The 57,671-nt window shown below is 58.9% G+C and carries 48 protein-coding genes and 1 pseudogene (2 of these 49 running past the window's edge); 26 read left to right on the top strand and 23 right to left on the bottom strand.

Annotated elements, in window-relative coordinates; translation table 11 throughout:
- Positions 1 to 813, top strand: the 3' portion of a protein-coding gene (gene aptA, locus AC6I7J_RS19990) for an omega-aminotransferase AptA (RefSeq protein WP_498007417.1). Its footprint begins 519 nt before the window's first position; 813 of the gene's 1,332 nt are visible here — the last part of the coding sequence; the start codon falls outside the window, past its left edge; its stop codon occupies positions 811 to 813.
- On the opposite strand, the gene AC6I7J_RS19985 is transcribed toward aptA, so the two are convergent.
- From AC6I7J_RS19985 to AC6I7J_RS19970, 4 genes are read right to left on the bottom strand one after another with little or no spacing between them, the layout of a single operon-like run.
- Positions 806 to 3,118 carry a molybdopterin-dependent oxidoreductase gene (locus AC6I7J_RS19985; RefSeq protein WP_498007469.1) on the bottom strand — a complete coding sequence of 771 codons (2,313 nt, stop codon included), beginning with the start codon at positions 3,116 to 3,118 and terminating at the stop codon, positions 806 to 808. The two genes, aptA and AC6I7J_RS19985, sit on opposite strands and share 8 nt — an antisense overlap.
- A 34-nt stretch (positions 3,119 to 3,152) precedes the next feature.
- Entirely contained in the window at positions 3,153 to 3,914 is a 762-nt protein-coding gene (locus tag AC6I7J_RS19980; protein ID WP_058758829.1) for an amino acid ABC transporter ATP-binding protein, read from the bottom strand.
- Positions 3,907 to 4,830, bottom strand: coding sequence for an amino acid ABC transporter permease (locus AC6I7J_RS19975; protein WP_498007416.1), 924 nt, complete (start codon positions 4,828 to 4,830; stop codon positions 3,907 to 3,909). The genes AC6I7J_RS19980 and AC6I7J_RS19975 overlap by 8 nt, the downstream gene beginning before the upstream one ends.
- Positions 4,827 to 5,723, bottom strand: coding sequence for an ABC transporter substrate-binding protein (locus tag AC6I7J_RS19970; protein WP_021509534.1), 897 nt, complete (start codon positions 5,721 to 5,723; stop codon positions 4,827 to 4,829). The genes AC6I7J_RS19975 and AC6I7J_RS19970 overlap by 4 nt, the downstream gene beginning before the upstream one ends.
- Before the next feature lie 492 nt (positions 5,724 to 6,215).
- On the opposite strand from AC6I7J_RS19970, the gene AC6I7J_RS19965 reads away from it, so the two are divergent.
- Complete coding sequence (locus AC6I7J_RS19965; RefSeq protein ID WP_498007415.1) at positions 6,216 to 8,396, top strand: TonB-dependent siderophore receptor; 2,181 nt, start codon at positions 6,216 to 6,218, stop codon at positions 8,394 to 8,396.
- Between the two features lie 55 nt (positions 8,397 to 8,451).
- On the opposite strand, the gene AC6I7J_RS19960 is transcribed toward AC6I7J_RS19965, so the two are convergent.
- From AC6I7J_RS19960 to AC6I7J_RS19945, 4 genes are all read right to left on the bottom strand, one after another.
- Positions 8,452 to 9,924 carry an MFS transporter gene (locus AC6I7J_RS19960; RefSeq protein WP_498007414.1) on the bottom strand — a complete coding sequence of 491 codons (1,473 nt, stop codon included), beginning with the start codon at positions 9,922 to 9,924 and terminating at the stop codon, positions 8,452 to 8,454.
- A 49-nt stretch (positions 9,925 to 9,973) separates the two neighbouring features.
- Positions 9,974 to 10,570 carry a TetR/AcrR family transcriptional regulator gene (locus tag AC6I7J_RS19955; protein WP_058770527.1) on the bottom strand — a complete coding sequence of 199 codons (597 nt, stop codon included), beginning with the start codon at positions 10,568 to 10,570 and terminating at the stop codon, positions 9,974 to 9,976.
- A 131-nt stretch (positions 10,571 to 10,701) separates the two neighbouring features.
- Entirely contained in the window at positions 10,702 to 11,616 is a 915-nt protein-coding gene (locus AC6I7J_RS19950) for an alpha/beta fold hydrolase (RefSeq protein ID WP_498007413.1), read from the bottom strand.
- 207 nt (positions 11,617 to 11,823) lie between these two features.
- Complete coding sequence (locus AC6I7J_RS19945) at positions 11,824 to 12,717, bottom strand: MurR/RpiR family transcriptional regulator (protein ID WP_498007412.1); 894 nt, start codon at positions 12,715 to 12,717, stop codon at positions 11,824 to 11,826.
- A 407-nt stretch (positions 12,718 to 13,124) separates the two neighbouring features.
- Here AC6I7J_RS19945 and AC6I7J_RS19940 point away from each other — a divergent pair, with 407 nt between their 5' ends.
- Both AC6I7J_RS19940 and AC6I7J_RS19935 read left to right on the top strand, forming a co-directional pair.
- On the top strand, positions 13,125 to 15,257 hold the full coding sequence (locus tag AC6I7J_RS19940) for a TonB-dependent siderophore receptor (RefSeq protein WP_498007411.1): 2,133 nt from the start codon (positions 13,125 to 13,127) through the stop codon (positions 15,255 to 15,257).
- A complete protein-coding gene (locus AC6I7J_RS19935; protein ID WP_498007410.1) occupies positions 15,247 to 16,386 on the top strand; it encodes an ABC transporter substrate-binding protein in 1,140 nt (379 codons plus the stop codon). Before AC6I7J_RS19940 ends, AC6I7J_RS19935 begins: the two co-directional genes overlap by 11 nt.
- Before the next feature lie 204 nt (positions 16,387 to 16,590).
- On the opposite strand, the gene AC6I7J_RS19930 is transcribed toward AC6I7J_RS19935, so the two are convergent.
- The 4 genes from AC6I7J_RS19930 to fdhF are packed head-to-tail and all read right to left on the bottom strand — an operon-like array spanning position 16,591 to position 22,382.
- Positions 16,591 to 17,550 carry a cytochrome d ubiquinol oxidase subunit II gene (locus AC6I7J_RS19930; protein WP_498007409.1) on the bottom strand — a complete coding sequence of 320 codons (960 nt, stop codon included), beginning with the start codon at positions 17,548 to 17,550 and terminating at the stop codon, positions 16,591 to 16,593.
- 11 nt (positions 17,551 to 17,561) lie between these two features.
- Positions 17,562 to 18,932 (bottom strand): cytochrome ubiquinol oxidase subunit I, encoded by a 1,371-nt coding sequence (locus tag AC6I7J_RS19925; protein WP_498007408.1) that lies wholly within the window; start codon positions 18,930 to 18,932, stop codon positions 17,562 to 17,564.
- Positions 18,925 to 19,410, bottom strand: a complete 486-nt coding sequence (locus tag AC6I7J_RS19920) for a DUF1641 domain-containing protein (protein WP_480309417.1) — start codon at positions 19,408 to 19,410, stop codon at positions 18,925 to 18,927. The genes AC6I7J_RS19925 and AC6I7J_RS19920 overlap by 8 nt, the downstream gene beginning before the upstream one ends.
- A complete protein-coding gene (gene fdhF, locus AC6I7J_RS19915) occupies positions 19,410 to 22,382 on the bottom strand; it encodes a formate dehydrogenase subunit alpha (protein WP_498007407.1) in 2,973 nt (990 codons plus the stop codon). The genes AC6I7J_RS19920 and fdhF overlap by 1 nt, the downstream gene beginning before the upstream one ends.
- A 303-nt stretch (positions 22,383 to 22,685) precedes the next feature.
- On the opposite strand from fdhF, the gene AC6I7J_RS19910 reads away from it, so the two are divergent.
- Both AC6I7J_RS19910 and AC6I7J_RS19905 read left to right on the top strand, forming a co-directional pair.
- A complete protein-coding gene (locus AC6I7J_RS19910) occupies positions 22,686 to 23,579 on the top strand; it encodes an SDR family oxidoreductase (protein ID WP_021509546.1) in 894 nt (297 codons plus the stop codon).
- A 74-nt stretch (positions 23,580 to 23,653) separates the two neighbouring features.
- The gene (locus AC6I7J_RS19905) at positions 23,654 to 25,468 is read left to right on the top strand and encodes a glycoside hydrolase family 15 protein (RefSeq protein WP_498007406.1); all 1,815 of its coding nucleotides are present in this window, start codon (positions 23,654 to 23,656) and stop codon (positions 25,466 to 25,468) included.
- Positions 25,469 to 25,497: 29 nt separating this feature from the next.
- Here AC6I7J_RS19905 and AC6I7J_RS19900 read toward each other — a convergent pair whose 3' ends face one another.
- On the bottom strand, positions 25,498 to 26,361 hold the full coding sequence (locus AC6I7J_RS19900; protein ID WP_021509548.1) for a DMT family transporter: 864 nt from the start codon (positions 26,359 to 26,361) through the stop codon (positions 25,498 to 25,500).
- 213 nt (positions 26,362 to 26,574) lie between these two features.
- Positions 26,575 to 27,480, bottom strand: coding sequence for a LysR family transcriptional regulator (locus AC6I7J_RS19895; RefSeq protein ID WP_104093558.1), 906 nt, complete (start codon positions 27,478 to 27,480; stop codon positions 26,575 to 26,577).
- A 144-nt stretch (positions 27,481 to 27,624) separates the two neighbouring features.
- Here AC6I7J_RS19895 and AC6I7J_RS19890 point away from each other — a divergent pair, with 144 nt between their 5' ends.
- Positions 27,625 to 28,374, top strand: a complete 750-nt coding sequence (locus tag AC6I7J_RS19890; RefSeq protein WP_058775092.1) for an SDR family oxidoreductase — start codon at positions 27,625 to 27,627, stop codon at positions 28,372 to 28,374.
- A 61-nt stretch (positions 28,375 to 28,435) separates the two neighbouring features.
- On the opposite strand, the gene AC6I7J_RS19885 is transcribed toward AC6I7J_RS19890, so the two are convergent.
- On the bottom strand, positions 28,436 to 29,872 hold the full coding sequence (locus AC6I7J_RS19885; protein ID WP_136547884.1) for a sugar porter family MFS transporter: 1,437 nt from the start codon (positions 29,870 to 29,872) through the stop codon (positions 28,436 to 28,438).
- 102 nt (positions 29,873 to 29,974) lie between these two features.
- Positions 29,975 to 31,146: pseudogene (locus AC6I7J_RS19880) on the bottom strand (ROK family protein).
- 207 nt (positions 31,147 to 31,353) lie between these two features.
- Between AC6I7J_RS19880 and AC6I7J_RS19875 the strand changes: the two are divergent.
- The 5 genes from AC6I7J_RS19875 (at position 31,354) to AC6I7J_RS19855 (ending at position 36,189) form a co-directional block, all read left to right on the top strand.
- Positions 31,354 to 32,673, top strand: coding sequence for an MFS transporter (locus AC6I7J_RS19875; protein ID WP_498007405.1), 1,320 nt, complete (start codon positions 31,354 to 31,356; stop codon positions 32,671 to 32,673).
- Between the two features lie 10 nt (positions 32,674 to 32,683).
- A complete protein-coding gene (locus tag AC6I7J_RS19870) occupies positions 32,684 to 34,327 on the top strand; it encodes a GMC family oxidoreductase (RefSeq protein ID WP_498007404.1) in 1,644 nt (547 codons plus the stop codon).
- Positions 34,320 to 34,514, top strand: a complete 195-nt coding sequence (locus tag AC6I7J_RS19865; protein WP_498007403.1) for an aminopeptidase P family N-terminal domain-containing protein — start codon at positions 34,320 to 34,322, stop codon at positions 34,512 to 34,514. The genes AC6I7J_RS19870 and AC6I7J_RS19865 overlap by 8 nt, the downstream gene beginning before the upstream one ends.
- Positions 34,515 to 34,631: 117 nt before the next feature.
- A complete protein-coding gene (locus tag AC6I7J_RS19860; protein WP_498007402.1) occupies positions 34,632 to 35,399 on the top strand; it encodes a M24 family metallopeptidase in 768 nt (255 codons plus the stop codon).
- Positions 35,400 to 35,409: 10 nt separating this feature from the next.
- Positions 35,410 to 36,189, top strand: coding sequence for an SDR family oxidoreductase (locus tag AC6I7J_RS19855; protein ID WP_215481387.1), 780 nt, complete (start codon positions 35,410 to 35,412; stop codon positions 36,187 to 36,189).
- Positions 36,190 to 36,203: 14 nt separating this feature from the next.
- Here the strand turns inward: AC6I7J_RS19855 and AC6I7J_RS19850 are convergent, their stop codons facing one another.
- Positions 36,204 to 36,905, bottom strand: coding sequence for an OBAP family protein (locus AC6I7J_RS19850; RefSeq protein WP_058758848.1), 702 nt, complete (start codon positions 36,903 to 36,905; stop codon positions 36,204 to 36,206).
- Between the two features lie 272 nt (positions 36,906 to 37,177).
- On the opposite strand from AC6I7J_RS19850, the gene gcvA reads away from it, so the two are divergent.
- The 4 genes from gcvA to AC6I7J_RS19830 all read left to right on the top strand — a co-directional run bounded on the left by gcvA (position 37,178) and on the right by AC6I7J_RS19830 (position 40,303).
- Complete coding sequence (gene gcvA, locus AC6I7J_RS19845) at positions 37,178 to 38,083, top strand: transcriptional regulator GcvA (RefSeq protein WP_215481389.1); 906 nt, start codon at positions 37,178 to 37,180, stop codon at positions 38,081 to 38,083.
- Positions 38,084 to 38,158: 75 nt separating this feature from the next.
- Positions 38,159 to 38,986 carry an EamA family transporter gene (locus AC6I7J_RS19840; RefSeq protein WP_498007401.1) on the top strand — a complete coding sequence of 276 codons (828 nt, stop codon included), beginning with the start codon at positions 38,159 to 38,161 and terminating at the stop codon, positions 38,984 to 38,986.
- Positions 38,987 to 39,005: 19 nt separating this feature from the next.
- Complete coding sequence (locus tag AC6I7J_RS19835; RefSeq protein ID WP_498007400.1) at positions 39,006 to 39,896, top strand: oxidoreductase; 891 nt, start codon at positions 39,006 to 39,008, stop codon at positions 39,894 to 39,896.
- A gap of 161 nt (positions 39,897 to 40,057) precedes the next feature.
- Complete coding sequence (locus AC6I7J_RS19830) at positions 40,058 to 40,303, top strand: hypothetical protein (RefSeq protein ID WP_088517540.1); 246 nt, start codon at positions 40,058 to 40,060, stop codon at positions 40,301 to 40,303.
- A gap of 2 nt (positions 40,304 to 40,305) precedes the next feature.
- Here AC6I7J_RS19830 and bdcA read toward each other — a convergent pair whose 3' ends face one another.
- Positions 40,306 to 41,019 (bottom strand): SDR family oxidoreductase, encoded by a 714-nt coding sequence (gene bdcA / locus AC6I7J_RS19825; RefSeq protein WP_498007399.1) that lies wholly within the window; start codon positions 41,017 to 41,019, stop codon positions 40,306 to 40,308.
- Positions 41,020 to 41,107: 88 nt separating this feature from the next.
- Here bdcA and AC6I7J_RS19820 point away from each other — a divergent pair, with 88 nt between their 5' ends.
- The 3 genes from AC6I7J_RS19820 (at position 41,108) to AC6I7J_RS19810 (ending at position 42,956) form a co-directional block, all read left to right on the top strand.
- The gene (locus tag AC6I7J_RS19820) at positions 41,108 to 41,683 is read left to right on the top strand and encodes a TetR/AcrR family transcriptional regulator (RefSeq protein ID WP_498007398.1); all 576 of its coding nucleotides are present in this window, start codon (positions 41,108 to 41,110) and stop codon (positions 41,681 to 41,683) included.
- Positions 41,684 to 41,876: 193 nt separating this feature from the next.
- Entirely contained in the window at positions 41,877 to 42,341 is a 465-nt protein-coding gene (locus tag AC6I7J_RS19815) for a pyridoxamine 5'-phosphate oxidase family protein (RefSeq protein ID WP_058770508.1), read from the top strand.
- A 6-nt stretch (positions 42,342 to 42,347) separates the two neighbouring features.
- Positions 42,348 to 42,956: a TetR/AcrR family transcriptional regulator gene (locus AC6I7J_RS19810; RefSeq protein ID WP_081316064.1), complete on the top strand. Its 609-nt coding sequence runs from the start codon at positions 42,348 to 42,350 to the stop codon at positions 42,954 to 42,956.
- Here the strand turns inward: AC6I7J_RS19810 and AC6I7J_RS19805 are convergent.
- The 4 genes from AC6I7J_RS19805 to AC6I7J_RS19790 all read right to left on the bottom strand — a co-directional run bounded on the left by AC6I7J_RS19805 (position 42,953) and on the right by AC6I7J_RS19790 (position 47,422).
- On the bottom strand, positions 42,953 to 43,657 hold the full coding sequence (locus AC6I7J_RS19805) for a GntR family transcriptional regulator (RefSeq protein ID WP_058770507.1): 705 nt from the start codon (positions 43,655 to 43,657) through the stop codon (positions 42,953 to 42,955). The genes AC6I7J_RS19810 and AC6I7J_RS19805 overlap by 4 nt on opposite strands.
- A gap of 126 nt (positions 43,658 to 43,783) precedes the next feature.
- Positions 43,784 to 44,977 carry an enolase C-terminal domain-like protein gene (locus tag AC6I7J_RS19800; protein ID WP_058781387.1) on the bottom strand — a complete coding sequence of 398 codons (1,194 nt, stop codon included), beginning with the start codon at positions 44,975 to 44,977 and terminating at the stop codon, positions 43,784 to 43,786.
- A gap of 1 nt (position 44,978) precedes the next feature.
- Positions 44,979 to 46,298: an MFS transporter gene (locus AC6I7J_RS19795; protein ID WP_315656932.1), complete on the bottom strand. Its 1,320-nt coding sequence runs from the start codon at positions 46,296 to 46,298 to the stop codon at positions 44,979 to 44,981.
- Positions 46,299 to 46,528: 230 nt separating this feature from the next.
- Positions 46,529 to 47,422, bottom strand: coding sequence for a LysR family transcriptional regulator (locus AC6I7J_RS19790; protein WP_021509567.1), 894 nt, complete (start codon positions 47,420 to 47,422; stop codon positions 46,529 to 46,531).
- Positions 47,423 to 47,646: 224 nt separating this feature from the next.
- Between AC6I7J_RS19790 and AC6I7J_RS19785 the strand changes: the two genes are divergently transcribed.
- The 4 genes from AC6I7J_RS19785 to AC6I7J_RS19770 all read left to right on the top strand — a co-directional run bounded on the left by AC6I7J_RS19785 (position 47,647) and on the right by AC6I7J_RS19770 (position 52,512).
- On the top strand, positions 47,647 to 48,081 hold the full coding sequence (locus AC6I7J_RS19785) for a nuclear transport factor 2 family protein (RefSeq protein ID WP_498007397.1): 435 nt from the start codon (positions 47,647 to 47,649) through the stop codon (positions 48,079 to 48,081).
- Between the two features lie 484 nt (positions 48,082 to 48,565).
- The gene (gene proP / locus AC6I7J_RS19780; RefSeq protein ID WP_031280122.1) at positions 48,566 to 49,999 is read left to right on the top strand and encodes a glycine betaine/L-proline transporter ProP; all 1,434 of its coding nucleotides are present in this window, start codon (positions 48,566 to 48,568) and stop codon (positions 49,997 to 49,999) included.
- Between the two features lie 139 nt (positions 50,000 to 50,138).
- Positions 50,139 to 51,419 (top strand): MFS transporter, encoded by a 1,281-nt coding sequence (locus AC6I7J_RS19775; RefSeq protein ID WP_498007468.1) that lies wholly within the window; start codon positions 50,139 to 50,141, stop codon positions 51,417 to 51,419.
- 154 nt (positions 51,420 to 51,573) lie between these two features.
- Entirely contained in the window at positions 51,574 to 52,512 is a 939-nt protein-coding gene (locus AC6I7J_RS19770; RefSeq protein WP_150360191.1) for a helix-turn-helix domain-containing GNAT family N-acetyltransferase, read from the top strand.
- Between the two features lie 228 nt (positions 52,513 to 52,740).
- Here AC6I7J_RS19770 and AC6I7J_RS19765 read toward each other — a convergent pair whose 3' ends face one another.
- Positions 52,741 to 52,950: a CsbD family protein gene (locus AC6I7J_RS19765; protein WP_021509571.1), complete on the bottom strand. Its 210-nt coding sequence runs from the start codon at positions 52,948 to 52,950 to the stop codon at positions 52,741 to 52,743.
- Between the two features lie 328 nt (positions 52,951 to 53,278).
- On the opposite strand from AC6I7J_RS19765, the gene treZ reads away from it, so the two are divergent.
- The 3 genes in view from treZ to glgX are tightly spaced (at most 59 nt apart) and all read left to right on the top strand, a layout consistent with a single transcriptional unit that may run on beyond the window.
- On the top strand, positions 53,279 to 55,063 hold the full coding sequence (gene treZ, locus AC6I7J_RS19760) for a malto-oligosyltrehalose trehalohydrolase (protein WP_498007396.1): 1,785 nt from the start codon (positions 53,279 to 53,281) through the stop codon (positions 55,061 to 55,063).
- Positions 55,060 to 57,555 carry a malto-oligosyltrehalose synthase gene (gene treY, locus AC6I7J_RS19755; protein WP_215481402.1) on the top strand — a complete coding sequence of 832 codons (2,496 nt, stop codon included), beginning with the start codon at positions 55,060 to 55,062 and terminating at the stop codon, positions 57,553 to 57,555. Before treZ ends, treY begins: the two co-directional genes overlap by 4 nt.
- 59 nt (positions 57,556 to 57,614) lie before the next feature.
- Positions 57,615 to 57,671, top strand: partial view of a glycogen debranching protein GlgX gene (glgX, locus tag AC6I7J_RS19750; protein ID WP_498007395.1) — the 5' end (the start) only. The gene runs 2,019 nt beyond the window's last position; only the first 57 of its 2,076 coding nucleotides appear in the window; it begins with the start codon at positions 57,615 to 57,617; its stop codon lies beyond the right edge, outside the window.

Genomic DNA, 57,671 nt, shown 5'->3' with positions numbered 1-57,671 from the left:
GTTGATCACCTGCCGCATACGCTGCAGCCAGAGTTGGCGTTCACACCCGGTCAGCCCGCCACGGGGGGCGAGGCGCTGGCGGATGAGATGCTGAAGCTGATTGAACTGCATGATGCTTCGACTATTGCCGCGCTGATTGTTGAACCGCTGTCCGGTTCCGCCGGCGCGATTATTCCGCCGCACGGCTACCTGCAGCGCCTGCGTGAGATCTGTACGCAGCACGATATTTTGCTGATTTTTGACGAGGTGATCACCGGCTTTGGCCGCATGGGACGCTGGAGCGGCGCGGAGTATTTTGGCGTCACACCGGATCTGCTCAACTTCGCCAAACAGATTACCAACGGTGCCATTCCGCTGGGCGGCGTGGTGGCCAGCAGCGAAATCTATCACACCTTTATGTCTCAGCCGCTGCCGCAGCACGCGGTTGAGTTTGCGCACGGCTACACCTATTCGGCGCATCCGGTGGCCTGCGCGGCCGCGCTGGCGACGCTGGACGTGCTGGAAAACGAGGCGCTGATTAGCCAGTCAGCTGAACTGGCACCGCATTTTGAACGCGCGCTGCACGGGCTGCGCGATTGTCCGCAGGTGGTGGATATCCGCAACTGCGGGCTGGTCGGTGCCATTCAACTGGCACCCCGTGAAGGTGACGCGACCGTGCGGCCGTTTGAAGCGGGCATGGCGCTGTGGAAAGCCGGCTTTTACGTCCGCTTTGGCGGCGATACGCTGCAGTTCGGCCCGATGTTTGATACCCAGCCGGCCGAACTGGACCGGCTATTTGATGCGGTAGGCGAAGCCCTGCACGGCCTCAGATAATCTCAGTGCTGTAGCTGACCGGCTGCGGCGGAATAAATGCCTGCACCGGCGTCAGTTCGCCGCGGTATTTGCGCAGCTGCACCACGGTGATTTGTCCGCTACAGCCCTGCGCCAGCGATGAAGTGCCGATATCCAGCGTCAGCACATTCGGATTGCCGTGGCGACACAGCGGTCGCAGCGCGGTGGGATCGACCGGATCGTACCAGGCGCCGGTCGGCAACTGCACCACCCCCGGCATAATGCTTTCGGTAACGCGAGCGCTGGCCAGCACGTGACCGCGCTGATTGTACAACTCGATAATGTCGCCGTCGGTAATGCCGCGCGCGGCGGCATCGTGCGGATGCAGGCTGCACACCTCACGTCCTTCGCGTTTGCCGCTCAGGCTGTAGTCACCAAAATCCAGCTGGCTGTGCAGACGCGTGGCCGGCTGATTCGCGATCAACCACAGCGGATGTTCCGCATCCGGCTGCTGCTGCGGCGCGTGCCACACCGGATGGCCGGGGCAATTTTCATAGCCAAAGCTGGCGATGGTGGCGGAAAAGATTTCGATTTTGCCGCTCGGTGTCGGTAGCGGTGCCGCCGCCGGATCGGCCCGAAACGCATTGATCATCCGCCCGCCATCTTTCAGCTGCGGCAGTTCAATCACGCCCTGCAGCCAGAACTGGTCGAAGTCAGGAATCGTAACCTGATGCGCGGCCAGTTTTTCCTGCAGCTGCGCATAGTGATGGCGCAGCCAGCCGCGGGCGTCGCGTCCTTCGGTGAATGCCTCTTCACGGCCTAAACGACGCGCCAGTTCAGCAAAAATGGTGTAGTCATCCTGCGCCTGCGCGTAAGGTTGCGCCACCGGCTGCATGGCAAACAGATGACGATCGGTCGGCGCACCGCCAATATCTTCACGCTCCAGCGTCATGGTGGCAGGCAGCACGATATCCGCATGGCGCGCGCTGGCGGTCCATGCGGTCTCGTGCACAATCAGCGTATCCAGCTGGCAAAACGCCTGCCGCAGCCGCGCCAGATCCTGATGATGATGGAACGGATTGCCGCCCGCCCAGTAGGCCAGACGGATGTGCGGATAGGTCAGACGCCGGCCGTTGTAATCAAACTGCGTGCCGGGATGCAGCAGCATATCGGCGATGCGCGCCACCGGGATCAGCCGGTCAATACCGTTCCTGCCCTGCGGCAGCGCCGGGAAACTCACCAGGTTATGATGCTTACCGTAATGGCCGAGTGCGCCGAGCGCATAGGTGTATCCTCCGCCCGGCAGCCCCGGCTGGCCCAGCGCGGCCGCCAGCACCAGCCCCAGCCATACCGGTTGCTCACCGTGTTCCGCGCGCTGCAACGCGTGCGCCACGGTAACCAGCACGCGCTTGCCGTGCAGCTGGCGGGCAAAATCGGTGATTGTTGCCGCGCTGACGCCACAAATCTCAGCCGCCCACTGTGCGTCGCGCCGCGTACCGTCCTCTTCGCCGCGAATATAGGCGACCATTTGCGGCCAGCCGACGGTGTAACGCGCGAGGAAAGCTTCATCGGTGCGCTGCTCGTCAATCAGCACCGACAGCAGACCGAGAATGAAGGCCGCATCGGTACCAGGACGCAGCGCCAGCCACTCTCCCTGCGCCTCATCGGGCAGATCGCTCTGCAACGGGCTCACCGAAATAAAGCGTGCGCCGCGCTCTGCCGCCTGCTGCATAAAGCCGCGTTCGGTGTGTTCGCTCAGACCACCGCTTGCCACCTGCGAGTTTTTCAGCGCCAGGCCGCCGAACGCCAGCACGATCTCGCTATGCCGGGCGATCTCTTCCCAGCTGACGCCGCGGCGGGCGATCTCATTCATGTCGCCGACGATATGCGGTAACAGCACCGAAGCCGAGCCGGAACTGTAGCTGTTCACCGAGCGCACATAGCCACCCATCACCGTGTTAAGAAAGCGGTGCACCTGGCTCTGCGCGTGGTGAAAGCGGCCGGCACTTGACCAGCCATATGAGCCACCAAAAATACCTTCCGGCCCATACGCGTCACCGACGCGCTGCAGTTCGCGCGCCACCAGCGTGTAAGCCTGCTCCCAGCTCACCGCCACATAGTCGTCATTACCGCGACGTGGATCCGCGCCGGGCCCATTTTCCAGCCAGCCACGGCGCACCATCGGTTGCGCCACGCGCGCCGGGTGATGCAGGACATTGTGAAAGTTTTGCAGCAGCGGGCTGGGATCCGGATCGCCGTGAAACGGTTCGATAGTCAGTCGATCGCCCTGCAGGCGGGCAGTAAAAGCACCCCAGTGGGCGCTGTGCATCACCGGTTTTTGCGTCATCATGCTTCCTGGAGTCAAAAATGAAAAACGGTGCTTACAGCACCGTTGCAATAAAGTTTCTTACCCGTCCGTTTTCCGGATCGTCGAGCACCTGCTGCGTCGGCCCCGCCGCCACAATCCGCCCGCCTTCCATAAACACGATGTTATCGGCCACCTCGCGCGCAAAACCGATCTCGTGTGTCACGATCACCATGGTGATGCCGGAGTGCGCCAGCTGTTTGATCACCTGCAGCACTTCACCCACCAGTTCCGGATCGAGCGCAGACGTGGGCTCATCAAACAGCATCACGCCGGGATCCATCGCCAGCGCACGGGCGATCGCCACACGCTGCTGCTGACCACCGGAAAGATTCTGCGGCCACTCTTCTTCGCGCCCGGCCAGCCCCACCTGCTTAAGCAGCGACAGCGCTTTGCTGGTCGCCTGCTGGCGGCTCTGTTTTTTCACCCGCATCGGCGCATCGACAATGTTTTGCAGTACGGTGCGGTGCGGGAACAGGTTGAACTGCTGAAACACCATGCCGATTTCGGCACGCTGACGCGCAATCTCGCTGCTGCTCAGCTCGTGCAGCGCCTGGCCTTTCTGCTTGTAACCAATGATCTCGCCACCGATACGAATCGTGCCACCATCCAGTTTTTCCAGATGGTTGATGCAGCGCAGCAGCGTCGATTTGCCTGAGCCGGACGGTCCGAGGATCACCGTCACCGAGCCAGCCGGGATATCAAGATTAACTTCATCCAGAATGGTGACGCCGGAAAAACGTTTGGTCACCTTACGTAAGGCGATCGCTTCAGCCATTGCTGACGCTCCTTTCGGCTTTAGGCGCGGAGAAACTGGGCAGCGACTTGAGTAAACTGCGCTTTTCGCGGCGCGTGACGCCACGGCCAAAGTAGCGCTCGACATAGAACTGACCAACCGACAGTACCGAGGTCATCAGCAGATACCACAGCGTCGCCACCAGCAGCAGCGGGATCACTTCATAGGTGCGCTGATAGATGATCTGCGCCGAAAACAGCACATCCTGCAGGGAGATCACCGATACCACCGCCGTGGTTTTCAGCTGGCCGATGATTTCGTTACCGGCCGGCGGCATGATGGCGCGCATCGCCTGCGGCAGTACGGTATGACGGAAAATCTGCGCCGGACGGTAACCCAGTGCACGGGCGGCTTCCAGCTGGCCGTTGCCAACGCTCTGAATCCCGGCGCGCACGATCTCCGCCGCATAGGCAGACTGATGCATTACCAGCGCGATCACCGCCGCGCTGAACGGGCTGACCAGCGCATTAGACTGGGTACTCCAGATCTCACCCAGACCCGGCAGCGACAGCGAAATGGTCGGGTACAGCGCCGCGATGTTGTACCACAGGAACAGCTGTACCAGCATCGGCACGCCGCGGAAAAACCAGGTATAGAACCAGCTGACGCCGACCAGCACCGGGTTGGATGACAGGCGCATCAGCGCCAGCACCGTGCCAAAGGCGAAGCCCAGCACCACCGAAATCGCTGTCAGCTGCAGCGTCATCAGCACGCCCTGCAGGATTGACTCGCCGGTGAAGTTTTCCGCAATCACGCCCCATTCGAAGCGCGGATTGTTGATCATCGAATGCGCCATCGCCACCACGCACAACAGCACCACCAGCGCACTGAGCCAGCGTCCGTAGTAGCGTTTACCGACGATTTTCAGATCGTCGGTGTGGTCGTGAAAGTCACTCATTGAAAGATATCCTGATTACGTTTTGACTCTTTAACCGCGCCAAAGCCGATGCCCCAGTTATCCAGGATCTTCTGGTAGCTGCCATCTTTAATCAGCGAGTTCAGCGCTGCCTGTACGGCAGGTTCAAGCGCGGAATCTTTCGGGAAGGCGACCGATACCGGCGCATCATGTACGGTGATTTCGCCGCTCATGGTCAGCGGTTTGATCACTTTCACCTGCCACAGCAGGCCTTCGTACGGACCGAGGAACATCGGCACACGCCCGCTGACCACGGCCTGAACACCCGCCGGGCGATCCGGGAACACTGACACTTTAATCGGTTTTTTCCCGGCCGCTTCACAGGCTTTGCTGGCCTCTTCCAGACGGGTCACCTGAGTGGTGCCGGAACCGGCGCCGACTTCTTTACCGCACACCTCGTCGAGGGTTTTGAACGGCGCGACGTTGGCATCTTTCCGCGAAATAATGCCGAGACGGCTGGCGTCGTAGTAACTCACAAAGTCGATAATTTTGGCGCGCGCCGGCGTGGCGTTGATGTTGGACAAGGCCACATCGTAGCGGCCGGTTTTCAGTCCCGGAATGATGTTGTCGAAGCCGCCGGTATCGCGCCATTGCACCTGAATACCGAGACGCTCACCGACCGCGTTCATGATGTCAATTTCACGACCAGCCAGCGTTTTGTTGTCTTCTTTATAGAAGGTGGTGGGCGGCGTGTTGGGGTTGGTTCCTGCCACAATATAGCCGCGCTTCGCCACGTCGGCGGGCACCAGGCTTTTCAGCGCGGCATCAGCCTGAACATGCAGTGAGCTGTCGGTTGGGACGGATTGTTCGGCGGCAAACGCGGTGTGCGCACTGAGAGCGAGTGCGAAAAGGGTGATACCTTTTGCGAATTTCACTGGAACCTTTCTCCTGATATTTAAAATGTTTCCCGGCAGGGAAAAGGCGTCGAGGTAGCGATGTATTTTTCCCTTTGCTCATGTCGCGTAAAGCCGCGCGGCGCAAAGGATTGTCATCCTCAAAACGTCCCGCAGCCATTCTCAGGAAGATAGGCAGCGATCACAAATGCGAAAAACAGATATCTATTGCCGAAATCCGGCAATAGGTTTCTTTGCTGGCCTGAATGCGGCCCTGTCGTCGCGCAAAAATCAGATTGTTGCCGCAAATCAGGCACCTCCTTATCCTGCCACGCTGAATGATTTGCTTATTAGCCATAACGTTCCTGTCTAAGCCAGCGTATCGCCCTGCTGACAAAAACTGACAAAAAAGCGGCCCGTCGAGGCGATTTGCGCAGGAATGTAAAGAAGTTGCACACCAATATACAATGCAAACCATTCTCATTATCATGCGCATTTGCTTACAAATGTTAACGCATCAGGGAGATGATATAAGTGAATGTAACTGTATGTGGCAAAAAGCGTCCGGTCGCACTGTACCTGGCAGGCCTGTTAACCTCACCGGTGTTTGCCGCTGAACCCACGGAGAAGCTGGCCGACGATGAGTCGATGATTGTGACGGCAGAGCAGGAGCTGAAGCAGCAGCCGGGAGTTTCCACCATTACCGCTGAAGACATCAAAAAAAGTCCGCCCGTTAACGACCTCGCGGACATCATCCGCAAAATGCCCGGCGTTAACCTCACCGGTAACGGCGCCAGCGGCAGCCGCGGTAACAACCGTCAGATCGACATTCGCGGCATGGGCCCGGAAAACACTTTGGTGCTGATCGATGGCGTGCCGGTCACCTCCCGTAACTCGGTGCGTTACAGCTGGCGCGGTGAGCGCGACTCACGCGGGGATACCAACTGGGTGCCGCCGGAAATGGTGGAACGCATTGAGGTGATACGCGGTCCGGCCGCTGCCCGTTATGGCTCCGGTGCCGCTGGCGGTGTGGTCAACATTATTACCAAACGCCCCACCAATGACTGGCACGGCTCGCTGTCGCTGTTCACTAACCAGCCAGAAGATGACAAGGAAGGCGCCACCCGCCGCGCGAACTTCAACCTCAGCGGTCCGCTGGCCGGTGAGGCACTCACCATGCGGCTGTACGGCAACCTGAACAAAACGGATGCCGACGCCTTCGACATTAACACCGCGCAAAATGGCGCTTATGCCGCCGGACGCGAAGGCGTGCGTAATAAAGACATCAACGGCGTGCTGTCGTGGAAAATCACCCCGACGCAGATTGTCGATTTCAGCTATGGCTACAGCCGCCAGGGCAATATTTATGCTGGCGACACGCAAAACAGCAACAGCAATGCCAGCGCCAACGGGCTGGTGGAAGCGCTGTACGGCAGCGAAACCAACCGCCTGTATCGTCAGAACTACGGAGTGGTGCACAACGGCATCTGGGACTGGGGCACCTCTAAGCTTAACTTTAGCTATGAGAAAACCAACAATACCCGTCTGAAAGAAGGCTCCGGCGGCAGCACCGAAGGGATGATCAACAGCGATACGTACGCTACCAGCCGGCTGGAGAGCTATCGCGCCGGCGGCGAGATCAATTTCCCGCTGCAGCTGCTGGTCGATCAAACCGTTACGCTGGGTGCTGAGTGGAATCGCGATGAACTTAACGATCCGGCATCGGTACAGGCCACCAGCGCACCGGGCGTCGATTTCGGCGGTATATCCAGCGATGGTTCGCAGCGTGACAGTAAAAACAGCGCCACCATCAGCTCGCTCTATTTCGAAGACAACATCGCCGCCACCGACTCCACCGAAGTGATTCCCGGCCTGCGCTTCGACTATCACGATCAGTTTGGCGCTAACTGGAGCCCGAGCCTCAACCTGTCGCAGGGCCTCGGTGATTACTTCACGCTGAAAGCCGGAATTGCGCGCGCCTTTAAAGCGCCCAACCTGTATCAGTCCACTGAGGGCTATATCCTGTCGACGCGCGGCAACGGTTGTCCGATTGGCCTGTCACGCTGTTACCTGCTGGGCAGCAAAGACCTCGATCCCGAGATCAGCGTGAATAAAGAAGTGGGCATCGAGTTCAGTAATCAGGGCTATGTCGCGGGCATCACCTGGTTCCGCAATGATTACAAAAACAAAATCATCTCCGGCACCACGCCGGTGGCTTCAACCGGCTCGTATAACCTGCTGCGCTGGGAAAACGGCGGCAAGGCGATCGTCGAAGGGCTGGAAGGCAATCTGAGCATCCCGCTGATCGCCGACACGCTGGAGTGGCGCACCAATGCCACCTATATGTTCCGCTCGGAGAGCAAAAAAACCGGCAACCCGCTGACGGTGATCCCGGAATTCACCATCAACTCGCAGCTGGAGTGGCAGGCGACCGAGGCGCTCAGCGCCAACATCAACTGGACGCAATACGGCCGGCAGAAGCCACGTCAGTATGCGGAAACCAGCCTCGAGGCCAGCCGTGGTCTGTCGCAGCGTGAAATCAGCCCGTATTCCATTGTCGGACTGAACCTCAACTACGACATCACTAAAAACCTGAGCGCCAACGCCGGTATCAACAACCTGTTTGACAAGCGCGTTTATCGCGAAAATGCCGGGGCATCGACCTATAACGAACCGGGCCGCGCCTGGTACGCCGGTGTCACGATGTCGTTCTGAGGAATGGACGCCATCGGGTAAAGTGATGGGGGTGATCACACCCAGTCTTCAACCATCAGTCCCGCAACGCGTTGGAACTCCCGCGTGTTTTAAGCACCGCCGCCTGTGCGGCAGGCCTGCGCGCTAGCCGGATGCTCAGCAGCGCGCCGGCCGCCAGGCAGATCGACATACACACTATCGCCACGATGAAGGCATGGGTAATTTCCCCTGGCCCCTTGCCCGTGCCCAGCACGGCATAGAAGATCCCGCCGATAATGGCCACGCTCAGCGCCGTGCTCAGTTGCAAGGTAGAGCTGGCGATACCGGCAATCATCCCGGCCCAGGCGGGTGCCACGCGTCCGGTGACGATGTGCATCAGCGTCGGCAGCGCCAGCCCCTGGCCAAACCCCACCACAAACAACCCCAGGGCCAGCGGCAGCGCCGCCGGTGACACCCCGACCGGCGTGCTGGCCATCAGCCACGCCAGGCCCAGCAGGCCGACCACTTCCAGCACCATCCCAGTGGCGTTAACGTAAGGCCCAATCAGCCGTCGCGCAGCGGGCGTGGATAACGGCCCCAGCAGAAAACCCGCACCAAAGGGCAGGAAGATCAGCCCGGCGCTCAGTACGCCCTGATGCAGCGCGCCCTGTAAATAGATCGAGAACAGCAGGAAGAATACGCCAATCGAGTAGAACAGCAGCGCCAGCAGCAGGGACAGCCCAAGACCCGGCACGCTGAAAATCGCCGGATCGATCAGCGGATCGCCGCCCTGCTTTGCCAGCCGGCTTTCATAGCGCCAGAACAGAGTGCCCAGCACCGGCACCAGCAGCAGCGATAGCCACGCCCACAGCGGCCAGCCCGCTTCCCGCCCTTCAATCAGCGGCACGATCAGCAGACCCAGCGTCATCATCGACAGTCCCATTCCACCAAAATCCAGCTTGCGTGCGTGCTGAGCACGCGTCTCTTTAATCAACGGGATGCCAAACAGCACCACCAGCAGCGCTACCGGCAGATTGACCAGGAAAATGGCGCGCCAGCCGCTATTGAACAGGTTGAGTGAGATCAGGATGCCGCCCAGCGCCTGACCGATCACCGAGGCCAGACCAAATACTGCGCCGTACAGGCTCAGCGCGCGCGATTTCTCCGCCTCCGGGAAAATCGCCTGAATCGAGGCCAGCGCCTGCGGTGCCATAATCGCTGCAGTGATGCCCTGCAGCACGCGACCAGCGATCAGCGCGCCCGGTGACCAGGCAAAGCCACACAGCGCAGAAGCCGCTGCAAAACCGGTCAGGCCAACGAAGAACATGCGCCCGCGGCCAAACAGATCGCCGAGGCGACCGCCGGTGATTAGCGTGACGGCATAAAACCCGGCATAGGACGAGATGACAAATTGCTCCGCTGAGCCGGACGTGGCCAAATCGCTCTGAATCGAGGGCAGCGCCACATTGACAATAAAGAAGTCCAGCGGGGGTAAAAATGCGCCTGTCAGCAGGACGATAAACATCGCCCAGCGGCGTGGCTCGGGATTTAACGCGTGCGGATCGGACATCACAACACCTCACTAAGGAACCGATTGGTTCCAATATGGATAAAAAAAATTAGTCGAGCAGACGCATCGTGCAGTCCACTACGGCGTTCATTTCTGCTTCCGTTGCCCCGGTTTTACCAAGGATGCGCATCCCTTCAATCTGGCAAACCAGTAAGCGGGCCAGCACCTGTTCATCACGCTCGGGCAGTTCTCCGCTCAGCTGACCGCGCACCAGTGTTGCCGCATACAGCTGCTGCAAACGCCGGAACATGCGCCCCGTGCGTTCGGCAATCTGTTCATCATGCGCGGCCATCTCGGTGGTGAGTGACACCACCAGACAACCGCGCCGCCCTTTCTCGCCGCTGGAGAGCGCGGCATAACGCAGCAGCGAGGCGCGAATCGCCGCTTTAACCGCGCCGGGCTGCGCCAGAATATCCGAGGTGGCTTTCAGACCTTCGGTCATGTAGATATCCAGCGCGGCCAACAGCAGCCCTTTTTTATCGCCGAACGCCTTGTAGAGACTGCCGCGCGATAAACCGGTCCCGGCGATCAAATCCGGTAGCGACGCCGCTTCATAGCCGCGATCCCAGAAAACGTGCATGGCGCTGCGGGCGGCCTCTTCCAACTCGAACTCGCGCGGGCGACCGATGACGGTCAGGTTCTTCATCACTGCCCTCCCCTGCAATTATAAACCAACTGGTTCCTATCTTAGCCGCAATGCAGTGGCAATTGCAAGTCAGCCGCAACCCCTTCACGGCGCGGCCGCTTACGCGTGGAAATTCACGGTTGAGTGATGCGTTACACAAAAAACTGACGTAACGCGTCGGCCAGCGCCTGCGGTTGCTCATCCGGGATAAAGTGACCACAGTGCGCGAGGCGAATCCCGCTGACGTCGGCCGCAAAAGTGCGCAGCGGCTGTGCCATATCGGCAATTGAGCCCTGATCGGCGCTTACCGCCAGCAGCGGGATCGCCAGTTTGCCCCGGGTTTGCAACAACTGACGATTCTGCTCCGCTGAGGTGCTGACCTCACGGTACGCCGCCATGCCGGCGCGCAGCGCGCCGTTTTGCTGCAGTAGCCGCACATATTCCGCCATCTCTTCGTCACCAAACACCATCGGGCTGGCTGCTTTGCGCTGCAAAAACCACTGCAGATAGAGCGCTTCACGACCGGCGATCAGCGCTTCCGGCAGATCCGGCAACAGGTGAAAAGCAAAATGCCAGGTTTTCCAGGCTTTGTCCGGCGTCGCAGGCAGCGCATCCGGCAGCGTCACTCCGGGAATGCCGGCATCCAGCAGCGCCAGTTTGCTGATGGCATCACCGTGCAGCATCGCCAGCGGCCAGGCAACCCAGGCACCCACGTCATGCGCGGCCAGGTAGTAACGCTCAACTCCTAACTGCTGCAACAATCTCTGCACGCTGTGCGCCAGTGAGGTGGTGTCATAACCGCTGGCAGGCTTGTCGGAGTCGCCCTGGCCGGGCAGATCCGGCGCAATGATGAAATAGTCTGCCGCCAGCTGCGCCATCACCTTACGCCAGGCAAACCAGCTCTGCGGAAAGCCCGCCAGCATTACCAGCACTGGTCCCTGCACATTGCCACCGCTGACGTAGTGCAGCCGCACGCCCGCCACCGTGGCATAAGCATGGTTAAATTGCGGCAGGTGATCGACGGGCTGTGACCAGCGCGGTGCGGCGTCCAGGGCAGGCAGTGACATAAGCGTTCTCCGGTTATTTTGGTAAAGAGTATTTCCTTATTGGATGCAATTCTGCGCTACCGCGCCGTTAACGCGGACTCATTAAGGAAATGTTTACTTCCTTAATATTAACGACAGCCACGCGCGCCTTGCAAGCGAGTCTGTGAAATAGATCCGGAAGCGAAGGGCGGAGTGAACGCCCCGCCGCCGCGCCTGAGTGATGTGCGGTTATCCCGCCTTCTTCGCCGTGGGTTTCAGCGATCGATTGAGATCCTGAATGCGTTTCATGGTTTTAACCGTGCGTGCCGAACTGGCGGAAGCCACCGCCAGAATCAGCATTTCGAGGCACACCAGCACCGTGCCGTGCAGCGGCATGCGACCATTTTCACCGCCGCGCGGCACGTTAATCACCACATCCGCCTGCTGCGCAAACGCCGAATCCAGCGCGTGGGTCAGCAGAATCACCGGCATACCCAGCCGCTGCGCCTCTTTCAGCGTCGTCATGCCCTCACGGTGCGCCGATTTCTGCGCCATCATGATCAGTACATCGCCGCGCTGTAGCGTTATCAGCTGTTCCGCCAGCGCAATCCCGGCACGGTTAAGCGTCACCGCCGGCAGGCCGATGCGCCGGAACAGTCGCGCGCTGTACTCCGCCAGAATGCCGGAAGCGTTGATGCCAAACAGCGCCACCTGACGCGCTTCCAGTAGCAGTGTCACCGCAGCCGCCACCGCCTGGCGATTTTCCGGTTCTGCCAGTACTTCGCAGGCGCGCTGATGGCCGCCCAGCACAAAATCGATGCCGGAGTTGATGTCACACGACAGTTCGCTGATGGTCGCGCTCATCTTCTCTTCCGAGTTTTGTGCCGGGCCAAACCATGCGGCCAGCGTGGTTTTCAGATCGCGCAAACCGGCAAAGCCCAGCGCCTGCACGGTGCGCACCACGGTGGCGTCAGAGGTTTGGGTGGCCTGGGCGATATCCAATGCAGTCGCGTCTAATATAGCCTCACGATGTTCGTGGATATATCGCGCCACCGTTTGCAGGCTGGCCGATAATGTCGTGACGCGCGCACGGTAGCGTTCACCGAATACATCCACCCGATTTTTAATGTTATTTGCCGCCATTATGTTGCCTGTTAGTAATATCGCATCGTTGTGAACCGCGTCGGCAGGCCGGCTTGTAGTAAAAATTTGCGCCGCTACCGCTACCCACTCCCTTCGCGCCTGGCTTAACCCGGCCAGCTTCAAACGCTATAAAACAAATAATAAGCTGATTTAAAATAAATTTTCTGACAATCCGGGTTCAAAAGTTTCTGCCGCGTTCTGCTGTAGTATCCACACCATCATTTACGTTTACTACTACATTTTTTCATGTTTGAATGATTCTCAATTACATCTCAGCCGCCTTTTTCCGCTGACTGATGGCATAACAATGCCGGGCCGCGAATGTCCTGTTCGTCACCGGCAGCATTTTACTGATAGCTTCGTTGCGCGGAATAAATAATCCCGCAATTACACCAGGTTTATATTCGATGCAGAACAACTCACCGCGGGCGGTTAAATTACTGTGCCATCCGGCTATCCTTGCCGCTATTTACGGCGTAACGGCACTCAGCAGTACTGACAGCCTTGCCGCTGAACAAAACAGCACCCTCACCGTGACGGCGCAGCAGCAAAACAGTGACGACGGCTATAGCGCCACCAGCAGTTCGGTCGCCAGTAAAACGCCGGTGTCGCGCCTCAATGAAGCCCAATCGGTGAGCGTGGTGACGCAACAGCAGCTGGAGGATTATCAGGCCGCCAGCCTCGCCGACGCGCTGCGCTTTGTCAGCGGCGTAAGCGAAGGCAATACGCTGGCAGGTACCGAAGATGGCTTTGTACGCCGCGGCTTTGGCAGCAACTCGGATGGTTCCATCTATCGTGATGGCGTGCGCAGCAGCCAGGGGTTGAATTTCGACGCCACCACCGAACGTGTCGAGGTACTGAAGGGCTCGGCTTCGCTGCTGTACGGTATCCAGAATCCCGGCGGCGTGATCAATATTGTGAGCAAAAAGCCGCAATACACCTGGCACACCAAAGTCAGCGGTCGCGCAGCCAGCGAGGGCGGCGGCGCCGGCACGCTGGACGTCACCGGCCCGCTCGGCAACGGTTTTGCTTTCCGCCTGATTGCCGAAAAGCAGAATCAGGATTACTGGCGCAATTTCGGCAGCGATAAACACACCTTAATTGCCCCCTCGCTACAGTGGTATGGCGAGCAGGCCAGCTTCCTCATCAGCTACGAAGATTATCAGTACGATATTCCCTACGATCGCGGCACGGCGTTTGTTAACGGTCAGCCGGTGGCGATTGGCTATAAAGATCGCCTGGACGATAAAGCTAACCATGCGTGGGGCCACAATAAAACCCTGAACGCGCACTACGACTGGCAGTTCAATGAGGCGTGGAGCACGCGCCTGACTTTTGGCTGGAATCAGCGTCAGTACGACAACAACGAAGTGCGGGTCACGGCGATTAACCCCACCACCGGCGTGGTGACGCGCCGCGCCGACGCCAACCGTGGCTTCAACCATAAAACCAAATACGTGGCGTGGGATGTGATCGGTTCCCCGCAGCTGTTTGGCATGACGCACGATGTGGTGTTCGGCACCGATTATGAAATGAATCAGACTTACCGTGCGCACCAGTATCAGGGCAAAGCGAACACCGGCTTCAACCTGTACGATCCGCAATACGATATGCTGGCACCGATCACCAACAGCAGCAGTGAAAACAGCGCCAACGCCAACCTGCTTAACCGCCTGCACAGTCGCTCGGTATACGCCAAAGACAGCATTTCGCTCACCGACGACTGGATTGCGGTGCTGGGCGGACGCTATCAGCACTATGAACAGCGCGCGTCAAAGGGCTTCGATCCGGTGGTGCAAACGCTGGACAGCGAGGGCAACAAGTTCCTGCCGCAGGCCGGGCTGATTTACAAACTGACGCCGGATGTCTCACTGTACAGCAGCGTGAGCAAATCCTTTACGCCGTCGACTGACGTCGACGATGACGGCAACGTCGGCAAGCCGGAACAGGGCACCACATGGGAAGTGGGCAGCAAGTGGCAGATTTCGCCCCGGCTGTTTGCCAGCGTAGCGCTGTACCGCATCGACGAACGCGATATGTCGCTCAACATTAACGGCACCACGCGCGCCATCAATAAAGCGCGTTCGAGCGGCGCTGAATTTGAGCTCAATGGGGAAGTGCTGCCGGGCTGGGATCTGAGCGCCAACTACAGCTACGATAAGGCTGAAATCGTCGACGATGGCGTCAATCCGGCGAACAATGGCAACCGCCTGCAGAATGCACCTCGTCACGCCGGGGCGCTTTACCTGAGCCATAACCTGACGCTGAACGGCATTCCCGGTGACTTCCGCGTCGGCGGCGGTGCGCGCTACGTTGGCTCACGCGCCGGTGATCCGGAGAACAGCTTTACGCTGCCGGATTATGTGGTCGCCGACAGCTTTATCGCCTGGAATAATCAGCTGTTTGGCGAGAAAACCCAGCTGAAGCTTAACCTGAATAACCTGTTCAATAAGCACTATTACACCTCCAGCGGCGGCAACCTGCGCGTGCGCGAAGGGGAAACCCGTAACCTGATGGTCGAGGCCAGCGTTGAATTCTGATCGAGCGAAAAAGCCGCTGACGTGGCGTGCCTGGCTGGCAGCCCTCCTGCTGCTGGCGTTCAGCACCAGCGCGCTGGCCAGGGTGATCACCGATATTGACGGCAATCGGGTGGAGATTCCCGATAGTCCGCAGCGCATCGTGCTGGGTGAAAGCCGCATGCTGTATACCCTGGCACTGCTGGCGCCGGATGACCCGTTCCGCCACATCGTCGGCTGGCCGCGCGATCTGCAAAAGTATGACAGCCAGACGTGGAACAGTTTTGCTCAGCGGTTTCCGCAGATGCTGAACATCCCGACGCTCGGATCGGGCGGCCCTCAGGCGATCAATCCGGAGCAGATTCTCGCCCTGCGGCCGGACGTGGTCGTTTTGCCCAGCCTGGCGCGCTACGATGATGCCGATCTGAGGCTGGTCAGCATCCTGAATGCTGCGCATATTCCAGTAGTGAAGATCGATCTGCGCGTACATCTGTTAAAGAACACCCGGCGCAGCGTAGAGATTTTTGGTGAGGTGCTGAATCAGCAGGCGCGCGCGGCGGCGTTCAACCGCTTTTACAGTGCGCATCTGCAGGTGATCGAGGAGCGGCTGGCGCGCTATCACGGGCCGAAACCCACGGTGCTGTTGCAGTTGCATCTGGGACGGCGCAACGAGTGCTGCGTGACGGCGATTAACGGCAGTCTGGGCGAGCTGCTCAACGCCGCCGGCGGCGACAATATTGCAGGCAAAACCCAGCACGGCGTGTTTGGCCGTTTGAGTGAGGAGCAGGTGATCGCAGCCCAGCCTGAGTATTACTTTGCCACCGGCTTTGGCGATAACGCCAGCGCAGGCCTGCTGCGCCTCGGGCCGGACGTCGCGCCCGACGCGGTGCTGAGCAGTTTTCGTCAGCTCACCGCGCAGCAGAACGGCTTGCGTGAGCTGAAGGCGATTCGCAACGGCCATGCGGCGGCAATCTGGATGAATTTTTATCTCAGCCCGTGGCATATTGCGGTGACCGAGTTCATGGCAAAAACGCTGTATCCGCAGCTGTTCGCCGACATCGATCCGCAGCAGACGCTGGAAACCCTGTTCCGTGATTTCCTGCCGATCCCCTATCGCGGCACGCTGTTTATGCGGATTCCGGCGGTGGATTAACCGTGCTGTTCATCCTGATATTTCTGTGCGGCTATTCCGGTGCGCATGAATGCGCACCCTACAGATGACCTCAGGCCCGATGCCGTTATGCATTGATGCGCCCCCGGGAATGGTCCCTGTAGGGGCGCCATTTATGGCGACCGGCGGATCCGTGAAATACCTGAAACTGCTGCCCAATTGAGCTATATCCTGTAGGGTCGCCATTTATGGCGACCGCTGCGCTGCCTGCGGCTGGCGCTTAAATACCCAGAACGCCCAGCTGTGGTACAGCAGCGTCAGCGGCAACACAATCAGCAGCCCCGTCACCACGAACCCCTGTGTCACCGGCGAGGATGTCTGCTGGTGCATCTCCAGCTGCCATGGCAGCAACCACGGATAAAGCCCGCACGCCAGCGCCGCGACCACCACGCCCGTCTGCACCAGCGTGATCATCAATAACGCCACCATCGCTTCCCGCCACAGCGTAAGCAGTTGCAGCAGCCACAGCGCAGGCAACAGGCTCAGCAACACTTTTCCCGGCCAGCGCTGCCAGCTCTGCTGCCACAGCGCCGGCTCCAGCAGCAGCACGGCAATAAAGCAGGCCAGCATCACCACCCACCACAGCATGGCCAGCGCCCGCGCCCGCTCTACCACCGGCTCGCCAATGCGCCAGCACAGCCAGCAGCAGCCCAGCAGCAGATCAACCGCCACCAGCCCGAGGCCGCACAGCAGCGGCACCAGCGAAAAATCAATCACAATCCCGCTGGGCGGACGCGACACCAGCATCAACCCGCTCATCCAACCAGGCAGAAACGCTGCCAGCAGCGAGCTGACCATCAGCAGCCGGTCCAGCCAGCGTCGCCCGGTCTCGCCAGGCTGACCGCGATACGCCAGCGCCAGCCCGCGCAAAAACAGCGCCAGCAGGAAGAGAAACAGCGGCACCTTCAGCGTTTGTAGCAGCAGACTGTACAGCGGCGGAAACAGCGCCAGCATGCCGCCTGCCAGCAACACCAGCCAGGTTTCATTGGCATCCCACAGCGGCAGCAGGCTGTGCACCATCCACTGCCGCTCTTGTGGCTGGTCGAAACTGTACAGCAGCATCCCCACGCCGCTATCCGTGCCATCCAGCGCCAGATACATCAGCAGGGCAAACAGCAGAAGCACAGCAGAAAGTTCGACCAACATCCTCATCCTCCTCAGGCTGGCGTCTGTATGGTTTCCGCTACCGCCGTCGCCTGCGGATCCGGCAGCGGTGCCGCCAGGTGGCGCAGCAGATAACACAGGCCAAAGGCAAAACTCAGTGCGTAAATCACCACCACCGACGCGAAAATGGCGACGCTGCTGCCGAGGGACATTGGCGCCAGGCTGTCGGCGGTACGCAGCATGCCGTATACCGTCCACGGCTGCCGGCCAACCTCCGTCACCACCCAGCCCGCCAGCAGCGCAATGAAGCCAGCCGGTGACATCAGCGCCAGCAGACGCAGCACGCGCCGCGACTGATCAAGGCGGCCGCGCCAGCGCTGCACATTGCCCGCCAGGCTGCTCAGCAGCATCAGCAGCGCCAGTCCCACCATCAGGCGAAAGGCAAAAAACACCGGCAGCACCGGCGGCAGGCTGTCGCGCGGGAATTCACCCAGGCTTTTGATGTGGCCGCTGAGGTTATGGCGCAGGTAGAGCGAGCCGATAGCCGGGATCGCCAGCTCGGCGTGATTCCGCTGCTGCGCCTGATCGGGCAGCGCAAACAGCCGCAGCGGCTCGCCCTCCCCTGGCGCAGGCGGCTGCCAGCTGCCCTCGATCGCCGCCAGTTTAGCAGGCTGATAGTCACGGGTGTTTTCGCCATGCAAATCGCCCACCACCATCTGCAGCGGCAGGATGCACAGCGACACCGTCAGCGCGCTGCGCAGCATCAGCCGGCTGGCGGCCTCGCCAGCATTACGCAGCAGGCGCCACGCTGCGACGCCACCCAGCAAAAACGCCACGCTGATCCATGAGGCCAGCAGCATGTGCGCCAGCCGCCAGCCAAACGAGGGCGCGGAAATCAAACTCCAGGCGCTGTCCGGCGTGAACTGGCCGGCGTCATTGAGCGTAAAACCGCGCGGCGTTTGCATCCAGGAGTTAGCGGCAAGGATCCAGAAAGCGCTGAAAATCGCGCCAAGCGCCACCAGACAGGTAATGGCGAAATGCACGCCGGGTTTCACCCGATCGATGCCAAACAGCATCACGCCGGTCAGCGCTGACTCGAGAAAAAAAGCGATCAGCACTTCATACAGCATCAGCGGACCGATAATGCCGCCCGCTTTGCTGGCAAACACCGACCAGTGGGTGCCGAACTGAAACTCCATGATTACGCCGGAAACCGTGCCAATCGCCACGGTGAGCGCGAATACCTTGATCCAGAAGTGCAGCGCCTGATGCACTTCCGGCCGCCTGCCCCACAGCCAGCGCGCTTCAAACCACACCAGAAACGGGGCCAGCCCCAGCGTCAGCGCTGCCAGGGTAATGTGCATGCCCATCGTCAGGGCAAACTGACCGCGCGCGATCAGCAGCACCCACTCCTGGCTACTCACGGCTCGGCTTACCGCTGTAGCGGGTTATCGGCTTCTCCTCATCACCCTGCATGGCGCGCGCGAAGGTTTCCAGCGCCGCCAGTAGGGGCCGGATGCCCTGCCACAGCGCCTCATCATTCAGCAGTTTGAGCACGCCACTGACGCCCGGCGCGCTTTTCTCCTGCTGCGCCGTGTCGCTGGCCGGCTTCATCGCCAGCAGGGCATCGCGCAGCGCCAGCAGCAAATGGTTGAAACGCTCCGGCGGTACGGTGCTGAGGGTCATAAACAGCAGCGACAGGTTCTGCACCGCATTCTGGGTGCCGGGCCGGTTAAGTCCGGCGGCGACGATTTTACCGATGTCATTGTTGGCTTGTACCATGTCATTAGCCAGGCGCAGGAAGCCGTGCTGATGCAGATTCTCCAGCAGTTCGTTCAGCGCTTCCTGCGCGCTGGGTTCGGTGCGCGTCGGAGTGGGTTGATAGTGCAGCGGTTCGGCCATTAGCTTTTCTCCGGATGCGAAACGTGTTCAGGCGGCAGCCGGTATTCAGGCTGCTGCCATTTTTGTTCAACGGGCAGATGATCCAGCGGCGTGCGCTGGCCGTGGCGGAAGTTGTGCAGCGGAATCGGGTGCGGCTGTGGCGCATGCGTCAGTTTACGCATCGTCACCGCAATCTCTTTGTAGGCCGGGGTGTTGACGTCGGGATCGTGGTGTTCACCGGTCAGCCCGTTCACCCCCGGTTTGCCGTGGTGGATAGGAATGAACAACACATTGCCGGCCATCCGTTCAGTCACCACCACCGGCACCTCTATACTGCCCCGGCGCGAACGCAGCTCCACCCAGTCGCCCTGCTGTAATTGCCGCTCCTGCGCTAGCTGCGGCGAAATCTCAACAAACCAGTTGGGCGACAGCGATTTGATGCGTCCGCCCTGCCCGGTCTGATTAGTCGACTGGAAATGCTCCAGCATACGTCCATTGTTCAGCAGCAGATCGTACTGCTCATCGGGCGCTTCCATCGGTGGCTGCCACGTCAGTGGATACAGACGCGCTTTGCCATCAGGAAAGGCGAACGCCTCGGTATACAGCAGCGGCGTGCTGCTGCCGTCGGCGTTTACCGGCCACAGCTGTGACTGCCAGCCGACGAGGTTCTCATAGCTGACCCCGGCAAATAGCGTGGCGATACCCGCAGCTTCTGCCATGATGGCGCCGGGATTCGGGTAGTGCCAGTGATGGCCGAGACGCGCCGCGACCTCAGTCAATATCTGCCAGTCAGGCCGGCTGTCGCCGAGCGGCGCAAACGCAGGCGAGAAGTGCTGAATGCGCCGTTCGGTATTCACGAAGGTGCCCTCTTTCTCCAGGCTGGGGCAGCCAGGCAGCACCACATCCGCGAACTGAGCGGTGCGACTCATGAAGATGTCCTGCACCACCATGAAATCCAGCCGGCTGAAGGCTTCGTGCACTTTGGTCGAGTCCGCATCAGAAAAGGCGGTCTCTTCGCCGATGATGTACATGGCGCGCACCCGCTGTTCATGCGCGTCTTCCACCATCATGAAGTTATCCAGCCCGGCTTCATCGGAAAGCGCGTCCGGCGCCACGCCCCAGGCGCGCGCCCACTTTTCCCGTACCTGCGCATCGGTCACTTTTTCGTAGCCGGGATAGACATTGCTTAAGCAGCCAAAATCGCTGGCACCCTGCACATTATTGTGACCGCGCATCGGATAGCCGCCGGTGCCGGGCCGGCCGTAGTTGCCGGTCACCAGCAGCAGATTGGAGAGCGCAGTGCTGGTATCCGCACCGTGGCTGTGCTGCGTAATGCCCATCGCCCACAGCAGACAGGCGCTGCCCGCGTTGCCGATCATCTCGGCGGCCTCAGTCAGCTGCGCCACGCTCAGGCCGGTGACCTCACTGGCCATCTCAAGGGTGAAAGGCGCCAGCGAGGCGCGGTATTCCGCCACCTGATTCACGCGCTCGCGCAGGAATGCTTCATCAGCATAACCGTGGTCAAACATGTAGCGCGCCATCGCCGACGCCCACACCATGTCGGTGCCGGGGCGGATGCGCAGATAACAATCGGCGCGCTCGGCCATTTCGTGACGGCGCGGATCGACCACCAGCAGTTTCTGTCCGCGATGTTTGTGGCTCTGTTTGATATGTGAAGCGAAAACCGGATGATTTTCCGCCAGGTTGCTGCCAACGGTGATGATCAGGTCGGTCTGCTGCAGATCGCGCAGCGTACCGGCATCGCCGCCGTAGCCCACGGTGCGAAACAGCCCTTCCGTCGCCGGGTTCTGGCAATAGCGCGAGGAGTTGTCCACGTTGTTGGTGCCGAAAATCAGGCGGGCGATCTTCTGCGTCAGGTAGGCTTCCTCATTGCTGGCTTTACTGGAACCAATAAAACCAATCGCGTTACCGCCGTGCTGGCGTGCCACCGCGCGCAGGCCGTCGGCCACGCGCTGTAGCGCCTCTTCCCAGCTGGCCGGGCGGAACTGGCCGTTTTCACGAATCAGCGGCGTGGTCAGCCGGTTTGGGCTGTTCACAAAATCCCAGCCAAATTTGCCTTTGACACAGGTTGAGATGCCGTTGACCGGCGCATCGGCCACCGGCTGGATTTTGAGGATGTGGCGATCGCGCGTCCAGACTTCAAAACTGCAGCCGACGCCGCAATAGGTGCAGACGGTTTTGTTTTTTTTGATTTCGACTTTGCGCAGCGCATCATCGATCAGCGAAATTCCGGTGATCGGCTCCATGCCGATGCTGTTTTCCAGTGATTTGACGAAATCAATCAGCGGCCGCTTCAGGTCTTCATCCATCGCGGTGAAGGGACCGGCGTCGGGCTGCATGGTTTTTTCCAGTAGCGCGTTGCACGGACAGACGGTCACGCAGTGGCCGCAGCTGACGCAGCTGGAACCGGCAATCTGCGTCCCGCCATCCCACAGCACGCGCGGGTGATCGGCGCTGTAATCAATCGACAGCGTCTCATTCACCTCGACATTCTGGCAGGCCTCCACGCAGCGTCCGCACAGAATGCACTGATCCGGATCGTAGGTATAAAACGGATTACTGTGGTCTTTGCTGTCCGGTTTGCGCTGGTAGGGGTAATACTGAATCGGAATGTGCATGTCCGCGACGGTGTTATGTAACGTGCAGTCGCCGGTGTTGTGTTCACACACCGTGCAGTAGAGTTCGTGGCGATTGAGGATGCGGTCCATGCCCTCCTGCTGTGCCGCCTGCAGTACCGCACTCTGGCTGACCACGCGCATGCCCTCAGCGCTGCGTAACGTGCAGCCGCGCACCGCTTCGCCATCCACCTCCACCCAGCAAACATCACAGGTTTGCAGCGGCGGCAGCGCCGGGTGATAACAGACATGAGGCAGTTTTTTTCCCTGCTCCTGCAGAAAATCAATTAACGGTTGATTTGCGGTTCCGCTTAAGCGCTCACCATTAAATATAATGGTACATTGTGCTTCGCTCATTTAACGCCTCGTTTAAGCCATCGCTCATAATTATTCGGGCCGGCCAGCGCCGGTTATTATGTAAAGTTATGCTTAGAGCTTAGAAACAAATATCTTTCGTGCAAGCAGGCCGATTCGCTTAATAACTCGCATGGCTTACGCAGCTTTAAAATAATCATTGCGTTAGTGATTTTGTAACTAAAAATATCATTTCAGTTACTCCCGTCCCGCTTTAATAAATCGCGACTGCTTATTTTTTGACGTGACAAATATCACATCTCTGCCAGGCTTAATTTACACGTTCCACTGTACAAGGAGATAGGTATGACTTCATTTACTAACAAAACGCTGATTACCCAGGAATATCCAAAGCCGCCATTCAAAAAGCAGCATCAGCCCATTCCGGGATTAGCCAGTAAGATGGAACCCCGTCCCGATCACGGTGAAACCAGCTATCGCGGCACTGGCCGTTTAACCGGGCGCAAGGCGCTGATTACCGGTGGCGACTCCGGTATTGGTCGCGCGGTAGCCATTGCGTATGCCCGTGAAGGGGCAGACGTGGCGATCAACTACCTGCCGGAAGAGGAGCAGGACGCCGCTGAAGTGGTGCAATTAATCGAAGCGGAAGGCCGTAAAGCGGTGGCTATTCCGGGTGATATTCGCTCAGAATCTTTTTGCCAGCAGCTGGTAAAAGAGGCAGCAGAAAAACTCGACGGCCTGGATATTCTGGTGAATAACGCCGGTCGCCAGCAATTTAATGAGTCTATCCGTACGCTCTCAACGGAAGATTTTGACGCCACCTTTAAGACCAATGTTTATGCGATGTTCTGGATCACCAAAGCGGCACTGGAATATCTGCCTGCCGGATCATCCATTATTAATACCTCGTCGGTTCAGGCGTATGAACCGAGCGCCATTCTGCTGGATTACGCGCAAACCAAAGCCGCGATCGCCGCCTTTACTAAAGCGCTGGCGAAGCAGCTGGGCGAGCAGCAAATTCGCGTCAATGCTGTAGCACCAGGACCGTACTGGACCGCGCTGCAGGTGTGCGGCGGTCAGCCGCAGGAAAAAATCGAGAAGTTTGGTGCCAGCGCGCCACTGGGGCGTCCGGGTCAGCCGGCTGAAATCGCGCCGTTGTACGTGACCTTCGCTGAAACCACCAACAGCTTCACCTCAGGTCAGGTGTGGTGCTCCGATGGCGGTACCGGTACCGTCTGACCGGGGAATTCCACCCGCATCACGTGGCTGCCAGCAGGCGGCCACGCTGCCGTTTCTGCTGACAGGGAAGATCCATGAATAACCAAACGTTCCAGTCGCCGGTGCGCGAACGGGGTTTCGCGCGTCTCGGTGACTACGCGGCCATCGGCGAGGGCCGGTCGGTGGCTCTGATCGCGCCCGACGGCGCGATTGACTGGTGGTGCGCGCCCAACCTTGACTCCGCCCCGCTGTTTGATCGCCTGCTCGATCCCGAGATCGGCGGTTTTTTCCAGATCGAACCTGATGCCCCTTATCGTACCGAACGCGCCTACCGTGCTGACAGCAACGTACTGGAAACCCGCTTTTTTACCGATAACGGCAGCGTACTGCTGACCGAATCGCTAAACAGCACGCTGGCAGGCCGTCTGCCGTGGAGTGAGCTGGCGCGGCGCGTGGAAGGCGTTGACGGCGAAGTGACGCTGCGCCTGACGCTGCGCTTTGGCACCGTAGCCGAAACCCGATCGCCGTGGCAGGACAGCACTGAACAGGGCGACGTCTACCACGTTGGCGATCTGCTGGCGATGCTGCGCACCAGCGAGGACTGGCAGATTGAACAGCGTGACGATGAGCAAATCTGCGCCACGCTACGCACCGCAGAGGGCAGTCGATCGCTGGTGGCGTTGCTGGTCACCGAGCGCGAACCGCTGGCGGTGCCGCCGCTGGAGGCGATCGATACCCGCATCGAAACCAGCCATACCGCCTGGTGCGACTGGACCCGCAGCCTGAGCTATCAGGGGCGCTTTGCTGAGCACGTGCGCCGCTCGGCGCTGTCGCTGAAATTTTTATGGTATTCCCCCACCGGCGCGCTGGCGGCGGCAGCCACTACCTCGCTGCCGGAAGGCATTGGCGGAGAGAAGAATTATGACTACCGCTACGCATGGGTGCGCGATGCCTGTTTGATCATCAAAGCCTTTGTTTTTCTCGGTGCGCTGGAAGATTGTAAAGCGGCGTTCTCCTGGCTGTCGAAAACCATTATCCGCCACGGCACCGCGCTGCGCACCTGCTACACGCTGGAGGGCAACGAAGTGCCTGCCGAACGCTTTGTGCCGCTGCGTGGCTATCATCATTCCCAGCCGGTACGCGTGGGCAACAACGCCCGCGACCAGCTGCAGCTGAGCATGTACGGCGATATGCTGGCGACCGCCGAGTTGTTTATACGCGCCGGGCACGTACTGGATTTAGCCACCTCGCGCATGCTGGGTGCGCTGGCCAATCACTGTGCCGATCGGTGGCGGCTGAAAGACAGCGGTATCTGGGAACTGCCGGAGCAGCAGCACTATACGCATTCAAAGATGGCCTGCTGGCTGGCCCTCGACCGTGCCGTGGCGCTGGCCGAAGCGCGCCACATTGAACCGACCTGGCTGAAACGCTGGCAGCGCGAGCGCGACCGCATCAGCAGCTGGATTGAAGCGCACTGCTGGAACGAAGAGAAACAGGCGTATGTGTTTTATCCCGATAGCAACGGCAGGCTGGACGCTGCGCTGGCGCTGGTGCATCCCTATGGCAGCCGCGTCAACCCGGCACGTATGCAAGCCACCTACCGTGCCATTGAGCAGGAACTGGGACACGGTAGCGCCATGCTGTATCGCTACAGCGGCACGGAACAGGAAGAGAGCACTTTTATCGCCTGCTCATTCTGGCTGGTGGAAGCCTGGGCGGCGCTGGGCGAGACAACGCGTGCCGAAAGCGCTATGCAGCAGATCCTCGACAAGCTGTGCCAGCGCGGCAACGTGGAAACCTTCAATGAAATGTTCGACGTGCGCAGCGATGAGTGGCGCGGCAATATGCCGCAGGGCCTCAGTCATCTGGCGTTGATTTGCGCCGCACAGGCGTTGACCGATCATGGCTGAAATGCCCCGCCGGCTGGCGGGGCATGATGTTAACGCGAAGGCTGTGGCGCACGAAACACCAGCAGGATACCCGCCAGAATCGCCGCCATGCCCAGCAGGCTCAGCCACGGCAGTCGGTTACCCAGCAGCAGATAGTCGAGCAGCGCGGTAATCACCGGCACCAGATAAAACAGGCTGGTGACGTTAACGATACTGCCCGCGCTCAGTAAGCGATACAGCAGCAGCTGGGCCACCACGGAGATCATCACGCCGAGGAACAGCGCGGCCAGCCAGAAATGTAGCGTGAAGCTGACATGAAAAGGTTTAACCGGCAGCAACAGCAGGCACAGCAGTAAACTCACGCCATACTGCAGCGGCAGCACCTGCGCCGGATGCTGCGTCACCCGCTGCTGCATGATGGCACCGAAGGTCATGCACAGCAGCGCGGCCAGCGCAAACAGCACGCCGCTGAGCGGCAGCTGCGACGCCGCCAGACTGCGCCACACCAGTAGTATCAGCCCCGCCAGCGCGACCGTTAAGCCCAGCAACCGCCTGCCCGGCAGACGCCGCTCCACCAGGCACAGCGTCAGAATTGGCTGGATGCCCATGATGGTGGCGATCAGCCCTGGCGTCACGCCCTCCGCCATCGCCTGGAAATAACACAGCGAATAAGCGCCGATCAACACCAGGCCGGTCAGCATTACGCGCGGGCGCGTACCGGGCTGCGGCAGCCAGCGGCGGCGAAACAGTCCCACCAGCAACAGCGCAACCAGCGCGATGCTAAAACGCACCACCAGCAGTGCCAGCGGTGAGGCATTATCCAGCCCGAGACGCGAGAAAATGGCTGCGCTGCCCCACAGCAGCACAAAGCCTGACGTCGCTGCCTGCGAAGTCAGCGAAGAAGAAGAACGCATAGCATTGCTCCTGAAACAAACGTTGTTAGCGCGCTCGCTTAGCGAGGCGCAGGAAGTTCGATACTTAGCGAATCACAACGCGTGCCGGAGGTGGCGGGCAGCAAGGCGCATACAGGCGAAAGTCAGATGACGATGCGGAATCAGCAGAGAGTGTCATAAACGCGCCTGTATCATGGGGTTGAGGCCAAACGTTAACAGATTGTTTACACCCTGTCATCCATTCAGCCGTTGCGGAAACACCTCACGCAGCCAGTCGATCAGCACCCGCAGGCGCTGGGTGAGATGGCGGCTCTGCGGATAAACCACGTGGAACGGATAGTCTGACGGACGCCAGTCGGCGAGGATCTCCACCAGCCGTCCGGCCTGCAAATCCGCGGCCGCAGCGTAACGGAACGTCTGAATGATGCCCAGCCCCGCCACCGCCGCGGCAAGGTGCGCGTTGCTCTCATTGACGCCAACGCGGTGCGCGGTCTTGACTTCGATTCGCTCTTCGCCGTGGCGGAAGCGCAGCGGAAAGGCGCGCCCGCTCTGCGGCGACAGATAGCTGATGATGCGGTGGCCATTGTTCAGCTCCTGCGGATACGCCGGAATGCCGTAGGTCCGCAGATAGCCGGGCGTGGCACAGGTGATCATTTGCGCATTGCCTAAGTGCCGTGCCACCAGTGACGAATCGCTCAGCGGACCGCCGCGCACTACGCAGTCCACGTTATCACTGATGAGATCCACGGTGCGATCGGACACGCCAAGGTCCAGGGTGATATCGGGAAACCGGGCGACAAAATCGGGCAGCGCCGGCAGCAGTACATCACGCGCCGTTGAACCGCCGATATCCATACGCAGCTGACCGCGCGGCTTTGCCGTGACGCTATTGAACGCACAATCGATATCTTCCAGATCGCGCACGATGCGCAGCGCCCGCTCGTAGTAATCGCGCCCTTCTGCCGTCACCGTGACCCGGCGCGTGGTGCGCTGCAACAGGCGCACGCCGAGATGCGCTTCCAGCTCCTGCACCAGCTTACTCAGGGTGGCGTTAGGCATATCCAGTGAATTGGCGGCCCGGGTAAAGTTGCCTGCCTCGACCACGCGGGCGAACGCCCGGATTGCCAGCAATTGATCCATTGTTACCCCTAACCTGATTATCCACCCAGAGAAATAGTCCTTTCGATTTTACACCATTTATCCGTAAAAGCGGCAGCGCTACAGTGCACTTCACCGACGGCAAGGCCGTCACCACTTAACCTGATCAACTGTGGAGTACATACTATGAACCTGATTCTGCAAGACAAAATTGCTTTAGTGACCGGCGGCACCTCCGGTATTGGCCTCGCCACCGCTCAGGAACTGGCGGCACAGGGCGCACGCGTGTTTATCACCGGTCGTCGTCAGGCTGAGCTGGATGCGGCCGTCGCCAGCATCGGTGCCGCCGCCACCGGCATTCGCGCCGATGCGGCACAGTTAAGCGACCTCGACGCTGTCTATGCGCAGATTGCGCGCCAGGCCGGCCGGCTGGATATCCTGTTTGCCAACGCCGGTGGCGGCGACATGCTGCCGCTGGGGGCCATCACAGAAGAACATTTTGATCGTATCTTCAGCACCAACGTCCGCGGCGTGCTGTTCACCGTGCAGAAAGCGCTGCCGCTGCTGAGCGATAAGGCGTCGGTGATTCTCACCGGCTCCACCGCCGCGATTCAGGGCACACCGGGCTTCAGCGTTTACAGCGCCAGTAAAGCGGCGGTGCGTAACTTTGCCCGCTCGTGGGCGCTGGATGTGAAAGACCGCGGCATCCGCATTAACGTGGTGAGCCCTGGCCCGGTTCAGACGCCAGGCTTAGGCGGACTGGTGCCGGAAGATCAGCGCCAGGGGCTGTTCGATGCGCTGGCCGCGCAGGTACCGCTCGGTCGTCTGGGTGAGCCGGGAGAGATTGGCAAGGTGGTGGCGTTTCTCGCCTCCGATGCCGCCAGCTTTATTAATGCAGCCGAGCTGTTTGTCGATGGCGGTATGGCGCAGGTGTAAGCGGGTGTTGTACCGGTGCGCCGCCTGGCGCACCGGCTTTCTGCCTTAAGCATGGCTGCGGTTAACGCAGCGAATGCTCACCTGCCACCGCAGCCGGCTCGCCTGCGGTGAGCTGCTGCTCCAGCTGCTCCAGCGATATGCCTTTGGTCTCCGGCACGCGACGCAGCACAAAGACAAAGCCCGCCGCACAAATCACGCCATACAGCATAAAGCTGCCCGCTGCACCAAGTCCGGCATTGAGGATGGGAAAGGTATAAGTCAGCACAAAACAGGCAATCCACAGCGCCAGCGTGGCGACCGACATCGCCAGACCGCGAATCCGGTTGGGGAAAATTTCCGCCAGCAGCACCCAGGTGACCGGCGCCAGCGTCAGCGCATAAACCGCAATCGCCGCCAGTACCAGAATCAGCACCGGCCAGCCGGTGATGCCCAGCGTGTAGGCACCGGCAATCAGTGCATAACACAGCGTCAGTCCTCCGGCGCCGATCAGCATCAGTTTGCGGCGACCGAGCCGGTCCACCAGCGGCAGCGCCAGCACTGTTGCCAGCAAATTGATCAGGCCGGTGGCCACGATCGACTTCAGCGTGCCGTTGATATCGAAACCAGCCGAAGCAAAAATCTCCTGCGCATAATTGAAAATCACGTTGATACCGCACCACTGCTGGAAAATCGCCAGCACGATGCCGGTGATGACAATCGGCAGCGTGCGCGGTGCCAGCAGCGAGCCGGCGCGGGCGCGCGTTTGCTGGCGATCCTGTTCCAGCGCGCGGGCAATCTCGCGCTGCGTCTGCTGCGCATAAGCAGGCGAACCAATTTTATTCAGCATCGCCAGCGCGCGCTGCGGCTGGCCCACCAACATCAGCCAGCGCGGTGATTCCGGCACCCACATCATCAGCAGCAGAAACGCCAGCGACGGCACGGCAGCCGAGGCGAACATCCAGCGCCAGCCAACCTGACCGTTCCAGGTTTCACGCAGCGCCGCATGGGTTGATGCGCCGACGACCGGATCGGCAATCATCAGGTTGATCAGCTGCGCCGCCAGCACGCCAATGACGATTGTCAGCTGGTTAACCGCGACAAACTTGCCGCGCTTGTCTGCCGGGCTGATCTCCGCGATGTACATCGGGCTGAGCGCCGAGGCGATACCAATGCCGACGCCGCCGAGAATGCGCCACCAGACAAACAGCGTAAAGCTGCTGGCCAGCGCGGTGCCGATCGCCGACACCACAAACAGCAGTGCGGCGACAATCAGCGGCAGCCGCCGCCCCAGCTTGTCTGCTGACCAGCCGGACACCAGCGCACCAAACACGCAGCCCACCAGCGCCGAGCTCATCGCCCAGCCGGATGCCGCCGGATCGGTGACGTTGAACCAGGCCTCATAGAAGGGTTTGGCCCCGCCAATCACCACCCAGTCATAGCCAAACAGCAAACCGCCGCAGGCTGCCACCAGACAGATGCTCCACACGTAACGCATATTCAGATGTTGATGATTGTTCACGGCCACTCTCCGCACCAGGGTCAAAGTGCGGCTATCTCACCACCGATACCGCAGGGTGAAAGTTCAGGCCCTCACAGATTTTAGTAACAGGAGTTTAGTAAACTACGCCGTACCGGGATCGGTCTCGACATAGAGATAACCGATGCCGAGGACCTGACGGGCGCGATCCAGCTGACCAAAATGCACGTTGGTGGCTTTGCTTTTTAGCGCATCGCGCGGATCAAAAGGATTGAAATCAATCTGGTGCACGATGGTCTGCAGCCAGCTCTCACCAAAAGTACAGCTGCGACCGTACAGCCAGATTTGATTGATATTCAGCGTATTAAGGAAATTGTACAGACTCATGCCGATGGCTTCCGCGCTGCGCTGCGCCCACTCGACGATCCACGGCTCGCCGGCCTGCCAGGCAGCCAGCAGCTGACGGCTGGTGGGCTGCACCGCCTGCGGCGCGCGCTGATGCGCCAGCCGCTTAAGCGTGCTGAGCGAGGCGACCGTCTCCAGACAGCCCTGCCGTCCGCAGTTACAGCGCTCCCCGTGCGGATCAATAATGGTGTGGCCAATCTGCCCGCTGCCGTACAGGTTGCCGCGAAAGATCTCGCCGTTGATGACAAATGATGAGCCGATGCCGTAATCGACATTGATGACGCAGAATTCGGCCAGCGCATTGCGGTTCAGCCACTTTCCGCCAGCGCCAGCATCACGCAGTCGTTATCGACGCGGACGTCAACCGCCAGCTTCTCCTCCAGCAGAAACTTCAGCTGCAGCGGGCTGCGCCACGCCGCCTGCGGCATATGCTGCGAGACACCGGTTACCGGATCGACCTGCCCGTGCACCGCCAGCGCCAGATTAATCTGCCGCTTCGGCCAGCGTTTACAGGTCGCGCGCCACACCGTTTCAATCTCCGCCAGCAGCTGCTCTGGCGTCTGCGCATTGATGCTGATTTGCTGATAGTCGCCCTGCGCCACCAGCTGCGCATCCGCCAGCTGCAGTTCAATGCTGGTCGGCTTGACGCACAGGCACAGCGTCCACGCGCCTTGCGCTGGCAGCTGAAAACTGCCGTTGCTGTTGCCGCGCGTGCTCAGCGTGGCGCTGGAGTGCTGCACGTGGCCCTGCTCCAGCAGCTCCTGCAAAATCTTGCTGGCCGCCGGAATAGTCAGGCCGCTGAGCTGCGCCAGCTGCGATTTGCTCAGACGTTTATGACGCCACATCAGCTGCATAAACAGCGCTTTGTTGTGCTTACGCACCTGAAAATTATTCAGTCCGACGGTTTTCACGCGGCCTCCTTTCGCTTCATCCGCGCTCATCTTACTAAACAGTGTTTACTGACTTCTGTGATGGTTGCACCATCCTGCGCGCCTGCCGTGCTTTAGAGTCCCTGCTCATAACAACCCGTTCGCGCTATCCCGGTAAAAAACGTTCTGATAATGCCGGGCGAACGCTTTATCTGGCTGTGCTGACACCAACCCTACAGAGAAAACATAATGACAACATCACCTGCAACCCATCCGTGGCTGATCCGCCTCGGCATTCCGCCCGCGCTGGCCTGGGGCTATCTGGCGGTCCTGCTGTTTATGATTGGCGACGGCGTCGAGTCCAACTATCTCGCGCCCTATCTGCACGAAAACGGCTTTTCCCTGAATATCGCTGCATGGGTAATCGCCTTTTACGGCGTCACCGTCACGCTGGGCTCATGGCTGGCCGGTTCGCTGTCAACGCTGATCGGCCCGCGTAAAGTGATGCTGGCGGGCGGCCTGATCTGGATTGTGTTTGAAGTGCTGTTTCTGGCCGTGGCGCTGCCGTCGCACAGCGTGCTGCTGCTGGCACTAACCTATGGCCTGCGCGGCGTGGCTTATCCGATGTTTGCCTACGCCTTTCTGGTGTGGATTCAGTCGGCGGCCCCGGCGGAGATGCGCGGCTCCGCCACCGGCTGGTTCTGGCTGGCATTTACCGGCGGGCTGCCGACGCTCGGTTCGCTGGTAGCGATCTTCTCTATCCGCCTGGTGGGCGAATACGCCACCTTCTGGCTGTCGCTGGGTCTGGTGGCGATCGGTCTGCTGGTGATGCTGCTGGCGCTGAAAGAGCGCAGCGGTTATCAGTCGCTGCTGGATGCCGAACATCGTCAGCAGGGCACGCTGCGCACGCTGATGGGCGGCATCGATATTCTGTGGCGTGAGCCGCGCATCGCTGCCGCGGCAGTGGTGCGCATCATCAACACCACGCCCTACTTCGGCTTCTTTATTTTTCTGCCGGGCTTTTTCACCGAACAGATTGGCTTTTCCCAGACCGAATACCTCAGCCTGATCACCATCATGGGACTGGTGGGCATGAGCTTTAATCCGATCGTTGGCAAGCTGACCGACCGCATCGGCTGGCGCAAAGTGCTGACGGTGTTCGGCGGCCTCGGTTCCGGCATCTCGATGCTGCTGATGTACTTTGTGCCGCAGTGGAGCCACGGCAGCTTTGTGCTCAGCGTCATCTGCGCCTGCCTGTACGGCATCACGCTGTGCGGCTACGTGCCCGCCGCCGCGCTGTTCTCCTCGCTGTGCCAGCCGAAGGATAAAGGTAACGCCATGGCGATTTACTGCTTCGCCGCCGGCTTGTCCACTTTCTTTGGACCGGCGCTGTACGGCGCAATCAATGCGCTGCTCGGCACACTCGGGGTGGTTTGGGGCTACGCCTTCCTGTATCTGGTGAGTGCGTTTATCTCGTGGCGTTATCTGCTCAGTCCGCTCGATCCGGGCGAGCAGCACAACCCGGCGGCGCAGCGCCTGCGCCGGTTAGATTCCATCGCATCGGAGTAAACGGAGCGTTATGAAAGAGTACGATTACATTGTGGTGGGCGGCGGGAGCGCGGGCTGTATCGTTGCCGCGCGCCTGGTCAGCGAAGGAAATGCGCGCGTGCTGCTGCTGGAGGCCGGGCGCGACGAATACCATCCGGTGCTAAAAATGCCCGCCGGCTATATGAAGTTTCTCGCCAGCGACCGGTTTCTGACGATGCATCAAACCGAAGCGCAGCCGCAGCTCAACGGACGCGGCGTGATCGTGCCGCAGGCCAAAGTGCTGGGCGGCGGTTCGACTGTCAACGCCATGGTCTACATGCGCGGCCATAAACAGGATTACGCCGACTGGAACCAGGCGCTGGGCCATCAGGGCATCGACTGGTCGTGGGAGGCGCTGCTGCCGCACTTTACCGCCATCGAAGATAACGATCACCTCGGCGCACCCAATCACGGCGTTGGCGGCCCGATGAAAGTGTCGCATCTCGGCCACTTCAGTCCGCTGAGCCGCGCCTATGTCAAAACCCTGCAGGGGCTGGGTATTCCCTACACGCCGGATTTTAACAGCGGCAATCCGTCTGGCGTCGGCTTCATGCAGCACACCATTGACGGTCAGACACGACAGCGCTGCAGCGTGGTCGATGCGTTTATCAACCCGCTGCGCCATGACGCACGGCTGACGCTGGTCACCGGTGCGCAGGTTGAAGAGGTGCTGTTTGACGGCACCTGCGCCAGCGGCGTGCGCTATCGTCAGGATGGCCAGCCGCAACAGGCGCGCGCCAGCCGCGAAGTGATTCTGGCCGCCGGTGCCTATCAGACGCCAAAACTGTTGATGCTCTCCGGCATCGGTCCGCAGGAACAGCTGAAACAACACGGTATTACCGTGCGCCATGCCTTGCCGGGCGTGGGTAAAAACCTGCAGGACCATTACGAAGTGCCGGTGGTTGCCAGCACGCGCGGTGCGTTTGGCTACTACGGTCAGGATCGCGGCTGGCCGATGGTCAAAGCCGGACTGCAATATCTGTTGTTCAAAAGCGGCCCGGTGACCACCACCGGCGTGGAAACCTGCGCCTTTTTCGATCCGCTCGATTTCACGGCGACGCCCACCATTCAGATGTTCTGCGTGCCGACGGTCTATCTCGATCGAGATGTAATGGGTGCCGATCCCGGTGACGGTGTCACGGTGAATTCCCTGCTGCTGCGCCCCAAAGCCACCGGTGAAGTCACGCTGCGCGATAACAACGCCAGCAGCCTGCCGGTGATCGATACGCAGATTTTCGGCCATCCGGACGATTTAGCCCGCACCCTCGCCGGCTTTCGCTTTGCGCGTCAGGTGCTGGCCGCCGCGCCCATCCGTGAGATGGTCGATGAAGAGATTTTCCCTGGTGCAGAAGTCACCAGTGATGAAGCGATTGGCGCCCACTGCCGGCGCATGGTAAAGACCGGCTATCACCCGGTTGGCACCTGCCGCATGGGCAACGATGACGATCCGCTGGCGGTGCTGCACGACGACCTGCGCGTGCGCGGCGTACAGCGGTTGCGCGTGGTGGATGCCTCGATGATGCCGAATATTATCAGCGGCAACACCAATGCGGTGGTGATGGCCGTGGCGCATCGCGCTGCGCAACTGGTTCTGCAGTCACAACTTGTCGAGCACAAGGAGGCCGTGTATGAGTGACAAACTGGCGCGCCTGCAACAGGCGCTGGCGCACTGGCAGCTGGATGCAGTATTGCTGACGCGCCGCGATAACATCGCCTGGCTGACCGACGGGGCCAGCTATTATGTGGTGGATCGCGCCGAGACCGGCGTTGCCAGCCTGCTGATCGGCCGCGACAGCGTGCTGCTGCTGGCACCGGACAATTAATTACCGCGCATTCTGGCCGAAGAGCCGCTGACGTTCAGCTGTGCGACCCGGCACTTTCCGTGGTACCAGTCGCTGAGCAGCGTGCTGCCGGCGGGCCATATCGGCAGCGATACGCCCATGACAGGATTGAGCGATATCCAGCCGCAGATGATTACGCTGCGCCAGGGGCTGAGCGCACCGGAACAGCAGCGCTTTCGCACGCTGGGACAGGAGTCGGCGCAGATTGTCGAAACGGTGGCGCGCCAGCTGCGCGCGGGCGTCAGCGAATGGCAGGTCGAAGCCGAGATTGCCGCCGGCTGTCTGGCGCGCGGCATTCGCCCGATGTGCACGCTGGTGGCCGCCGATGAGCGCATCGCCGCATTTAAACATCCGGTGCCGACGCGCAAAACGCTGCAGCGCATGATGCTGATCACCCTCGGTGCTGAACGGCACGGTTTGCATGTCAGCCTGACGCGCCTGGTGCATCTCGGCGAACCCGACGCGGCGCTGCGCCAGCGCATTCTGACGCTGGCGGAGATCCACGCCGATATGCTGTATGCCACTCAGGCGCAGCGCAGCTGGTCAGCGGTTTTTGCCGACATCACTCAGGCTTATCAACGCCACGGTCACGCTGAGGCGTGGCGCGATCATCATCAGGGCGGTCCGGCCGGTTACGGCTGTCGCGACTGGATTATCACCCCGGAGAGTCGCGGCGAGGTGCAGCCTGACACCGCCGTGGCGTGGAACCCGACGCTGAGCGGCGTGAAAAGCGAAGACACTTTTTTGCTCAGCCGCAGCGGGCTGGTGCCGCTCACGCGCAGCGACAGCTGGCCGCTGATTCGCCTGCAGCGCGGTGATAATACCTTAGAGCTAGCCGACTGGCTGATTCTCCCGACATCCTCATAAGGAAGCGACTATGTCCCCACGTTTAGCCAATAAAACCGCCATCATTACCGGTGCCGGCAGCGGCATCGGCAGCGCCATCGCCACCCTGTTTGCGCGCGAAGGCGCCCGCCTGGCGCTATTCGATCGCGATGCACACAGCAGCGAAGCGCTGGCGGCGCAGCTACAGCAGCAGTCCGGCCAGCGCTGTCTGGCCTGCGCAGCCGATGTCACGCAGCCGCAGCAGGTTAGCCGCGCGGTACAACAGGCGCAGCAGGCACTGGGGGATATTGATATCCTGATCAACTGCGCTGGCGTAAACGTTTTTCGCGATCCGCTGACGCTGGACGAGGATGACTGGCAGCGCTGCATGGACACCAATCTGAAAGGGCCTTACAACCTGATACGCAGCGTCCTGCCGGCGATGCTGGCCCGTCAGTACGGCAACATCGTTAACGTTGCCTCGGTGCACGGGCACAAAATCATTCCCGGCGCGTTCCCTTATCCGGTGGCTAAACACGGGCTGATCGGCCTGACGCGTTCCCTGGGCGTGGAGTACGCCGCGCAGGGCATTCGCGTAAACAGTATTTCGCCCGGTTTGATCATGACGCCAGCCGCTGAAGCCTGGCTGGCGAGCTGTCCGGATCCGCAGGCAGAGCGCGCGCGTCAGGCGGCGCTGCTGCCGTGTAAACGCATCGGCGAGCCGGATGAAGTGGCTTACACCGCGCTGTTTCTCGCCAGCGACGAGGCGCGCTTTATCAATGCCACTGATATCCTGATCGACGGCGGGCGCAGCCAGATGTATCACGAGTAAAGCGGAATCGCCGGTTACGGATGCACGCGCCGGCAATGATCGGCACCTGCCGCCACCGGATGGGCGGCGATATCCGCGCGGTCGGCGCGGATTGTCGCGGTATCGACGTCAAAGCGCTTATCGCGGTCAGCCAGCAGCGCCGGATTGAGCTGACCGTCGGCGGTAAAGCCCATCATTAGCGTCGGCGCGCCCAGCGGCAGCGTTTTATCGCGGTCGGTATGCCAGGTGTGCCAGGTTTTTCCGTAGGTGTTGACAATTTTGCTCATCAGCGCGTGCTCCGCGGCTGGCGGCAGGCCGGGCGCAATCAGCGTACCGGATTTCACTTCATAGCGATGGCTGTGCCAGTACTGCTTTTCCTGCGCCGGCAGCTGCTTAAATAAACGTTCGCTGATGATATATTCCACGCCCATTAATTTGGCGTCTTTTTTGTTACCGTCATAAATAACCGCCTGCATCACATCGTCATTAAGAATGGTGACGTAGTGATGGGCTTCCATCTGCCCCTGCTGATTTCCGCAGTAATAATGAAAACCATCCAGATACGTATTGATCGCCTCAATCGGCGGCCGCGACTGCAACGCCGCCGCTCCGCTCTCCAGCAGCGCGGTTTTCCCCGCTACCGGCGCACCAGGTGCCGTAACCGGCGAGGCGCTGTTATTCGCGCCACAGCCGGATAATAACAATAACGCCAGCGCGCTAAATACACGGTTTCGCATTTCATCACCCCATTCTTATATTGAGTGATAAACATAGTTAATCAGCGTCAGGACGCGAGCGCAGCGGGAACCATATCCGGCGGCGAATTAAAACTGCCACGCGGTAAATATCAGGCCGCTCAGCTGCTCGCCGATTCAGTGATGAATGTGTCGGCCACTGTTAGCAGAGTGACAGGCCGAGAGGCGAAGCTGGGGGCTGGGTGAATAAGTTTCGTGAGTAAACAGACGATTCCGCTATCATGAGTGAACGCTCATAAAACAAGGCTGCACTGATGAGAGAGTTACCGCCTACCGCCATGCTGCGCGCGTTTGAAGTGGCGACGCGTCATCCGACCTTTACCGCCGCGGCTGAAGAGCTGTTTATCACCCAAAGCGCCGTCAGCCATCAGCTCAAAAACCTGGAAGAGATCTGGGGCGTACAGCTGTTTCAGCGCGGCAAAACGCTGAGTCTGACGCCAGCCGGCGCGGCGCTGGCACCGATCGTGCGCGAGTTTTTTAGTAATCTGGAAACCACCTTAGCCGACTTACGCGAGCAGAAAGGCCGCGTGCGGCTGCGCGTGAATACCACCTACTCGTTTGCGCTGAAGTGGCTGTTGCCGCGCCTGCCGGGCCTGACGCGCCAGCACCCGGAAATCCTGGTGACGCTGGAAAGCACCGATGATGCGATTACCTTCTCGCGCCAGGATTCTGACGTGGCGATCCGCTTTGGCCATGGCAATTATCCGGCGCTGCACAGCGAATTTATGTTTCGTGAACAGCTGTTTCCGGTCGCCAGCCCGGCGCTGCTGCAGCGCTTTGGCACGCCACAGGAACCGGCAGAACTGCTGCGCTACCCGCTGCTGATGCGTGATGGCGCCGATCTGGTGCCTAAGTGGGAGATCTGGTTTAAACAGGTCGGCCTGACGCTGGATGCCTTACAGGAGAGCGTACGTTTTGCCGACACCAATATGACGCTGGAAGCCGCGCTGCTGGGGCAAGGCGTGGCGCTGGCGCGCAGCGGTCACGTTGAAAAAGAGCTGCGCGACGGTAGCCTGGTGCGGCTGTTCAGCGTCGCGTTTTCCTCGCCCGCCGCCTACTATTTCGTCTGTCCGCAGGGCATTGAAACCCAGCCGCACATCGTTGATTTTCGTCGCTGGCTGCTCGCTGAATCACGTCAGGCGCAGCAGGATTATCAGTAAAGCATGAGCTTTTACTCATAGCGCAATGATAAATCTTCGCTTTCCAATCCATTTGCGGCTGCATAGCATCAGCCTATGCCTGATTACATTATTGTCTTAACGCTGTGCGCCGCGCTTCTGCACGCCAGTTGGAACACTTTACTGCGCGGCGGATCCGATCGCCTGTGGTCAATGACCATTATGTGCGTGGCGATCGCGCTGGTGTGTGCGCTCAGTACGCTGTTTCTGCCGCTGCCGGCGCGCGCCAGCTGGAAATATGCGCTGCTTTCGGCGCTGCTGCACGTCGGCTATAACCTGTGCCTGGTGCGCAGCTACCAGAGCGGCGATCTCGGCCAGACCTATCCGATTGCGCGCGGATCGTCGCCGCTGCTGGTGACCTGCGCCGCCGCGCTGTTTGCCGGCGAGCACATCGCCTTTACTACGCTGTGCGGCATTGTGCTGGTGTCCGCTGGCATTGTGTCGCTGGCGCTGCGCGGCGGCAAACTGGCGCTGCCGGGCCTGCGCTACATGCTGGCGACCGGTGCCTTTATCGCCGCGTACAGCGTGGTGGACGGCATGGGCGTGCGCGTTGCCGGCAATGCGTTTGCGTATACCGCGTGGATGTGCAGCTTGTGGGGCATATTAATGCCGGCGGTCTACATCGCGCTGCGCGACAGCAAAAGCCTGCTGCAGTGGCGACCGGGCGTGCTGAGCGCCGCGGCGGGTGGCCTGGTTTCGCTGCTGGCCTACGGCATCATCATTTACGCCATGACGGCAGCGCCGATGGGCGCGGTGTCGGCGCTGCGTGAAACCAGCGTGCTGTTTGCCGCCGTGCTGGGCGCGCTGTTTCTCGGTGAAGCATTAACGGTAAGGAAAATGCTGGCGTGTGCGGTGATTGCACTCGGCACGCTGATGATCGGTTAAGCGATGAGGAGATGGCAGCATGTCTGAACGTTGTAAAATCGCCCTGCTGGGCCCCGGTGCAATTGGCACCACCGTCGCGGCGGTGCTGCATGAAGCCGGGCGCACCCCGCTGCTGTGCGGCCGCACGGCCCATGCACAGTTAACGCTGCGCCACGATGCGGGCAAAATCAGCGTGCCCGGTCCGGTATTGCATGATGCCTCGCACGTGACACAACGCTGCGATTTGCTGTTCGTGGCGGTTAAAACCACCCAGGTCGCGGACAGCGCCGCGTGGCTGGCCACTCTGTGCGATGAAAAAACCGTGGTGTGCGCGCTGCAAAATGGCGTCGAGCAGCAGAGCCAGCTGGCGCCTTACGTCAACGGCGCCACGGTATTACCTTCGGTGGTGTGGTTTCCGGCGCAGCGCGAGCCGGATGCGTCAGTCTGGCTGCGCGCCCAGCCTCGCCTGACCTTGCCGGATGTGCCGCAGGCCGCGCGCGTAGTGGATGCGCTACGCGATACGCGCTGTGAGGTGGCACTGGCCGCGGATTTTCTCTCCATCGCCTGGCGCAAGCTGTTACAAAATGCCGTCGCCGGTTTGATGGTGCTGGCCAACCGTCGCGCCGGCATGTTTAGCCGCGGCGATATCACGCAGCTGGGATTAGCCTATTTACAGGAGTGCCTGACGGTGGCGCGCGCGGCCGGTGCGGTGCTGGACGACAGCGTGCCGCAGGAAATTATTGATGGCTTTCACCGCGCGCCGCCCGATCTGAGCACCTCGATCCTGGCCGATCGCCAGGCCAACCGCCCGCTGGAGTGGGATACCCGCAATGGTGTGGTACAGCGCTATGGCCGTCAGCATGCTATTGCTACGCCGATCAGTGATGTCATGGTGCCGCTGCTGGCAGCGGGCAGCGAAGGGCCGGGCTGATAAAATAGGTTGCCTGTCGCGCGGGGAGAAACAGCTATGCTGCGAATTGTTTATACAACGGCCAGGTTTTAATTGCGCCGCTACCAAGAGGGTGCGATGTTCAGCTGATTTAAACCATCGCCTCCGCGGTATAATCACGATAACGGCAACAGGACGCACTTATGACAGATTACGTTTTTTATCGCAAACAACAGGTTATCGCCACGCTGGAACGATCGGATGTGGAACGTGCCCGGCTGCTGATGGCGGACGGTTACAGCAAGATGGATGAAGAAATTAATGCAGCCAGCGCGCAGGCGGCGCTGCGGCGGCTGGCTGATATGCGCCATGAAGAGCACATGACCGAACACGCTTTTGCCACCGGTTCGGTATTCAGCGCGGTGGTCAGCGCCCTGTTCAGACACTGACGTTATGCGCCAAACGCCCCATCAATGGTGTGCATGGCGCCGGTGACGAAACCGGCTTCGGGTCCTGCCAGCCACGCCACCATGCCAGCCACCTCTTCAGAACGGCCATGGCGTTTGATGGCCATGAAGCTGTGCATCAGATCTTTCATCGGACCATTTTCCGGATTGGCATCGGTATCAATCGGGCCCGGTTGCACCACGTTAATGGTGATGCCGCGCGGTCCGAAATCCCGCGCCAGGCCGCGCGCCAGCCCCTGTAAAGCGGATTTACTTAGCGCATAAGACGCCATACCGGGAATCGGCATACGGTCGCCATTGACCGAACCGATAATGATGATGCGGCCGCCGGCTGGCATCTGTCGGGCGGCTTCAACCGCAGCATGATACGGCGCGTGAATGTTAATGCGGAACAGGCGATCGACCGCGTCCGGATCCTGTTCCAGCGCATCGCCAAACAGGGCGATACCGGCATTGACCACCAGCACATCCAGCGGTCCGCTGTCGCGCACGGTGGCAATCACCGCATCGCGCTCTGAGCTGTCGGTATGAACGGCAGCCGAACCGGTTTCGTGCGCCAGTTTTTTGGCGGCCTCCGGCGAACCTGAGAAGGTAAAGGTCACGCTGGCACCCTCATCAGCAAAGCGACGCACGATAGCCGCACCAATACCGCGACTGCCGCCCAGAACCAGAACCTGCTTATCTTTAAATACGCTCATTTGCATCTCCACGTGTGATTTCTTAGTATGCATTACAAAATGAGCCCGATTTAATGTCAATGTAATTTTGTAGCGAGTACTACAAAATATGAAATCACCTGGTCGTCCCCGTAACTTTGACCCCGAACACGCCGTAGCGGTTGCGCAGGGGTTATTCCATGCCAAAGGTTATGACGCCGTCAGCGTCGCCGATGTCACTGACGCGCTGGGCATCAATCCGCCGAGCTTTTACAGCGCGTTCGGTAACAAGGCCGGATTGTATGCCCGCGTTCTCGATCGCTACGCCACTACCGGCTCGATTCCACTGGCTGAGATACTGCGCGACGACCGCCCAGTGGCCGAAGCCCTCGATGCGTTACTGAAAGCGGCGGCGCTGCATTATGCCCGAGATGAGGTGTGTGCGGGTTGTCTGGTGCTGGAAGGGATTCGCTGTCAGGATCAGCAGGCGCGCGAGGCGGCCAGAGTGTTTCATCGCGCCGCTGAGGACACCATCCGGTGCTATATCGCGGCCCGCTACCCACAAGATGCGCCGCGCCTGACCGATTTTGTCAGTACCGTGATGTCCGGACTTTCTGCCAGAGCGCGTCAGGGTCACAGCGTTGAGCAACTGCTGGCCAGCGCGCAGCTGGCAGGTTTGGCGGTGGCTGCAGCGCTGCAGCAATGAGTTGCTCCCAACAGAAGCAGAATGAACCCTCTTTCTCCCGGCAAACGCGCCATTGACAGGCGCCAATAAGATTCACTTGTGTATCTTAACTGGCTGCGCTAGTCTGAAAGAATAAGATTCAATCGTGTATCTTATTTCTTTTTTCCAATATTAATGGCGTGACATCAGGGCGAATGAAAAGTGGAGCGCAGAGATGACACTAATACAGGCCGCATCCGGTAATGAGAAGTTAAATACGCTGCGCCATTTCTTTAACAATCATCATGATAAATTACTTTGTACGGCAAGTGCTGACGGTCAACCTAATGTCGCTTTCATGGGAACACCCCGTCAGTTGCCCGATGGAACCATTGAGTTTGAGATAAGTGACGAGGCGTCGGTCACACTCCGGAACATCCACCAGAATAGATCCGTTGTGTTCATCGCCTGGGAGACGGGTGAAAGGGCACGAGACTACTGCGGAGCCAGGATTCATGCGCAGGTGACAGAAATACACGATAAGGGCGAGAAGCTGGAGAGAATTCGTCAGAATATCCTGCTGAAACATGGTGCGCACAAGGCAGCCGAATTGCGGGCCACAGTCAGTTGTGTGATAACCAGGGTACGACCCATCGTTGATCGAGGTCAGCCCTGGGATCAGCCACCTTTCATTGATTGAACAATTATGACACTCATGAATCAGGGAAAAAAAACCATCGCCACACGACGGCGTGGAGCTCAGCTGGAAGACGCCATCCTGAATGCGGCCTGGGACCTTTTACTGGAACAAGGCTATAACGGCTTTACTTACGAAGCCGTGGCGGCACGCGCTAAAACCAGCAGGCCGGTGCTCCACAGGCGCTGGCCACAGCGCAACGATTTGCTGCTTGCCGCGACGCAAAAAGCCTGGCAAGCACAACTCATTGAGACCCCTGACACGGGCAGCCTGCGTGGCGATGCTCTGGCCCTGCTGCGGCATGCTGATGTCGGTCGCGTGCGCATGTTGACCCTGATGAACCTGCAGATAACGGACTTTTTTCGCGAGACCGGCATCAACTTCAGCCAGTTACGGAAACGGCTAGGGGATGTCAATGAGCCAGGCCCGTGTGAAGTGATCGTCGCGCGCGCTGTGGCACGCAGTGAGTTAACGGATAAGCAATGGTCAACCCGGGTTATTAACCTGCCGCTTGATCTCTATCGCCATGAAGTGTTTATGACCATGCAGCCCGTTTCAGAAGACGTTGTGCTGGAAATCATTGATGATATCTGGCTTCCACTGCTCCGAATGCCTTAACCGCGCGGGTTTACATCAGCATCCGCCACCGACCGCTGGAACATACGCATAATGCCGCCAAGATGCCAGTGCAGAAGTTCCAGCGCCTGTTCATCCTCGTAATTAGTTAACCGCGCCACGATCGCCTCATGATCGTTTTGCGAACCCTGAAACTCATCCGGCGTGCGCGTCAGGTGATTGAGAAAGGCACGAATGCGGTTGATGCTGGTTTTGTAAAAACCGACCAGCTCGCTATTCTGGCTGGCTTCAATCAGTGCCATATGAAACGCCGCATCGGTTTCGCGGTAGGTCTCCGGCGCGTTTTGTAATGCATCGCGTCCACGCGCCAGCTGTTCGTTCAGGCGCGCGATCAGCGCCTGACGATCATGTTGCAGCGCCAGCTTTAATGCGCCTGACTCCAGAATCTGCCGCATCTCACAGGTTTCGCGCATCTCCCGCTCATTAAACGAAAACACAAAAGTGCCGCGCTGCGGGATAATTTGCACCAGACGCTCCATCTCCAGCTTTTGCAGCGCCGCTCTAACCGGCGTCCGGCTCACATTAAGCTGGGTGGCAATGTCGTTCTCGGAAATCAATGCACCGGGTGCAATCTGGCAATTCACGATCAGGTCCCGAATATGATCGGCCAGAATGCTGCTCAATGACTGCGGGCGGAGGATGTTTTTCGATGACCAGTCAATGATGAGTTTATCGGCGGGCATAGCGTGACGAGCGTCCTTTAAACAGCGAGCATTTAGGGGGTCAGAATGACGATGGGCACTGTGTTTTGTAGTATACAAGAGACAGATCCCGCAAACAATAACGGGCCTGTTTGAGGGAACGTTGGGTTATGAGGTGAACAAGTATGTCTGCTGCTGGATATGCGCTGGATTAAGTGCCATGCCCATGCCGGGTCCCTGCGGTACCGGGATTAACCCGTTCTGCGGCACCAGCGGATCGCGCAGGAAGTACTGATGAATATCGTTCCATTTCACCAGATACTCCTGATAAGGCGTGTGGATCGGCGATTGCGTGGTGCTGAAATGGGCCGTTGCGATGCTGGAATGACCGTGCGGGATCACTTGCAAATCGTACAGGGTGGCGATAGCGGCAATTTTTAGCGTTTCTGAAAGCCCACCGCACCAGTAGATATCGGGCTGAATCACATCCAGCGCCCCGGATTCAAAGAAGCGTTTGAAGCCCCAGCGCGTGTACTCATGTTCGCCTCCCGCCATCGGGATGGACAGTTTATCTTTGAGTCGTTGCATACTGCCGATTCTGTCAGCCATTACGCACTCTTCCAGCCAGCGCGGGCGATACGGCTCGATCCCCTTTGCCAGTTCAAGCAGATACGTTACATCCATCGACTGCCAGCAATCAAACATCAGATCGTAATCATCCCCCACGGCTTCGCGCAGCGTTTTTGCCAGTTCGATGTTTTTCTTCAGCCCTTCCCTGCCGCTCATCGGGCCGTGGCGGAAAAACCATTTTTGCCCGCGATATCCCAGCGCCTTATACTCCAGCGCCCGCTCGTGCACCCGCGCCATATCCTGCACCGCAAAACCCAGCATCGATGCGTATGCCGGTATTTCTTCCCTTAACGAACCGCCCAGCAGGCGAAAGACTGGTTGCTGCATCCATTTGGCACGCAGATCCCACAAGGCACAATCCACCGCGCTGATCGCCAGCATGCCATCGCCCTGACGCCCATGAATCTGCGCCCGGTACATCTGATCCCACAAACGCTCGGTGTCGCGCGGATCCTGACCCAGCAACAACGGCCGCAGCTGGCCATGAATGATAGATGCAACGGCATGCGGCACCGGCCCTGCCAGCCCGTCCACGCCCTCATCAGAAACGATCTCAAGAAACACGGTGGTAATGGCAAAACCGTCTTCCAGCTGAACGCCACCGTCATGATTATTCACGGTACGAAACTGCGCATAGATATCGGTGGGACGCGCGAGACGCTCCTCCCAGAAATCGCCCTCTCCCGGCATCACGCCTTTCACCTGAAGTAACCGGACATCAATAATCTTCATACTACTGCCCCTCACGTTGTTCATTGCTGGCCTGGTAAGCCGGTAAACGCTGACGACGGAAGATGATGCTCAGGGTAATGATCGAGAGCATCGCCATCGCCGCCAGCCAGTAAAATCCGCCGTTATAACTGCCGCTGCGGTCGCGTATCACGCCGATGACCCACGGATTCACCACACTGGCAATACTTCCCAGCGCATTGATCAGGGCGAGGCCGCCCGCCACCACGGATGCCGGGATAAACTGCGCGGGCAATCCCCAGAACACCGGCATCGCACCGAAAAAGCCAAATGCCGAACAGCACAAAAACATCATTTTCACCAGCGAGTTATCGAACCACGCAACGCATAACAGCCCGACAAAGGAGAAGATCAGCGCCAGATAGTTGGCCAGCAGACGCGACCCGGGACGATCGGCTATGCGTCCCAGCACCAGCATGCCGGCCAGACCAAATACGTAAGGGATGATGGTGATGAATCCGGTCTGAACATGACTTAAGCCGGTTTCGCTGATGATCAGCGGCAGGAAGGTGCTCACCGCACCGTTGAGGTTCGCCAGTCCGTAATAGGTGAGGCTGAACAACAACACCAGCGGGCTGAACAGCGCTTTCAGCAGACCGCCGTGGCCGCGCGACGGCAGTTTTTGCCGCTCAGCAGCCAGTGTTGTCACCAGCCAGTGCTGCTCATCTGCGTTGAGGAAGCGGGCATCTTCCGGCCTATCGGGCAACGCAAAGGGGACGATCAATCCCAGCACAATCGCCGGAATGGCCTCCAACAGAAACATCAGCTGCCAGCCGCGCAGCCCCAGCCATCCGTGCAGCTCTAACAACAGGCTGGAAACCGGCGTGCCGATAATCAGCGCAATCGGAATGCCGGTCATAAACGAGGCGATAATGCGTCCGCGCCACGCCACCGGAAACCACAGGGTGAGATAAAACACGATGCCGGGGAAGAAACCGGCTTCAGCGGCACCCAGCAGCGCGCGCATGACATAAAGGCTGTTTTCACTCCATACAAACATATGCGCACCGGAGATGATGCCCCAGGTCACCATAATGCGGGCGATCCACCAGCGCGCGCCCACCCTTTCCATCAGCAGATTGGAGGGCAGTTCGAGGATGGCGTAAGGCAGGAAAAACAGACCGGCGGCAAGGCCAAAACTGGCGGCGCTGATGCCGAGATCGGCATTCATGGTGAGGGCGGCCACGCCGATATTGGCGCGATCGATCACCGCAATAACGTAGCAGCCAATCAGCAGCGGAATCAGTCGCCACGACAGTTTACGGATCACCCGCTTTTCAATTTCAGTATCTGTACTTTGCATGGTCTTTCCCGGTGTTGGTGACATGGATAAAAAATGCACTTGTATACAAGTTCTGTTGTATACATCCGCTGACCACTCTTCAATGGGCTGAGTACGGAAATGAGATATGAAACGTTTCAGCGTGAAGCCGCTGGTAAACGTTTATAAGAGGGTCGAGCCGGGCGAAGATGAGCTAAAAACGTGGTGATTAATCGAAGTGAACAGAGTGCGCTGGCACACTCCGGGCAGGGTTATTTTATGCGCAGCCATTGTATAAACGCGCGCATGGCAGGTGACATGGCTTTACCCGCTATCCAGCAAAGTGAATAACCCGGGAATTCCATCTCCCAGGGTTGCAGAAGGCGACAAAGCTTGCCGGCGGCCAGCGATGCACTGACCCGTTCCGCCGTTAACTGAGCAATACCTGCGCCAGCAATAGCGGCCTGCCGCTGCCTTTCGCGATCGTCTACCACCAGATTTCCATGCACGGGAATATCAAAAATTTTCCCCTCATTTAAAAACTGCCAGGGCTCTACCCTGCTACTTCCCGGCCAGCGCCAGCCGATGCAATTGTGATTAAGCAGATCTTCCGGGACTTCAACCGCACCATGCTTTGCCAGATATGCTGGCGCAGCGACCACAATCTGATGGAGCGGCTTGCCTAATGGAATAGCAACAAATCCCGGTTCCAGCACCTCGCCTAAGCGCAGTGATAAATCATAGCCGCCGCGGCTCAGATCGACCGGCGCATCGCTGGTTGTGATATCCAGCTGCACGTTGGGATAATCAGTAAGAAACCCGGCAATATTGTGATCAAGAAACATTTCAGCCCCCGATCGAAAAGCATGAACGCGAATCAGCCCCTTAATATCCTGGCTTCTGGCGTGTGCCTGCTGCAGGGTCTCATGCAGATTAGTCATAATGGGTGCAGTCTGAAGAAACAGGGACTTGCCATCATCGGTAAGATATACCGCCCGGGTGGTCCGGTTCAGCAAACGTTGCCCGAGTTGTGCTTCCAGCGCGGTAATTTGCTGACTGACGGCTGACGCGGATACCCCTAGTATTTCCGCAGCGGCTCTGAAATTCAGTTGCTGAGCAACCACGACAAAAGCCCGTAGAGCCAGATACTCCGCGCTGTTAATCATTATTGATGTCCTTTATTAATTGCCACTTAACACACCATTAAGATACAGGAACTTCACGCCTGTAAGTATCTCGTTATAATCACTCAAATCATAATTAATAAATAATATCAGGAGCACTTTATGCTGCAGGAAAACCTTGAATTAGCCCAGAGATTACAAATTATCGAAGACAAACTGGCTATTTATGAATTGATTGCGTCACATCCCCCAGCGCAGATACTGCAATGGCGGAATATACATTATCGGTTTATCTGGAAAAGAGTGAATTCAATCGCGGCCCTCATCTTGATGGTGCGGAGGGTGCAGAGGCGATAGCCGCCTTTATTTTGCGGCCTGAGCATGAGGAAGCACTGGCTAGCGGATTAGCGCATTTTACCGGATTACCCTTGATTGATCTGCGCGGAGACAGCGCGGTAGTCACCTCTTATTTACAGTTAATTTATCTGGATGATAAAGGCGAATCACGCATGCTGGCCAATCACGGCAGCTCTCCTGGGTATCGCATACATCGCGTTGTAGTGAATCGCTGGGAGTTGAAACGCATTGCGGATCAATGGAAAATTCATCGCAGGACGTTGATTCCGGTGGACGGTAGCGGTTTATCACGCGCATTGCTTTTCCAGGGGCTGAAAGATGTATTCAGCCGGCAATCACGATAATTAACGCGACAAGACAGTCATTGAGCCAGACCACGATGTATAGCGACGTCACCAATGACAATCCGCTACGAGACTGGCGGCGCAGGTTGGTGTCCAGCATGGCAACAGTCTGGCTATTCCTTTGCGCCAAATCCTTTGGTGATGTACTTGCCAGTAACGTATGAAATTTATCAAAGCCGACATTCTTATCCTGTAGCAATGTAGCATATTCCCCTATAAATCACCGCCTCACCAAAGAATATCATGTGCAGAATGCTATCAGCTTTAAGCATTAGCATAATGGGTTATTTCAGCCGCTGCGCCTTTTGACAGTCTCATACTCTAACGCTACGCTTAATTGCAAGGATATATGTCGCAAACTTGCGTAAAGATAAAATATTTCCTAAGGTGACCGCCTTTCAGCCTCTTATAGCTTTCATTTCCCTTTGTGAAGTGCCGGCTGCGAAAGCTATAAGATCGCTCCAATTTTACTCATGGGGAGTTTATGAGCACCGGAACGATGACCAATAAACCTGATTTGACCGTTGACGATATTACCGTCATTGACAACAAATTATTGAAACGCGCCGTCAGCGCCGCAGCGCTGGGTAATACCATGGAGTGGTTTGATTTCGGCGTTTATAGTTACCTTGCCGTGATTATCGGCCAGGTATTTTTCCCGGACGCCAGTAATACCGCGCAGCTTATTGCGTCGTTTGGTACTTTTGCGGCCGCGTTTTTAGTGCGCCCGATTGGCGGCATGGTATTTGGTCCACTCGGCGATCGCTTTGGCCGGCAGAAAGTGCTGGCCTTTACCATGATTATGATGTCGATTGGTACCTTCTGTATTGGCCTGATTCCCAGCTATGCCAGTATCGGTATTGCCGCGCCGATCCTGCTGTTACTGGCGCGTCTGGTGCAGGGCTTTTCCACCGGCGGTGAATATGGCGGTGCCGCCACCTTTATTGCGGAATACTCCACCGACAAACGCCGCGGCTTTATGGGCAGCTTCCTGGAGTTTGGTACGCTGGCCGGTTATCTGCTGGGCGCCAGCCTGGTGACCGGTATGATTGCGCTGCTGCCGCATCAGGCGATGATGGACTGGGGCTGGCGCATTCCGTTCTTCCTGGCCGCGCCGCTGGGGCTGTTTGGCCTGTATATCCGCCTGAAGCTGGAAGAGACACCCGCGTTTAAAGAGCACATGGATAAGCGTGAAGAGGCCGAACATAATAAGCCGCAGCTCACGCTGTGGCAAATGCTGCGCACGCAGAGTAAGCCGCTATTGAAGTGTATTGGTCTGGTGCTGCTGTTTAACGTGTCTAATTATATGCTGACTGCCTACATGCCAAGTTATTTAACCGGCATTCTGGGACTGAGCGAAATATCCGGTCTGCTGCTGGTGATGGTGGTGATGTTTATCATGATGCCGCTGACCTTAATGTGGGGCCATTTTACCGACCGCATCGGCCGTAAACCGGTGATTGGTTTCGGCGCGCTGGGATTATTAGTGCTGGCGATCCCGGCGTTCATGCTGATTGGTTCTGGCAACATGCTATGGGTATTTGCCGGTCTGGCCGTGCTGGGCTTACTGCATACCTGCTTTAGCGGCACCATGCCAGCGACATTACCGGCACTGTTTGTCACCGATATTCGTTACAGCGCGCTGGCTATCGGCTTTAATTTGTCAGTCTCGCTGTTCGGTGGCACCACACCGTTAATTACCGCATGGCTGGTCGACACCACGCACAATACCATGATGCCGGCGTATTACATGATGGGTGCCGGCGTGATTGGTTTGTTAACGGTATTGACGCTGAGTGAGACAGCACGTAAGCCACTGAAAGGTTCATCCCCTGCGGTAGCGACTAAAGCCGAGGCGCATAAACTGATTGATAAACTGCGTAAACAGCGCAGCCGTAAAAAACAGCAGCCAGCATAATCCTCGCTGATATTCACATCAGGTGCGCTCAATGCGCACCTTTTTTTGTGCCCTGCGTCAGACTTATAGCTCAGATAATCGCCCCGGGCTGCGGTAGACTGACATTCTCTGACTGTTTTTTACTCATTAAGGGTTAATGATGTCATCTGCCGTGTCTCCCGCCGTTAATCAAAAGCGCGTACTGATTGCCGGATCCGTCGGCAATTTTATCGAGTGGTATGAATTCGCCGTGTACGGTTTCATGGCCACGCTGATCGCTAAACATTTCTTTCAGCTGGAAGGAGAAAGCGCCCTCACCAGCCTGATCCTCACCTATGCGGCCTTCGCGGTGGCGTTCTTTTTTCGCCCGTTAGGGGCAGTACTGTTTGGCCGCCTGGGCGATCGCTATGGCCGTAAACCGGTGCTGATCGCGGTGCTGGTATTGATGACGCTGGCCACCGTCGCCATCGGTCTGGTCCCGGTTTATGCCAGCATTGGCGTGGCTGCGCCGCTGCTGATTACACTGCTACGCATTTTGCAGGGACTGTTTGCCGGCGGAGAATACGGCGGTGCGGTCTCGCTGATGACCGAATCGGCGCCGCCCGGCAAGCGCGGATTTTATGGCGCATGGCAGTCGCTGACGGTGGCGCTCGGACTGCTGGCGGGCGCGGGCGTGGTGGCAGTACTGCCGCTGCTGCTGGGAGACGCCGCCATGAACGCCTGGGGCTGGCGCATTCCCTTCCTGCTGGCGCTGCCGCTCGGCGCAGTGGCGCTGTGGCTGCGCACCGGCCTCGACGAATCACCGCAGTTCAGCCAGACACCGGCGGCACCACAACAGCAGGCATCGCTGGGTGTCACGCTGCGCGCTATCGTGCTGGGCATTGGCCGGTTAATGGTATGGTCGGCCGCCGGTTATACCTACCTCGTGATCATGCCTACCTATCTGCAGGCTGCGCTGCATACCGGCTTTAACCAGGCGCTGCTGATTGCGGTGATCTCTAACCTCGGCTTTGCCGCCACCATTCTGCCGGCCGGCATACTCAGCGATCGCTATGGCCGCCGCACATTAATGCTGCTGGCGACGTTTTTGCTGCTGGTGCTGGCTTTCCCGCTGCTGAAAGTGTTGCAGCATCCGGAAAGCGGTATGGCGATCAAAGCGCTGGTGGTATTTATCGCCGGTGCGCTGGTGGGCATGCTGGCCGGACCGGGACCGGCGATGCTGGCCGAGATGTTCCCGACCCGCGTGCGTTACACCGGGCTGGGGCTGGCCTATTCGCTCTCCAACGCGCTGTTTTCCGGCTGCGCGGGTCTGATCATTACCGGCCTGATGAAGCAAACCGGCAACGCCGATATTCCCGCCTGGTATGTGATGGCCACCGCCATAGTGAGTTTTGTCGCGCTGCTTTCGCTTAATAAGGACGATCACCGCAGACCCCTTTAACATCATGCGGCTTCGTTCCTGCCCCTCATGTGATGCAGCCTTGCCAGGGTGAGCGCTCGCCCTCACCCGTATCGGCGCCGCCGGTTAGTCTGTTGACAATCAGCCCGATTAATAGTTGTATTATACAACCTTATAACCACCGGGCGTTTGTACCATGACCACTGAATCGTTAGTTAATCAGATACGTTCCGCCTCCCGACTGATGGTACGTGAACTCGGGTTTATGCGCCCGACGCTGGCGGCAACGGACTATTCGCCTTCTGCTGTCCACACGCTGCTGGAGATGGAAACCCAGGGCACAGTGACTGCTGCACAGTTAGTGGAGTTGCTCGGTCTGGAAAAATCGAGCGTCAGTCGCATGCTGGCCAGACTGGTGGCGGCTGGTGAAGTGCAGGAAATCGCCGACGGCAGTGATGCCCGGGTTAAAAGGCTGAAACTGACTGCGCAGGGGGTAGCTACCGTCGCCAGAGTCAATCAGTATGCGGCACAACGGGTGCTGGCCGCGCTGGCTGGGCTTGAACCGGCACAGCAGCGCACGGTAGCGCAGGGACTGAGCGCTTACGCTGACTCCCTGCGCCGCTGTCGGACCGGCACGCAGCCACTTCCCTCAGGTGCCATCGACATCGTCAGCGGTTACCGGCCCGGGATGATCGGCCGCATCGCTGAAATGCACGGCCGTTACTATGCCCGGCATCATCAGTTTGGTCACTATTTTGAAGGCAAAGTCGCCAGCGGGCTGGCAGAGTTTGCCGGACGGCTGGGAAGTGAGCGCAATCAAATCTGGCTGGCAGTGCATAACGATAATATTGTCGGTTCAGTGGCGATTGACGGAGAGGATCTCGGCAATAATCAGGCCCATCTGCGCTGGTTTATTCTTGACGAGACGTGTCGCGGTAGCGGCATCGGGCGACGCTTGCTTCATGAGGCTGTGGCGTTCTGCGATCGTCAGCGCTTTAGCGCAACGCAACTGTGGACCTTCAGTGGTCTGGATGCGGCCAGACGACTCTACGAGCAGGCAGGCTTCAACCTGACGCGCGAGTGGCAGGGCGATCAGTGGGGCAAAATCATGACTGAACAGCACTTCACGCGATGATGGCCGGGAAAGATTCTCAACGGCTGATGCGCTGCCGTTTTACCACCGCGTCAGGCCAGAGAAATAGCCGGGTTAATGCGGAAAAAACAGGCATGAATATGAATTTCGGGTTAAGTAATAAATGGTATTGAATAAATGCAAACCGGATTTTAAATTTATCCGGTTGAGATGATAAACAGTCAGAAATAACAAAACCCCGGCACATCAGTGTGCCGGGGATAACCAACACTACCAGTTAAATTTATTACTATCTTCCCACTCTTTGACTTCTTTCTCTGCTTGATCTTTACCGTAGCCGTAGCGCTCCTGAATGCGGCCGACTAATTGATCGCGTTTCCCTTCGGCTACGTCTAAATCGTCATCTGTAAGCTGGCCCCATTTCTCTTTCACTTTTCCTTTGAACTGCTTCCAGTTTCCGCTGATACGATCTTCGTTCATCAGTGTTCTCCTCATTTAGGTGACAGTGCCGCCTGGCATTATTTCGCGCAGCGGTTAACTGCGCAGAGATAAGCGTAGCCTATGATTGAGATTAAAAGGTGCTTAAGCGAACAAATCGGAAAATTTACGTAACGGTACTGTTTAAAGCGCAGCGGGAATTAAATCTGAAAATATAGGCTATGATTTTTCAGGGTACTCAGTGATTTATCTGCGTACCCGTTTGCTACCAGGGCATTTAGTCTTTTGTATTCAGAGAGTAAATGGTTTTAAGGAACGCGAATCGCTTGATGTCGTCCATTCCCCGTGCGGGGCTTAACGAGGCAATAGAATGGAATCCACAACGTTGGAAAAATCCTGGGGTGCTGAAATCCTTGCTGACGGCAGCGTGCGGTTTCGCCTTTGGGCACCCGGTCAGCAGCAAATTACCCTTCACGCCGATGGTCAGCAGCATGCCATGCAGCCGCAGCAGGATGGCTGGTTCAGCCTGACGCTGCGCGGACCTGGTCACGGCAGCGCATATCACTACGAGCTGGCCGATGGCAGCACGGTACCCGATCCGGCCGCGCGGGCACAACGCGCCGATGTCAACGGCCCTTCTCTGGTTATCGACCCACAGCATTACGCCTGGCAGCAGCGTGACTGGCAGGGACGGCCCTGGCACGAAACGGTGGTCTACGAGCTGCACATCGGCACCTTTACCGCCGAAGGCACCTTCCGCGCGGCTATCGCAAAACTCCCCGCGCTGGCCGACCTCGGTATCACCATGATCGAAGTGCTGCCGGTATCGCAGTTTGGCGGCACGCGCGGCTGGGGCTATGACGGCGTTCTGCTGTATGCGCCGCACTCGGCGTATGGCTCACCGGATGATTTCAAAGCCTTTGTCGATGCCGCGCACGCATTGGGACTGTCGGTGGTGCTGGATATTGTGCTCAACCACTTTGGTCCGGAAGGCAATTACCTGCCGCTACTGGCACCGGCCTTTTTCCACGAAGAGCGCATGACGCCGTGGGGCGCCGGGATTGCGTACGATGTCGACGCCGCGCGGCGTTATATCGTCGAAGCGCCGCTCTACTGGCTGAAGGAGTTTAACCTCGACGGCCTGCGCTTCGATGCCATCGACCAGATTGAGGATACGTCCAGCAAGCATGTGCTGATTGAGATTGCCGAACGCATTCGCAGCGAAATCCACTCCCGCCCGATCCATCTCACCACTGAAGACAGCCGCAACGTGATCTTCCTGCATCCGTGCGATGCGGACGGTAACGCGCCACTGTTCAGCGGTGAATGGAACGACGATTTTCATAATGCCATTCATGTCTTTGCCACCGGCGAGACGCATGCGTATTACCAGGATTTCGCCGACGTACCGGAGAAATTAATCGCGCGCATTCTCACGGAGGGCTTTGCTTATCAGGGCGAGCTGTCGCCACAGAGTGGCCAGCGGCGCGGCGTACCCAGCGCAGGCCAGCCGCCGGTCGCGTTTGTCGATTTCATCCAGAACCACGATCAGGTGGGCAATCGCGCCCAGGGCGAACGCCTGATTAGCCTGGCCGGTGTCGATCGCACCAAAGTGCTGCTCGCCACCCTGCTACTGTCACCGCATATTCCGCTGCTGTTTATGGGCGAAGAGTACGGTGAAACCAACCCGTTCCTGTTCTTTACCGATTTCCACGGCGATCTGGCGAAAGCGGTGCGTGAAGGACGGGCGCGCGAATTTACCGGTCACGCCGGTCATGACGATACGGTACCGGATCCCAATGCTGAAGAGACCTTCACGCGTTCGAAACTGGACTGGAGCAAAGTGGAAAATCCCGCAGGCCAGGCGTGGCTGACGCTTACGCGCCAGCTACTGGCGTTGCGCCAGCAGCACATCGTGCCGCTGCTGGCGGATGCCCGCAGGCATAACGGCCAGGTGCTGCGCACCGCACCAGGCTTTGTCGCCGTCAGCTGGCAGTTCCCGCAGGGCCAGCTGTCGCTGGCGCTGAATATTGGACAGCAGAGCCAGCCGCTGCCCGCTATGCCCGGCGAGACGCTCTTTGCGTGGCCACAGGAAAGCAGCGAGCTGCCGCAGCACTCCCTCATCGTGCGTCTGGCAAAAGGAGCAGCGCAATGAGCATTCCAACCGCGACTTACCGCATTCAGTTCCGCAACGGCATGACCTTTGACCGCGCAGCGCAGCTGGTGCCCTATCTGCAGCAGCTGGGAATCAGCCATCTTTATGCCTCGCCGATTTTTACCGCCACGCGCGACTCGACGCACGGCTATGACGTTACCGATGCCAATGAGATTGACCCGGCGATTGGCGGACGCGCCGGTTTTGACCGCCTCAGCGCGGCGCTGCAGCAGGCCGGGATTGGCCTGATTCTCGATATTGTGCCTAACCACATGGCAGCGTCGCTGGAAAATGCCTGGTGGCGCGATGTGATTGAACACGGGGAAGCCAGCCGCTACGCGCGCTACTTTGATATCGACTGGTCGCGCAGGCTGACGCTGCCGTTCCTCGGCGATGATTTTGACCGCGTGCTGGCCAATGATGAACTCAGCATCAAGGCCGATCCGCACAGCGGCAATCCGGCGCTGGTCTATTACGATAGTTACTATCCGCTGACGCCCGCCAGCTGGCAGCAGCGTAAAGACGAGGTGCTGGCGTTGCGCGATCGCGCGGCCATCGCGGAACTGCATGCGCAACAGCCGTGGCAGCTAATGAACTGGCGTGAGGCGCGCAGCGCGCTCTCCTACCGCCGCTTCTTTGAAATTACCGGGCTGGTGGGCGTGCGCGTCGAAGATGAAGAGGTGTTCGCGGCTTCGCATCGCCTGATTCTTGAACTGGTACACAGCGGTGTGGTGAGCGGGCTGCGCGTCGATCACGTTGACGGGCTGGCTGATCCGCTCGGCTATCTGCAACAGCTGCGTCAGGCCGCGGGCGACGCGTGCTATATCACGGTGGAGAAGATTCTCGCAGACGGTGAGCAACTGCCCGCCGACTGGCCAGTGTCCGGCACCACCGGTTACGAGTTTATCGCCGCGCTATCGCATGCGCTGATTGATGATAATCAGATCGATATGCTGCATCTGGCCTATGAAGCGGTATCCGCCGAACGTAACGACGTGGCGGCTGGCCTGCGTGCGGCACGTGAACTGATGGTTGATCGCAACTTTGCCGGGGAATTCAGCCGCCTGCTGGCGCTGGCTACCGAGGCAGCCGATCTGGTGCATCGCAATTTCAGCGAGGCTGAGCTGCACGTGGCGCTGCGCGAACTGCTGATCGCCTTCCCGGTGTATCGCACCTACGGCCGCAAAGCCGGTATGCCGCTGGAAGGCGAAGCGTTGCTATTACAGGTGCTGGAGCAGGTTAAACACAGCGCCTCGCCTGCGGCGCTGAGCTTTTTGCAGGCATTACTGCTGGGGGCGATCACTGAACAGGGCGAGCAGGATGCGGCGGAATTCCGCGCCCGCTTCCAGCAGCTGACCGGCCCGCTGATGGCGAAATCGGTCGAAGACACGCTGTTTTTCCGCAATCACGTAGCGCTGGCGATCAACGAAGTGGGTGCCGAACCACTGCCACACGCGTTTTCGCTCGAACGCTTCCACAGCGAAATGCAAACCCGACTGCAGCATCAGCCGGATGGGCTGTCCGGCACCTCCACGCACGACACCAAGCGCGGCGAAGATGCGCGCGCGCGGCTGTATACCCTGAGCGAAGCGCCGGCGCTGTGGGCAGAAAACGTCACGCGCTGGCGGCAGATGAATCAACCACACGTAGTCGCGCTGGCGGACGGCCCGGCTCCCGAACCGCCGGTCGAGTGGATGCTGTATCAGGCGCTGGCCGGCGTCTGGCCCACCACGCTGCAGCCGGAGGACACGGCGGCATTGGACGCGCTGCGCGATCGCTTTTTGCCGTTTGTGGAAAAAGCCCTGCGCGAAGCGAAGTTACGCACCGACTGGGCGGACAGCAATGAAGCTTATGAAAATGCCGTGCTGGAGTACGCCCGCCAGCTGCTGTCACCCACCAATCCGGCGTTTCTGCAGGACTTCAGCCACGCACTGCAGCCGTTCATCCGGGCCGGACTGGTTAACAGCCTGAGCCAGACGGTGATCAAACTGACCGCGCCGGGCGTGCCAGATATCTATCAGGGCTGCGAAGCGCTGGATTTCAGCCTGGTCGATCCGGATAACCGACGCGAGCCGGATTTCGCTCAGCTGACGGCGCAGCTGGATGTCCACGCCGCGCCGGACTTCGCCAGCCAGCAGGACTGGCTGAGCGGCCGCCTGAAGCAGCAGATGGTAGCGCGCCTGCTGCATCTGCGCCGCGACCATGCGCAGTTGTTCCGCTTTGGTGATTATCAACCGCTCAGTGCATCGGGCGAACATGCGGAAAAAGTGATCGCCTTTGCCCGTCAGGACAGCGACTACGCGCTGCTGGTGATTACGCCACGGCTGATTTTCAATGGTGCACAGTGGAGTCATACCCGACTGGCACTGCCGGAATCGCTGGCGCATCGCCACTATCGCAATGTGCTGACCGGCGAGACCGTAGTGATTAATGACGATGTTACGCTGGACAATGTGAGCTATAGCGCGCCGCTGGTGCTGATTAGCCAGTAGTGTCCCCGATAAACCTGTTGTTTTACATGACTATCTATTCACTGGATGGAGAGGATTGAATGTCTAACGGTAAACCTTTAGAAATCACCGCTGGATCGGGGCACCAGCTCGGCGCC

The sequence above is a fragment of the Type-C symbiont of Plautia stali genome (genome assembly GCF_059730935.1).
This window is presented reverse-complemented; position numbering and strand designations above follow the sequence as displayed.

What these genes read in the sequence shown, in the direction of transcription:
- AC6I7J_RS19835 (WP_498007400.1), top strand. Translation starts at nt 39,006, where the DNA reads ATGTCTGAACGTTGTAAAATCGCCCTGCTGGGCCCCGGTGCAATTGGC.
- AC6I7J_RS19955 (WP_058770527.1), bottom strand. Translation starts at nt 10,570, where the DNA reads ATGAAGAACCTGACCGTCATCGGTCGCCCGCGCGAGTTCGAGTTGGAA.
- AC6I7J_RS19950 (WP_498007413.1), bottom strand. Translation starts at nt 11,616, where the DNA reads ATGTCACTGCCTGCCCTGGACGCCGCACCGCGCTGGTCACAGCCCGTC.
- AC6I7J_RS19920 (WP_480309417.1), bottom strand. Translation starts at nt 19,410, where the DNA reads ATGGCCGAACCGCTGCACTATCAACCCACTCCGACGCGCACCGAACCC.
- AC6I7J_RS19785 (WP_498007397.1), top strand. Translation starts at nt 47,647, where the DNA reads ATGGCGGAATATACATTATCGGTTTATCTGGAAAAGAGTGAATTCAAT.
- AC6I7J_RS19975 (WP_498007416.1), bottom strand. Translation starts at nt 4,830, where the DNA reads ATGAGTGACTTTCACGACCACACCGACGATCTGAAAATCGTCGGTAAA.
- AC6I7J_RS19770 (WP_150360191.1), top strand. Translation starts at nt 51,574, where the DNA reads ATGACCACTGAATCGTTAGTTAATCAGATACGTTCCGCCTCCCGACTG.
- AC6I7J_RS19850 (WP_058758848.1), bottom strand. Translation starts at nt 36,905, where the DNA reads ATGCGAAACCGTGTATTTAGCGCGCTGGCGTTATTGTTATTATCCGGC.
- AC6I7J_RS19860 (WP_498007402.1), top strand. Translation starts at nt 34,632, where the DNA reads ATGACAGGATTGAGCGATATCCAGCCGCAGATGATTACGCTGCGCCAG.
- bdcA (WP_498007399.1), bottom strand. Translation starts at nt 41,019, where the DNA reads ATGAGCGTATTTAAAGATAAGCAGGTTCTGGTTCTGGGCGGCAGTCGC.
- AC6I7J_RS19910 (WP_021509546.1), top strand. Translation starts at nt 22,686, where the DNA reads ATGACTTCATTTACTAACAAAACGCTGATTACCCAGGAATATCCAAAG.
- AC6I7J_RS19905 (WP_498007406.1), top strand. Translation starts at nt 23,654, where the DNA reads ATGAATAACCAAACGTTCCAGTCGCCGGTGCGCGAACGGGGTTTCGCG.
- AC6I7J_RS19960 (WP_498007414.1), bottom strand. Translation starts at nt 9,924, where the DNA reads ATGTCCGATCCGCACGCGTTAAATCCCGAGCCACGCCGCTGGGCGATG.
- treZ (WP_498007396.1), top strand. Translation starts at nt 53,279, where the DNA reads ATGGAATCCACAACGTTGGAAAAATCCTGGGGTGCTGAAATCCTTGCT.
- AC6I7J_RS19815 (WP_058770508.1), top strand. Translation starts at nt 41,877, where the DNA reads ATGACACTAATACAGGCCGCATCCGGTAATGAGAAGTTAAATACGCTG.
- AC6I7J_RS19820 (WP_498007398.1), top strand. Translation starts at nt 41,108, where the DNA reads ATGAAATCACCTGGTCGTCCCCGTAACTTTGACCCCGAACACGCCGTA.
- AC6I7J_RS19840 (WP_498007401.1), top strand. Translation starts at nt 38,159, where the DNA reads ATGCCTGATTACATTATTGTCTTAACGCTGTGCGCCGCGCTTCTGCAC.
- AC6I7J_RS19985 (WP_498007469.1), bottom strand. Translation starts at nt 3,118, where the DNA reads ATGACGCAAAAACCGGTGATGCACAGCGCCCACTGGGGTGCTTTTACT.
- AC6I7J_RS19895 (WP_104093558.1), bottom strand. Translation starts at nt 27,480, where the DNA reads ATGGATCAATTGCTGGCAATCCGGGCGTTCGCCCGCGTGGTCGAGGCA.
- AC6I7J_RS19875 (WP_498007405.1), top strand. Translation starts at nt 31,354, where the DNA reads ATGACAACATCACCTGCAACCCATCCGTGGCTGATCCGCCTCGGCATT.
- fdhF (WP_498007407.1), bottom strand. Translation starts at nt 22,382, where the DNA reads ATGAGCGAAGCACAATGTACCATTATATTTAATGGTGAGCGCTTAAGC.
- gcvA (WP_215481389.1), top strand. Translation starts at nt 37,178, where the DNA reads ATGAGAGAGTTACCGCCTACCGCCATGCTGCGCGCGTTTGAAGTGGCG.
- AC6I7J_RS19795 (WP_315656932.1), bottom strand. Translation starts at nt 46,298, where the DNA reads ATGCAAAGTACAGATACTGAAATTGAAAAGCGGGTGATCCGTAAACTG.
- AC6I7J_RS19890 (WP_058775092.1), top strand. Translation starts at nt 27,625, where the DNA reads ATGAACCTGATTCTGCAAGACAAAATTGCTTTAGTGACCGGCGGCACC.
- AC6I7J_RS19790 (WP_021509567.1), bottom strand. Translation starts at nt 47,422, where the DNA reads ATGATTAACAGCGCGGAGTATCTGGCTCTACGGGCTTTTGTCGTGGTT.
- AC6I7J_RS19810 (WP_081316064.1), top strand. Translation starts at nt 42,348, where the DNA reads ATGACACTCATGAATCAGGGAAAAAAAACCATCGCCACACGACGGCGT.
- AC6I7J_RS19940 (WP_498007411.1), top strand. Translation starts at nt 13,125, where the DNA reads ATGCAGAACAACTCACCGCGGGCGGTTAAATTACTGTGCCATCCGGCT.
- proP (WP_031280122.1), top strand. Translation starts at nt 48,566, where the DNA reads ATGAGCACCGGAACGATGACCAATAAACCTGATTTGACCGTTGACGAT.
- AC6I7J_RS19830 (WP_088517540.1), top strand. Translation starts at nt 40,058, where the DNA reads ATGACAGATTACGTTTTTTATCGCAAACAACAGGTTATCGCCACGCTG.
- AC6I7J_RS19980 (WP_058758829.1), bottom strand. Translation starts at nt 3,914, where the DNA reads ATGGCTGAAGCGATCGCCTTACGTAAGGTGACCAAACGTTTTTCCGGC.
- AC6I7J_RS19900 (WP_021509548.1), bottom strand. Translation starts at nt 26,361, where the DNA reads ATGCGTTCTTCTTCTTCGCTGACTTCGCAGGCAGCGACGTCAGGCTTT.
- AC6I7J_RS19945 (WP_498007412.1), bottom strand. Translation starts at nt 12,717, where the DNA reads ATGGCGGCAAATAACATTAAAAATCGGGTGGATGTATTCGGTGAACGC.
- AC6I7J_RS19805 (WP_058770507.1), bottom strand. Translation starts at nt 43,657, where the DNA reads ATGCCCGCCGATAAACTCATCATTGACTGGTCATCGAAAAACATCCTC.
- AC6I7J_RS19800 (WP_058781387.1), bottom strand. Translation starts at nt 44,977, where the DNA reads ATGAAGATTATTGATGTCCGGTTACTTCAGGTGAAAGGCGTGATGCCG.
- AC6I7J_RS19930 (WP_498007409.1), bottom strand. Translation starts at nt 17,550, where the DNA reads ATGTTGGTCGAACTTTCTGCTGTGCTTCTGCTGTTTGCCCTGCTGATG.
- AC6I7J_RS19870 (WP_498007404.1), top strand. Translation starts at nt 32,684, where the DNA reads ATGAAAGAGTACGATTACATTGTGGTGGGCGGCGGGAGCGCGGGCTGT.
- AC6I7J_RS19855 (WP_215481387.1), top strand. Translation starts at nt 35,410, where the DNA reads ATGTCCCCACGTTTAGCCAATAAAACCGCCATCATTACCGGTGCCGGC.
- AC6I7J_RS19865 (WP_498007403.1), top strand. Translation starts at nt 34,320, where the DNA reads ATGAGTGACAAACTGGCGCGCCTGCAACAGGCGCTGGCGCACTGGCAG.
- AC6I7J_RS19775 (WP_498007468.1), top strand. Translation starts at nt 50,139, where the DNA reads ATGTCATCTGCCGTGTCTCCCGCCGTTAATCAAAAGCGCGTACTGATT.
- treY (WP_215481402.1), top strand. Translation starts at nt 55,060, where the DNA reads ATGAGCATTCCAACCGCGACTTACCGCATTCAGTTCCGCAACGGCATG.
- AC6I7J_RS19765 (WP_021509571.1), bottom strand. Translation starts at nt 52,950, where the DNA reads ATGAACGAAGATCGTATCAGCGGAAACTGGAAGCAGTTCAAAGGAAAA.